The organism is Pseudoalteromonas aurantia (assembly GCF_005886875.1).
GTDB lineage: Bacteria > Pseudomonadota > Gammaproteobacteria > Enterobacterales > Alteromonadaceae > Pseudoalteromonas > Pseudoalteromonas aurantia_A.
Genome location: NZ_PNBY01000029.1, coordinates 1 through 57,671 on the forward strand (window position 1 = coordinate 1; position 57,671 = coordinate 57,671).

Genomic DNA, 57,671 nt, shown 5'->3' on the forward strand with positions numbered 1-57,671 from the left:
AAATGAAAGCAACGCCGAGAGTGAGCAAAATAGCTTTATTAGGCAAATTCGCTTATCCAGAGCTGAGGTTATTCACTAAGTTCATTGGATCCTTAGCTTTGTCCCTTTAAAAAATATGATGCATAAGTATCATTTGAAATGAAACAGTCATTTAGACGGTTAATACTTAAAATAAGTTTGAAAATAACGCATTTGAACTGATCTTTTTATCTGAACATTTGCGTACTTTAGTCGTTAGCTAAACTGAATGAGTCGGAGAGTATGGGGATTGCGAATTTACAGTATCAGGAAGACAGCGCATATGAACAACCGATAAGTAATGCGCCTAAAGTTTTACTGACAGAGGATATAGAGGTTACACCACAGCATTTTTTTAAATATCATCACACCCTTGATAGCGTACGTGAGTTGCTAGCCGACATAGAGTTTGAAACCAGTTACCGTCTGGTGGCGAGTGAGCATAACGGATTACTGCGCATGCAGGTTGCTATGCTTAGTAGTGACAACTATCAATCAGGAAACAAAAAGCTGCTGTTTGGTCGGAGTTGGCCAATTGAGGTAAATTTACCTACGTCAGAATTATTACAAACAGCATTACTTGCATTATACGTTGCTCGTGAACATGAGATCCGTGAGCGTTATACGCTTAGCGTAGATGGGGCGGTTACCACGCCATTGAATAATCATCAAGATTTTCCGCTGATTGTCAAAGTCCCGCATCTGCTCTCTCGAGACTTAAACCCTTTAACGAAAACTGGCGTTGAACGGATATTGGAAAAAGTACGCTTTTTAGATAAACCATTCACGCTCGAAAATTACATCGAAATTGATGATGATAAGGTTTTGATAAGTTTAGCTTTATCAAGCCGTGATGATGAGCTGCCTGAGTTCAAGAGTACATCTGTGCATCTTGTTTGCTCGGTGCAAGATGAAAATGCTTTTTACTATGAACTTATGGAAGGGCTATTAAAAATTTCGAAGCAATATATTGCAGAGAACTTTAAATTCAGAGGTATTGCACGCTTTAGTAAGAGTCATTGTGTGGTAAGTCTTGCACAGATCAATCGCAATGTGCGAGATCCTAGTAAGCTAGCAATGTGTGAGCTATCGAGTAAGCAGGCGGCACAATTGAACTATGAAGTAGATGCTACTCGAATGCCTAATGGGTGCGAACAGTTAATGGTGAACTTTATTAAAGAGAACGGCGAGATAGATATTGCCAATAGGCATTTATACCCCTTCTAAAAATGGCCCTCGCAGTAAATGCGAGGGAAACCACAACGTTATAAAAGTAACTTAAGATTGAGTCATCTTTCGTAACGCTTCTTTCTGAGCTGTTGGTAGGTTATCTACCACAATATCATACGAGGTGTTTATCATGCGAATTATTTCGATTTCAGGAACGGACCCATCAAGTATAATGGTATTCCAAAGTCGTTTATTCATATGATAACCCGGTACAATCGATGGGTATTGCTCCCGAAGCACTAATGCTTCATCCGGATCGCACTTTAGGTTTAACCACCAAATTGGTTCTCCGCTCTCATTGACTTGCCCTTCTTTCCCTTCCGAAAGTGTTGCAAACATCTTGTGCTGTACTTTATAGACATCGACATCTTGCGCAAACGGCTGGGTAATAAAAGTTGCAGGCCTATCCTGCAAATATTTATGTACGCTCTTTTGATCCATAGCTCGTGTCCTTGAAGTAACTAATAAATTAAAAACTACATGGCTTAATTTTAGCAGCTATTGTGATAATACTGTAATTCAGTATCGGTAAAAACTATCAGATAGTTTAGACCAATATGTACTAAAGCAAATAAATGTCTTCTATCTAGAGTATTGAATTTAAAATATTTCAATGAGCTTAACCGCTCGCACTCACAAGTACCGATATAGGGTTCTATTTATTTGTGTTTTTTATTACAATATTTAATCATATTGCTGTAAAGCAGGTGATACCTACTCTACAGGCAAACTTCACTACTAAAACTTAAAAAGAATGACCTTTCAAACCATAACGATTGCTTCAATTAAACCTGTAAAATTTTACATGTTGACAATTACTTTAATATTTTCATAGTGTTAACATAAAAATTAAGCAGTTGGAATAAAGCACCCTGTTTAATTGAGCTGCTATTAAATTAAATAATGCCATATTTTGCAACAATTAAAGTTTTTTTGTACAAAAAAAGACCTGGGGTACACTCGGCGCTCGAAGTAAATAGGGGGGAATATATGGTTTATAGCGTTGTTATTGATAAGAGCTTGCACCATGTTTTTTGAAATGACACGCTCAGGTATGCCTGTCAGACGCTGGGTGTTACTTGGTGGCGTTTTTGGCTCTATGAGGGGTCATTACAGAAGTGCTATGTGGCGTTTAACGGCCGGTTCTCTATGTTCTTGGTTGGCGTGATTTTAGCTCAAATTAATTAACGACTTTCAAACTAGGCTGTTCGTTTCGCTCACGTTGCTTCTGACTTTTAAGGAATTCACTAAACTCATCGGGAGATAAAGGCTTTGAGTAATAATATCCTTGAACGGTTTCACAGTTTAAATCTTCGAGAATGACCAGTTGCTCAGCTTGTTCAACGCCTTCAGCAACGACATGTAAATCAAGGTTGTGCGCAATGGTGACTATCGAGTCGACCATATTGCGGCCTCTTTCAGTATTCATGTCGTCAACAAAGGCTTTATCTACTTTTAACGTGTTAAGTGGAAACTGCTTTAAATATGCTAAAGACGAATACCCAGTACCGAAGTCATCAATGGCGAGGTGGATCCCTCTGGCACTTAGGGAACGCATGATAGAAATCGCTTCTTTTGGATCATCCATCACAGTGCCTTCGGTTATCTCCAGTTCAAGGAAATAAGACGGAAGTTGATTTTTCTGCAAGATCACATCAATTCGAGTGGTAAGGTCTGGGAGGCTAAATTGCTTTGCTGATAAGTTTACTGCCACACGGCCGTTAAATAAGTCTTGGTCTATCCAACTCTTGACGTCTTTACAGGCCTTATCCAAGACCACCTCACCAATTTCGATGATTTGCCCTGTTTCTTCTGCAATGGGAATGAATACTCTTGGACTGATGATCCCTTTTTTGGGGGTGATAAAGCGCACAAGGGCTTCCATACCGACGAGCTTACCGGTTTTTATATCCATTTTTGGTTGATAGTAAACAACAAAGTGGTCTTCTTTAAGTCCGTAGCGCATCAGGTTTTCAATTTGAAGGCGCTTCACAGCTTGCTCGTTCATTGAGTCATTAAAGAACAAGTAATGATTGCCTTTTTGCTTTGCATGATACATCGCAGTATCTGCATTTTTTAATAATATCTCTGGCGTAGCGCCATCCTCAGGGAAAAGCACAATACCCACGGATGAAGTGATGACTAACTCATGGTTTGCCATTTTGAATGGGGTGGCTATCGCAGCAAGAAATTGCTTCGCGGTACGTGTGATGGTGTGAATATCATTAGTACCAGACATAACTAACGCAAACTCATCACCGCCTAATCGATAAAACGTGTCTTGCTGGCGCGCAAGCTTATTGAGGCGCATTGCTAGCTTAGCAAGTAAGCTATCACCGAGCTGGTGGCCCAGTGAGTCATTAATTTTCTTAAAATTATCTAAGTCAAATACGAGTAGTGCATGATGGGTTTTTTGTTGTGCCAGCTTTTTTAGATTAGTAAAAAATAGATTTCGATTTGGCAAGCCAGTTGTACGATCTCGATTTGAGAGGTTATGTAACTGAGACTCCGCTTTCTTACGTTCTGTTAAATCCGAAAAGACCACGACATAGTTAGTTATTTGACCTTGGTTATTCTTAATTTCATCGATGGTAATTTCTATAGGAAGCAGAATATCTTTGTGATTTCGTAATTTAAGCTCCTCTTGCCAATGCTCAGTGTCTTTTAGGCACGCCTTTATCTCACTCATGTAGCGATTGTCATAACCTGAAAGTGTAAATGGTCGACCAATATATTGAACTCGTATACCCCCAAATAGTTTTAAATAGCTTGGGTTTAAATCGACCAAGTTAAAATGTCGGTCATAAATGGCAATCGCGTCTGTCAAAGATTCTACACATTTTGCAAATAAGTTGAGTCGTTCTTCTGTACTTTTTAAATGACTAATATCTCTGACTGTACCAGTCATCCTCAAAGGGTTAAGGTTGTTGTCTTTCTCTATTATTTTCCCCCTGTCTAGCACCCAGTGGTATTGATCTAAGCTATCTTTTATTCTGTAACTGGCTTCAAAGAAAGCCGTTTTTTCAGCAATGTGTTGCTTGAGGAGTCGATCAACTAAGGTGATATCTTGTGGGTGAATACGATTGGCATTAGGGATAAATTCTCCTGCGGCACTTTTATGCATCATATATTTGTCATTGATGCGGATTATCTCACCCGTTGCGATGTTCCAATCCCATAAGGTATCACCACTGCCTTCTACAGTGCTTTTTAATCGGTGTTCTGACAATGACAGTGTTTGATGTGCGCGTTTAAGCTTTTTATTGTAAAGGTATTGACCAAGCGTAATAAAAAAAAATACAACAAAAGCCCCAGCCATTAAGGGACTGAAGGTGTTGTTAAGTTCATCGAAGTTTAATGCAAAAGCCGGCTGACTATACACGGCATTTAATAGCATCATGACTACGGATAATTTTTTTATTTGTTTTATCATAGATGCATTAACTATTATCACACTGCTAATTTAATAGAAGCGAGCGGTAGAGTCAAAAATATCGTATCGATCGCAGGGCATAGCTACGATTATTGTTAATTACAGCGCAATGTAACATGTGGATATTCGTTTGCAAAAATACGCTGAATATATGCTATAAAGTCTGGTTTTTCTAAATTATCTAGCTCGGTGATGAGCCTTTTTTGCATACTAAACTCAAAATCATCATTGGTAATGGCAATCCAAAATCGTTGGGCTCTTAAGCGCAGGTTTTTGTCTTTTTCGGCGACTTGTAGCCGCAATGCCTGTTTCGCTTCTAACCACTGGCTATCGGTTAGCTGTGTAATGTTTTTGCTAAAGGAGAGAATAAACGCATGGTGATGTTTACATAAAGTCTCAGGTTTATTGTCTGGAGACTGGATATAAAACGCAACACCAGCACGGGTATTAAAAGGCGCATAGCCACAGCCAACAAGGTAACCTAACTGCAATTCAGTACGGAGCTTGTCGAAGTAATCTTGACTGATCATTTGGTTAAGCATCATTAACGAGACTTTTTCAACCACGCTGTCATTGAGTGCTTGGAAGTACTCAACAATGGCGTGATCTGCATCAGGCTGTGTTATTTCTATGTGTTGTGATGTATTTAATACATTTAAAGGCCGTTTTAAATCCTCTAAAATTTCGCTGGTGCTAAATAGCATTCTGATTTCTTTTTGCATCGTTAAGGCATGGTGTTTTTGCCAATTACCGTGTAAAAACGCTTTGATGTAAATCGAGTTGAAAAACGCTTCTCTAAAGCGTCTAAACTCATTAAAACAAGTTGTTTTTAACGCTGATGCGAGTGCGACTGGGTCTGGATTCCAAGGCATAAGGTGCGCACCAAGCAAGCCAAACAGTTCGCTGACTGGTTTATTATGGCTGTGATTTTGCCAATGCCGGATCAGTTGCTTTTTATATTCGGCGAAACGGGTCGCGCTAATCGATTGTTTTAAAATCGCAGTCAGTAACTCCATAGCAAGTATCGACTGATTACCTGATAGTCCAGCCGTGTGCAGTGTTAGTCCGCCTTGATGAGAGCTTATATGATAATTTAACCCCGCGAGCTCCGCAGGATAAAATTGCTCTGCCATGCCGTCCATCAATAGGTCGGCAAAAAGGCGAGTTAATGCCATACTTTTGGTACTTTCAACTGCAACCGGGGAGTCAATCTCTATATAAAAATGGCCTTTAGTGACACGAAAGGTCGCATCTTGTTTAAACCAAAAAGAAAAACCGGGCTTATCTTTTAATAGCTCTGGCTTATTTGTGGTTGGCTCAATATCAAATAGTGTATTTTCTACCTGTAGGTAAGGGTTGATGGTTGGCAATCTCATTTCAGGCAGTGCAGAGTCAATCTGTGCTAACGCATTTAGCCAATCATGGGGTAACTTTTCCACGTTGTATGGGGTGTTATACCATTTTGCCGTATGCTCAGGGGTGACTTCTGGGTGGATCAACACCAGACGCATATTATGAGGGGTTAAGAAGTTACACAGCTGCTCAAATATCGTCGGGTTATACTCTGTCATTATGTAATCGCCGTATAAGTAATCTTGAGACTCATAATGGTGCATGTTTACGCTTACGCTACTTGCCCAATCAAGTAAACGGCTGGGCTCTTGATTATCAAATGCGATATCAAGCAAAGTTTTTTTGTCTTTGTACAATATTGCCAGGTTGTGCAATTGAGACTTTACAAGTGCGATATACTCAAAGGCCATTTCTACTACATCTTCATAGTAATTGATACCTTCGTCGGTGAGTGCAAAGCTAATATTGAAGTCTTTGAAGTTACTGCCACTCACGCCCCCACCTGCTGAAAGTGCGTTTATCCAACCCTGAGCTTTCATTATAGAGTAAAGTGAGCCTTCACCTTCGTACCCGAGTAAATGCGCCAGAAAACTTAGACTTTTATGTTTATACAACCCCTTAATACAGGGCATTGCGAAACTGATTATCAGTTTTTGCATATGCTTTCTTGGTGTTATTTGTAATAACAGCCCAAGATCTTGCTTTCGATATAAGGGAGCAGTCAGTGGAGGCTTGGGGGCAGAACTGCCTTTAATGTGAGAAAAAAGACGTTCAGCCCATATTTCGAGTTCATCGAGTGATTGGGGGCCGACTATAACGAGGGTCATCCATTGTGCGAGGTAATTATGGTTAAAAAAGGCTCGAACTTCTTCAGCAATACAGTCTTCTTTGTTAGCTAACGTATCTTGATTGCCAACTGAGAATTTGGTGAATGGGTGTTGTGGGTTTGTGGTTTCTTTATGAACTTGATAAATACGCCGGCCATCGTCTTTAATTTTCATTTTAAACTCGGCATCAATGGCATTGCGCTCATTTTCTGTTTGTGAAGCATCTAATAGAGGGGAAATAAAAAAGTCACTAAATAATTGCAATGCTTTAAACAAATGTTGCTGGTGGCAATCAAAGAAATAGCAGCTATGCTCCGTGCCAGTCCATGCGTTGCTCTGACCACCAGCTTGATTAATAAATTGTGAGAAATACCCAGGCTCAGGCATACTCTCAGTACCTAAAAAGAGCATATGTTCTAGAAAATGGGCCATACCTTGACGATCTTTTGGGTCGTCAAAGTGACCAGTATTAACAGTTAATGATGTGGCCGCTTTATCACTGCTTATATCATGGGCTAACAGTACTTTTAGACCATTGTTTAATGTTAGGCTTTTGTAGGTGCGATTATCATTGCTGCTTATTTTCAAGAGTGTGCCGCCAGAGTAATAGTAAGTAAAGTCCAAATTTAGGAACTTTGAACTCGAATTCATTTCAAGTTTATCTAAGGTTTGTTTTAATATAGCGAACAAACGAGGTATTAAGCTACTACGTCGTTAGACAAATTTTAATGTGTATACCCAGGAGTGTCATGAAAACAATATTGATAATGCGACATGGGGAAGCTGTACCAATGCAGGCACAGGATGAAATGCGTGTCTTAACCCAAAAAGGACAAGCGCAAGCTAATGAAATGGGATGGTGGCTAAAAAGCCACTATGCCCCAGATGCGGTGTTAGTAAGCCCGTATTTGCGTGCTCAGCAAACCGCAGAGCAAGTGTTAGCGTTAAACCCAGTTGAGTTTAACGAAACCTGTCAGGATATCATCCCAAGTGGTGATGCCGCATTTGCCGTAGATTACTTAGAAACCTTGATCAGTTTACACCCTCAATATAATACGTGGCTGGTGGTTGCACATATGCCAATTGTCAGTTATTTGGTTGATCAATTGAGCCCAGGAAAAATGCCAATTTTTAATACGGCTGCTGTTGCGGTGATAGAGTATGATGAAGTGGTTCACCGAGGCTGTTTTTTAAAAATGCAAGCACCTTCAAAGTAAAAACCAAAAAATGCGGACAGGTGTCCGCTCTTATTTAAAGTCTCTAATGGTAGACTGAAGGTTAGGGCATATTTATTGTTTTCAAAAAAGAAAATTTTATATACTCGCATAGCCTCCTTAACACTGCGCAACATGTTAACTGTTCCTATTTAGCTCGAAAGACGGGGTTGTTAATCACACCGATTTAAATATTGTAAGGACATATGTCCGCAGTGATGGCTTTTTTGTTGCTAAATGTTGCTAACGTCTGCATATGTGTTGCGATAATTGCAAAAAAACTTCTATTATATTGATGTAAATTACAGCTAGTTTGTAAATAGCTGTTATAATAATGTTCGTCGCATTCAGCCTCTTAGACCCGCTTTGCACTCTCGGATTTGAGGTCCGCGTTTAATATTATCTCGCGAAAAATTGAATGCACCACGCCACCGTGATACGGCGCCCATACAAACCGTTGAACAATAAGAGTGCATCTTTAAAGGTTAAAACCCAACATGAAAGCAATGAAAAGATCTACGTTAGCTACCCTGATTAATGCAACGTTGTTCTCTGCTGTAGCAGGTACTTCATTTTCTTCTATCGCAGCTGAAAACGACACAAGTGCGAAAAGTAATCAATTAGAAGTTATTCAAATCACTGCGCGTAAGCGTGTTGAAAATGCACAAGAAGTGCCTGTATCTGTTTCTGCCTTGCAAGGCGATAACTTAGATGCTTACAGCTCTGCGGGTATGGATATTCGTTTTATGAATGCAAAGATCCCGAGTTTATCGGTTGAGTCTTCATTCGGTCGTACATTCCCACGTTTTTATGTTCGTGGTTTAGGTAATACAGATTTCGATCTAAATGCCTCACAACCTGTATCTTTGGTTGTTGATGAAGTGGTGCAAGAAAACCCAATTTTAAAAGGCTTTCCTGTTTTTGATATCGAACGAGTTGAAGTATTAAGAGGGCCTCAAGGCACGCTTTTTGGTCGTAATACACCAGCAGGCCTTGTTAAATTTGATTCTGTAAAGCCGAGTCAAGAATTTGATGCATATGGTGCATTATCATACGGCAGTAAAGGTTCTACAGATTTTGAAGGTGCATTTGGCACTGGATTGACAGATCGTATTTCAACACGCGTTTCTGTGTTGTGGCAAGATAAAGAAGATTACATTGATGTTAAAGCGCCAGGGTTTGAAAAAGAAAACTCATTAGGTGGTTACAGCGAAAAAGCAGCGCGTGTACAGTTTTTATATGAAGGCGACGACTTCACTGGTTTATTAAACTATCACGTACGTGATTTAGACGGTCGTCCAATCGCATTTCGCGCTAACTTAATTGAAGCGGGTACAAACAACATTAACCCACTGTATGATAATGATGTGGTTTATCATGATGCGGCTTCTCGTGCAACACAGCAGGTTGACACACAAGGTCTTAGTTTAAAGCTTGAGTGGGACTTAAAAGAACATACAGTAACGTCTATTACAGCATGGGAAAGTGCTGAAATTTATTCTAGAGCAGATGTTGATGGGGGTTACGGTAATGCATTTGCACCATCAATGGGACCTGGTGTTATTCCATTTTCATCAGAAACTGCAGATGTTATCCCTGATCATGACCAGCTAACGCAAGAGCTTCGTTTATCAAGTAATTTCTCTGGTGATGTGAATTACCAGATTGGTGTTTTCTTATTTGATGAAGAGCTAACGATTGAAAGCTATAGCTTTGATACGGGTGCTTACGATGCTGTTAATAGTAACTTTGGTTTACAAAACGGTTATGCAGTGCAAGATCAAAGCACTTCAGCTTGGGCCGTATTTGGTTCTTTAGATTACACATTAACAGATGATTTAAAAATCACAGCTGGTCTTCGTTATTCAGATGATGACAAAGAGTTTTACGCTAAGCGTACTAAAACGCCAGTGCCATTTACTGGTGCATCAGATTTTAAAGAAGGCAGTGCTAACCCAAGTGATAGCCATGTGAGCTGGGACTTAAGTGCGGCATATAAGTACAGTGATGACATTAACTTGTTTGCACGTATTGCTAATGGTTTTAGAGCGCCAAGTGTTCAGGGCCGTATTTTATTTGGTGACGAAGTGACAGTGGCTGAGTCTGAAACGATTAACTCGATCGAGGCTGGTATAAAGTCAGATGTATTAGATGGCCAAGGCCGTGTTAATGCCACTGTATTTTACTTCCAAATGAATGATCAGCAGTTAACGGCTGTGGGTGGTGGGGCTAATTTTAACCGCTTAATCAATGCGGATAAAACCACAGGTTATGGCTTCGAGCTTGATACTGAGTGGGTGTTAACGGATGAGCTCAATGCGACATTTAACTTCAGCTACAATAATACTGAATTAAGCGATAATGATCTAGCTGTTCAAGTTTGTGCTCAGTGTACAGTAACTAACTCTGTTAATTCGGCTGGTCTTGCTGTTTTAGATGGGAATAGTTTACCGCATGCACCAGAGTGGATTACGAATGCAACACTACGTTATTCAAAAGAGTTAGAAGGTGGTGAGTTCTTTGTATATGGTGATGTTTCGTATCGTAGTGAAATTAACTTTTTCTTATATGAATCGGTAGAGTTTAAAGGCGATGCTTTGTTTGAAACTGGTGTTCGTGCAGGATATGCATGGGCCGAAGGTGATAATGAGTATGAAGCGTCGGTATTCGTTCGTAACTTATTCGATGAGCAAACAGTGATTGGTGGCGTTGATTTCAACAACAACACCGGTATGTTAAATGAAGAACGCTTTGTGGGTGCTGAGTTTAAGGTACGTTTTTTCTAAACACGTCATTTAGCAAAGTATTTAATGTAAAACCCGTACACAGTGCGGGTTTTTTTGTATCTGTAATGAAAAAAAGCTTAAGAGCTGATAAAGTCACACACATTGCAATAGAGAGAGAATATGTATGGCTGGTTTTTGGAATTATAGGGTGATTTTTTGTGATACAACAAAAGGTGAACCTGCATTATATCAAATCCATGAGGTTGAATATAACTTAAATGGTAAAGTAAGTAATTGGTCAGAAACTGGCGCGGCGCCTTTTGGTCGTTCTATGGATGAACTTCAAGCGGATGCTGAACGATTGAAGTCAGCGTTTGATAAGCCGGTGCTAAAAGTTGCACGCAAAGAACGCGGATATGAACTTGTAGAAGTTGAAACCGGCTTGCCCGCCAGTGCAGAGCCACCAGCAGCTTTGAGCCAATAAAATATTAACCCAAATGATGCAAGGAACATGAATGGATATTAAAGCATTACTATTTGATTTTGATGGAACCTTGGTTAATTCTGAAGCGTTGCATTACAGAAGTTGGCTGAAAGTTCTTGCACCATTTGGAGTCAGTTATAGCGAGAGCGCATTTTGTGATGAATTTTCTGGTGTACCGACCTTGCATTCTGCTGCGGTATTAAAAGCACGTCATAATATTAAGCAAAGTGCGGCTTCTCTTGCAGATAGTAAAAATCGTTATTTTGTTGATACAGCGGCGACGTCTATTCCTTCTTTAATGCCCTCTGCCCAAGAGGTATTACTTTTGGCCAGCAAAGAGTTTCAGTTGGCATTGGTTACTGGCAGTACACGTGCAGAGGCTTTACCTGTATTGCGTCATTACGACTTGTTAAAGTATTTTGCTGTGGTGGTGTGTAAAGATGATATTACCCGGCCTAAACCTCACCCTGAGCCATATACGCATGCGTTGTCGTTGATTGAAAAATCACCACACCAGGCGGTGGCTATTGAAGATACGTATACCGGATTATGCTCGGCTTGTGCTGCAGGCGTACAAACAATTTTGGTACCAAATGCACATTCAAAAGACCAAGACGCCACAGGTGCAAGTGCTATAGCTCAAGACTTAAAGGTTGCGTGGCAGCATATTACACAATTAATTTCAAATTAAGCTACACTTTAGTCTCACTTTACTCTCATTAAGTGCAAGGAGCCTAACATGAGTATTAGATGGATTTTATGGGCAATATTATTATTTTCATTCGCTAATTTTGCGATAGCAGAGCCATTGTCTTATTCGGTTCAGTTGGCGAAACGTTATCAGGCAGAACTCCCCGTTAGTTTTTATCATGTGAGCGAAAAATATGACGGCGTCCGAGCCATTTGGGATGGTAAACAGCTTAAAACCCGCACAGGGAATGTGATCCATGCACCGACATGGTTTACTGATAAATTACCAAAGCAGTGGTTAGATGGTGAGTTATGGGCAGGCTACAATAACTTTGCTTATGTTAGCTCGTTAGCGAGGCGCACGGTGCCTAATAACAAGAACTGGCAACAAGTAAGTTATATGGTCTTTGATGCCCCAGACAGTACTCAGCCTTTTAGCCAAAGGTATCAGCTATATCATCAGACTTTATCAAAAGTGGCGTTACCCCATGTGAAACCCGTTGTTCAGCATCGTTTTGAAAACCACCGACAACTAGAGCGCTTTTTTAATACGGTTGTTAAAAAAGGGGGGGAAGGTGTGATGCTGCATTTAAGCAGTGCAAAGCATACAGGGGGGAGAACAAAAAATTTACTTAAATATAAGCCCTATCAGGATGCTGAAGCGAAAGTGATTGCACATTTACCAGGTAAAGGGCGTTATATTGGTAAAACGGGTGCTTTGCTCGTGAAAAGCGAGTCTGGTATTGAATTTAAAATTGGCTCAGGGTTGAGTGATAATGAGCGTGATACACCGCCCGAAATCGGCTCTATTGTGTCGTTTCGTCATCAAGGTTTTACTAAGTATGGCAAACCTCGTTTTGCGGTTTTTTTAGGGCCGAAAACGACATTTTAATCACTTGCTAAGTGTGTTACTCTGCGCGACCTTTTTTTGTGTTGTGAGGTCGTATGATCGTTGGTTTTGATTATGGAAGTTCTAATTGTGCAATGGGCGTCATGGGCGAACAGGGGGTAAAATTAATTAGCTTAGAGGCAGAACGCACTTACTTACCTTCTACACTATACGCACAACACAATGCGCTGGTTGTTGATTACGTTGCTAAGCAACTTCAAAACCGCAATGCCACAGAGGCTACTCTATACTGTGAGTCTCGGGCTAACACATTGAACTCACTACCAGCGATCCGTCGTGACTTAGGTTTAAGTCAGTCCGAATCTGGGTTAGCCATTGGTTCAGCAGCCATCTCTGAATATATTGATTTTCCTGAAGAAGGTTATTTTGTTAAGTCTCCTAAATCTTTCTTTGGGGCTGTTGGTTTAAAAGCCCAACAGATCGCTTTTTTTGAAGACATTGCTACAGCAATGATAATGCAAATTAAGCAGCGTGCTGAACACCAACTAAGACAAGCGTTAACGCATACTGTCATTGGTCGCCCGGTTAACTTCCAAGCCATAGGTGGCGAACAAAGTAACCAACAAGCGACAGATATTTTGACTGTTGCAGCAAAGCGCGCTGGTTTTTTGGAAGTTGACTTTTTATTTGAGCCCCTTGCCGCTGGTATTGATTATGAAACATCCCTGAGTGAAGACAAAAAAGTGTTGGTTGTGGACATTGGTGGAGGAACCAGTGATTGTTCATTTGTGCAAATGGGGCCAAGCTACCGAGGCAAAAGTGTTAGAGAGCAAGACTTTTTATCGCATAGCGGCAAGCGTATTGGCGGTAACGATTTAGATATCGCATTGTCGTTTCATAAATTAATGCCATTATGTGGGTTGGGTAGCCAGTTAAAATCAGGGTTGCCCATGCCAAACCAGCCTTTTTGGCAAGCTTGTAAAATTAACGACCTACAGTTACAAACCGATTTTTATAGCAGCTCAAACAGCAGAGCACTAGAGTCTATGCTTAGAGATGTTGGTGAACCGCAGAAGCTAGCTCGTTTGATCACGGTGCAGCAGCAAAAGCTAGGTCACCAAATTGTTCGACAGGGTGAATTGGGTAAAATTACGCTTTCGCAAGAAGCGCAATTTGCAGCAAATTTAAGCTTTATTGAACAGGGCTTGAATCAAACTGTGTCTGTAAATGAATTAGCTGAGTCTATTGATGACAGCCTAATACAAATTTGTGCTTTAGCAAAACAAGCTATTAGTGATGCCAATACCCAACCAGATGTAATTTATTTAACTGGGGGCAGCGCGCAGTCACCATTATTAAAGGCGAAGTTGCAGCAAGCTTTGGGTGATATACCCATGCTAAATGGCGATAACTTTGGCAGTGTCACAGCAGGTTTAACTAAGTGGGCTGAACAGATCTTTCGCTGATCATGTCGGGTGTTTTTGTTGCCATCTAAATTGGGCTTTAACTTCAGTTAAAGCCCAGCTCTGTATGAGTGCTTTATTACAGCAGAAGATTAATTGCTAAGGCAATGAAAATAAGCCCAGAGACCCTGTCTATCCATAGTGGGGCTTGAGGGTGTTTACGGAAGTAATTGGCAATTTTGTCTCCGGCATAAATGTAAGCACAATCAATGGGAAAGGCCATAATAGGATACAGTAGGCCTAATATAGTCAGTTGTAAAGTGGTTGATGAAAGGCTCGGGTCAACGAACTGAGGGATAAATGCGATAAAAAACAACGCAACCTTCGGGTTGAGTACCTCAGTCATCATGGCTTGAAAAAAAACATTGCCGGTTTTTTTTGTGCTGACGTGCGGTTTATTCTTCACAGGCTCATGGTGCTGTAGGCTTGATTTTATGGTCATGATCCCTAAATAGCATAGGTACGCAGCCCCTAAATATTGCACCGTTGAATAAGCAATGGGTGATGCTTTTAATAATGCAGATAGGCCTACAACAGCAAAAACGGTATGTATTACTCCCCCCATCGCAAATCCCAGCGCACTTTGCATGCCCGCTGTGCGCCCATTCGTAAATGTTTGCGCCATTAAAAATGCATTGGATGGCCCAGGTGCGACAGCAATAATTGTACTTGCAATGATAAATGACAGTAAAGAGTCTGGATTGAGCATGTATGTTCTAATTATTATTTTTAATTGAATAGTATAATAATTTACAGTAATAAATACAGTAACTATTACAATCAGAATACATTAATATGCAACAAAAGCGGGCTAGGTGCCCGCTCACAATTAGGTTGGGTTGGGACATGATCTGAGCGAATGCAAATCAAATTGCGATTGTAAATTTGCGTATAATCATATTTGTCACAGGCTATTAAACAGCACGACTATGACAGCTGTATGACTAATAGGCACAATAATTAAACTCTGCTCTGGATAAGTGAACTTGCCTAGTGAAGCTATTTCTCTCACGCTCGGCGTTGCTTTTATTTGTAATAGCCCGTTATTACAAATAAAAGCGCCTTGATATTGAGCAAAATATCATCATTGGATTGTAGTTAAGTTTGTTTTCAATAACATTTTCTATTCCAAAACCTTTATCCAAACCTGAGGTTAATTAACAGTCACTACTGTGCACAAGGTGTTTTGATTTACTCAGTAATACGATTAAAAAAGGAACCGAAAATAACAGATGCATAGCGAGCTGAATAGGCGCGCTCAGTGCCAACTGTTGAGTACAGAGCGCTAAAAAACCAGCGCCACTCATTTGCATAACGCCTATCAGTGCAGAGGCAGTGCCAGCCTGTTTAGGAAAGCCAGATAGCGCTTTTCCGGCAGCAGATCCCAAGGTAAATGCAAACCCGATTGAAGCAATATACATCGGGAGCATAATTGCGCCAGGGTGTCGAATATCAGCGCATACAAGCATGAGAAGTGCACCTAAGGCAAACAGTGATAGCCCTAGTGTGAGTGCTTTTTGAGAATTCTTTTTGATAAATAGGGGCGCCACAAAGCAAGCGGCAATACTAAGGACTGCATTTATAGTAAACCACAACGTAAATGTACTGACAGAGCCATGTAATTCGTTCATGATCCAACCTGGAGTCGTGGTAACAAAGACTAACATCGCAGCCATTGCGATCATAGTAAGTGCCGCGTTAAACATAAATTCAGTGTTTCTGAGCATAGGTAAAAAACGTCTTAAATCTAAAATGTGCCCTTGATATACCGTGTCTTTTGGCCTTGTTTCACGAAATAGCAGCTGTGTGAGCAGCAGTCCAAAGATTGCAAAACCGGTTAAAAAAGTAAAATTACTACGCCAGCCAAACTCAACGGTTAGCCAAGCGCCTAAAATAGGGGCAAGTGCGGGTATAAAACAAACGATACCATTTAAATAAGTGATCATTTGCCCACTCCCTTTGTGACCAAAGCTGTCTCTGACAATCGCAAATGCAGCGACGAATGTGGCACAAGCACCAAACCCTTGTAATGCCCGTGCGAGCATGACTACTTCCCAATTCGGTGATAAAACGGCAATGGCTGCGCCTATCGTGAACAGTAATATTCCTGACATCGCGATTGGCTTGCGGCCAAATCGATCCGCGAGTGGCCCTGCAATGAGCTGCCCTAAACCAACCGTAAGCATATATACACTGATAGTTTGTTGAATATGCCCTTCAGAAACATTCAAACCTTGCTGCATAGCAACAAATGCGGGCAAATAGATATCAATCCCTAATGGACAAAAAATAACGAGTAAGGCGAGGATAAATATAAGAGATTTACTACGTGGCTGAGTCATGATCACTTCTTTTGGGAGTCCGTTACCGCGCTATTTTAATCATCATAGTAAAAAAGAACAGGACATAACGCCGATCTCATGAAATATTTTATTCTATTACACGTGGCGGTTGTTTTATCATCTGGTCTGATGTGTTAGTTTGGAAGTATGAATTTGCGAAGGAATATAGAATGACTGCTCCACTTCTTAAAATATATAAAAAAATGAAATGGTTACCATTTGGCCAATGGCTGTTTAGCAAAGCGGTATGTAGAAAAGCGCCGTACTTTGCTTCAATTAAACCCGCCATAACACATCTAGAGCCAGGTCTATGTCGAGCCTCGGTGCCCAAGCGTAAGGCGGTGTTTAACCACATAGGAACTGTCCATGCCATTGCGCAATGTAATTTAGCTGAGCTTTGTGCGGGTGTGATGGTCGATGCGACAGTGCCCCATAAGACGCATCGCTGGATCCCCAAAGGGATGACGGTACAGTACTTAAAAAAAGCGGAAACAGACATTCGTGCTGAGGCAAAAATTATTCTACCGAGGGAGTGGCAAGATAAAGAAGATTTAATTGTGCCTGTAGAAGTGTTCGATCTACATGGTACAAAAGTGTTCCATGCAGACATTAATATGTATATTACACAGCGCTAATTATTATGCGCTGGAATGTTCAGAAATTGGGGTAATATTGGTTACCTCAGTCTTATGGGTCAGTTTACCCTCAATGAGTGCACCTGCCTCAATACTTAATGTGTCGTGCAGTACGTCTCCATGTACTTTGGCTGTTTCTTCTAACATGACTTGGTCTGCATCAATACAGCCATCGACAGTGCCTTTTATAAGTACTTGATGTGCTTTTATGTTCCCTACAATCACTCCATGCTGGCCAACAATAAGTACGTTGACCATCAGATCTCCTGTCACTTTACCATCAATCTGTAACTCTCCTTCACAGGTAATATTACCTTCTACATGCGTATTTGGAGAAATCAAGGCTGGGATCCCTGATGTGGTTTCAAGCGGTTTTTTTTTACTTCTACTGAACACGATTAATCACCTTGGCGAGCTTTACTGGATTGATCTGCTTATTATTTTGTAGTACTTCGTAGTGTAGATGAGTACTGGTACTGCGTCCAGTACTGCCCATAAGTGCGATAGTGTCTGATTTTTTTACTGCTTGGCCTTTAGTTACTTTAATTGTGTGGAGGTGGCCAAAGCGGGTGGTGATGCCGTTTTTGTGCTGTATTTCTATGAATTTACCATAGCCGCCATTCGTGCCAGCGCGTAATACGGTGCCAGCTGCTGGCGCGACAATGGCCGTTTTATGCCAGCCTGCAAGGTCAACCCCTTTATGAAAAGCGCGTCTTCCTGTCATCGGATCTTTACGAAACCCAAATGGACTGGAAATATAATAATCGTCTTTTGCTACCGGCATTTCAGAGGGTAAATGGGTTATGAGCTGCTCTAACTCGCTGAGTTCGACTAATTTATCAATGGTGTTGATATAATGTGTGGGTAATTGCTCAAGCACTAAGGAGTGATAAGGTCCACCTTGTGCTAAAGTGTCAGTGCTACGAAATACCACGCCTGCTTCATCTAATAGCTGGTTGATAGACAGTGTCCGAGTCTCAATAGTATGGTCAAGCGCAGTAATAAGTTGTTCTTGGAGTTGGTGCACTTGTTGGCTTTTTACTTGAAATGATGCTTGAGGTGCGTTGTGTTCTTGCTCAGCTTTTACGGTGTTATCGTCTCGTGAGGGCGGTAATGCCTCGATTAAGCTTTGTAATGCAAGCTGTTTTTCAGTCAACTCACTGAGCTTATGTTGTTGTTGTTGCAGCTGTTGTTGGAGTTGTGTCTTTTCTTGAAGCCATTGGTGTTGTTGTGCTTCGTTGGCAACATTGAGAGTCGTGATGACGTTCTTTTGAGCGAAAAATGCGTTACTTACAATAATCAACCATATCATTAATGCCACTAAGCTTATAACAACCATTAACTGTAACCAGCTAGAAAGCGTGATCATACCCACTTCACCATTTTGGCGAAGTAGCAACTGACGCTTTTGAAATAACCGATTAAATAGGGTGTTTGTAGAGTTCAGCATACACATATAAAATTAAAATTAACGCCTCACTTTAACAATTTTTATACAAAAAGCCAGTATAAAAGTCTAAAAAAAGGCGTACTTATGCACGCCTTTGATTTTTATAAACTTTTAATTTTGATTATTTTGCAGGCAAAATAGTCCCTTCTACAGAACCAAACCCGATACGGTTGAAGCCTTCAGCTTCACACCAACCACGCATGATCACGGTGTCACCGTCTTCTAGGAACTTACGCTCTTCACCATTAGTTAGGGTAATACTTTCTTTACCACCACGAGACAGCTCAAGCAATGAACCCGCCTCTTCGTGGTCTGGGCCAGACTGTGTGCCTGAACCTAGCATATCACCCGGTAGGAAGTTACAACCATTTACAGTATGGTGAGTGACCATTTGTGCAACGGTCCAGTAGCTATGCTTGAAGCTAGACTCTGACACTTTACTAGGCGCATGGTTATCGGCACGCATCTTTTGTGTTTCAATAGCAACATCCATTTGAATATCGAATGAACCTGATTCACGGTTTTGCGCTGACTCTAAATACTCAAGCGGTTGAGGATCGTTTTCATCACGTGTCCATTGCGTACGATACGGCGCTAGAGCTTCGGTTGTTACAATCCAAGGGGAAACGGTTGAGGCAAAGTTTTTAGCTAAGAATGGACCTAGAGGTTGATATTCCCAAGCCTGTAAGTCACGCGCTGACCAGTCATTAAATAAACAGAAACCAAATACATGGTTTTCTGCGTTTTCAATAGCAATGTGCTCACCTAGCTCGTTACCCTTACCTAGGTAAATACCTAATTCTAATTCGTAATCTAAACGCTTACATGGACCAAAAGATGGCGTATCAGCGTCAGGCGCTTTAGTTTGTCCTTTTGGACGAGGGAACGCTTGACCAGACACATCAATCGACGATGAACGGCCATGATAACCAATTGGTACCCACTTGTAGTTAGGTAAAAGTGGGTTATCAGGGCGGAACAAGCTACCTACAGCAGTCGCATGATAAATTGAAGTATAAAAGTCAGTATAATCGCCAATATGACATGGCATTGAGTATTCAACGTCAGATTGTGGAACCAACGCACCTTCAAGTGTATTTTGGTGATCAGAACCTTCACGCAGTGCACGTGAAAGCGCAAGGCGAAGTGCAGACCAGTATGATTGGCCCATACCCATAAATTCATTTAATGCAGCGGCGTTAGCTGCTGTAACAGCACTGTGTGCTTCACCAGAGAAAATCCCCGCTTCAGCAACAATGGCTAAATCTAAAACTTGGTCGCCAATGGCAACGCCACCGCGAAACTCTTCGCTGCTATTGGCACGGCGAAAAATGGCAAAAGGTAAGTTTTGAATAGGGAAATCGGTACCTGATTGGTTTGCGCTTGCAACCCAGCTAGTTAAGCTATTATCGTGTGTTTCGTTAATAAAAGACATCATCTTTCCTGTTTAACTAAAGTTAGGGCTATTTTGCCTTAACTTAAATAGAAAAGCAGCTTACTTAGAAATAAGTAAGCTGCTTGTACATAGTTGCTTTAAGCGAGCGTTAAAGTACGCCGCGACGCTCTTGGTCACGTTCAATTGATTCGAATAACGCCTGGAAGTTACCTTCACCAAATCCACCGTCATCAACACGTTGGATCATTTCGATGAAGATTGGGCCAAATAGGTTTTTAGAGAAAATCTGTAGTAAGTAGCAGTTTTCACTTTGGCTATCGACCAAGATCTGGTGCTCACGAATTTTGTCTTTGTCTTCTTTTACCCAAGGTACACGTTCAAAAATAGTGTCATAGTATTCAGGGATGATATCTAGTGTTGCAATGGTTGATTGATCAAGTTGATCAAGCGAACCAACTAAGTCATCAGTTAAGAATGCAAGGTGCTGTACACCAGGGCCATTGTATTCATTTAGATATTCATCGATTTGGTTATTGTCGTTGCCTTTACCTTCATTGATTGGGATCGAGAAAGTACCACAAGGTGACTTAAGCGCGTATGAGATGAGCGCTGTTTTTTGACCTTTGATATCAAAGTAACGTACCTCCGTGAAACCAAATACGTCTTTATAAAAGTTAGCCCATGTTTCCATCGTGCCTTTGTAAACATTGTTAGTCAGGTGATCGATACGAATGAACCCTTTATCTTTAACAATGCGTTGCTCTTCTAAATCAACAAAATCATTGTTGTAGATAGAGCCTTTGTCACCAAATACGTCGATGAAATAAATCAGGCTGTCACCAATACCGTAAATTGCAGGGTAAGGTAGGTTTTTGTGTGTTGAATCTGTGGCTGGTTTTGCACCACGCTCAACAGCAACTTCAAAGGCTTTTTGTGCGTCTTTTACTCTCCACCCCATAGAGCATATTGCTGGGCCGTGGCTTTTAGCAAATTCAGCAGAGAACCCTTCACGCTCATTATTCAGCAAGAAGTGAATGTCGTTTTGATTATAGTAAGTGATATCTTGGTCTTTGAATGTCTTTAGTTTTGAGAAACCAAAGTCAGTAAAGACTTTATCCATATAATCAGCGTCAGGTGTTGCGTATTCAGTAAACTCAATACCAACCAAATTTAGTGGGTTATTTTCTTCACTCATTGTCTTGCTCCAGCAATTAAGCACGTTAGATTGCTTGTTAGATTTATTCTCGTTGAGTGGATAATTAATCAAAATGAGGCAAAGGGGAAGGTTTAGAGATGATTTCGCTATGATGCTCTTTGTAAATTTACTTGCACAAAGCCAGCTTAAAGCAGTAGTGATTCTGACACATCGAATGAATGAAATTAAAAGTCGTGTAACTTTTTACGTTTTGGATTAATGAATAGTGTGTATTCTTGTTTGTTTCCATTTTTAGTTATTGTTAATTATAGATTTTTTAATTTTCAGATATTATGTGATCCGAAAAGTAGATTATCGATAAAGTGTGAGAGATAGGGCGATTATTATATTTAAGTGTAAACAATTAAATACACTTTAATAGTAAGGAGGTTCGTATTGACAAAAAACCACGCCAATAGGACGTGGTTTTTTGACATATAAAGTGCCGAATTATTGCTTCGTAGCAGAGATTTCTAGTTCTTCAGCTAATATATGTTCTTGTGTATGTGGTTCGTGGCTGCCTTCAGCACCGTGCATCCACTCGACTAGGCGATCACTGAGCATGTACATTGTAGCAGCTGAAATTAGCGCGGTCGCACCTAAACCAATAAAGATGCTCATGGCATTATTCATTGCTTCTTGGCCTTCGCCTAGGAAAGAACCAACAAACCCTGCAATTTTATTTGCAATCGCTGTACATAAGAACCAAATACCCATGAGTAGAGATGCTAAACGTAGCGGCGCCAACTTACTTACCATAGACAGCCCAATAGGTGATAGACATAGCTCACCCAAGGTATGGAATAAATAAAACAGGACTAGCCACATCATGCTGATCTGCAGTGACCCTTCTCCAGACCCTTCAGTGATCAATGCTAGCATCATGGTTAAGAAGCCTAGTGCTAGAAAAACCAAAGCCATGGCAAATTTAACCGGAGAGTTTGGCTCACGCTTATCTAGTTTGAGCCAAACCATTGCAACGAGTGGCGCAAAGATAATAATAAATAAAGAGTTCAAAGACTGGAACCAAGAGGCTGGAATTTCAAAGCCCATCAGCATACGGTCAGTATAGTCATTGGCGAATAAGTTCATCAAACCACCCGCTTGTTCAAAGCCCATCCAGAAAATGATACTAAATACACTCATAGTAAAAATAACTTTAATTCTGTCTTTTTCAATGCGTGTAAGCGGCTCTTTGGTGCCGGTTGCTGATTGTGCCTGAGAAAGCTTAGCGGCAGGTACAACCCCAATATCGCCTAAGTATTTTTTACTTAAAAGCATTTGCATGATCACGGAGATAACCATACCAACCCCCGCTGCAATAAAACCAGCTTGCCAATTAACGACGGCAGCAACGTAACCTGCCACTAATGGACCTAGTGCACCACCAATGTTGATACCCATATAAAAGATAGTAAATGCACCGTCACGGCGTTTATCACCTTCATTATATAAATCACCGACCATGGTTGAGATGTTTGGCTTGAACAAACCGTTACCTAAACACAGTAGTGCAAGGCCAAGATAAAATACATTCTCTTGCATACCCGCTACTACGCTGTGTGGTATTCCCATAATGAAGTGACCAAGCGCCATTAAAATACCACCAATAATAATAGCTTTACGCTGACCTAATACATTATCTGCTAACCAGCCACCAAACAGTGGGGTTAAGTATACGGCCATGGTAAAAGTACCATAGAGGCTAAGGGCATCGGCGTTTGACCAACCAAATCCGCCATCTTTGGTCATTGCTACGAGGTATAAAACCAATATGGCACGCATACCATAGTAGCCAAAACGTTCCCACATCTCTGTGCCGAATAGCAAGAATAAGCCTTTAGGGTGCCCTAAAAACTCACCTGCTTTAGGTAATGAACTCATAAATACTTCCTAATTAAATCAAATGTGTTGTGTGGCCTTATAATTATCATGACGCAAATATACGTACTTGAATGGGTGGCCTCGTTTTTATGTATTTCCGCTAGTTATGACGAATATAACGACTAACTATGCAAAAAAGGTGCGTTAGTATACCGAGCAGCTTGCATTTGGGGAAGGCTTTAGAGGCTTTGTACCTTTAAATAGGCAATAAAAAGCCAGTCAATTGACTGGCTTTAAGATAAGTAAAGACTAACAAAGCTTAATTACAGTAATCATCCACAAACGTTAAGTCATTAACGTGTGATGCAGCATCCATTAAGTAGGTTGATACCGCCGTAGCTGGATTTACTGAGTAAATTTTTGCATTTTCGCCGGCATTACGACCAGAAACATATAAGGTTCCATCGTCGCTTATGGCTAAACCTGCTGCCCAGTTAATGCCGTGGTCGCCAATTTTATCAAGGCTCATGTCACCATCATCAATCGTATAAAGAGACTGACCTGTTAAAACATATAATGTGTTGTTGTCTGCAGAGTAGGCAATATCACCATGTTTAAAGTCGTCACCAGAAAAAGTCATTTTACCTAAAACTGTTTTCGCACCTGTTTGTAAATTAAAGTCGTACATGTACGTTTTACTGGTTGAACGCAGTGATTGGCCATCTGGTGTCACAGCTGAACGATAAATTGGGTACGAGGTTGCATCGGCAGCTTCACTTTCGGTGTTACTCGCCAAGTCTAGCGTCCAAAGCTTAGAAGCTTTCGTGCTTTTATCTTGCTGTTCCATGAAATACAACACGCCATCTTTACTGGCAATGTTTGATGCGGTGTGAGAAACGCCAGTTAATTTACTATACGTGCCATTATTTATGTCAAAGAAATATACATAGCCTCGTTGGTCTGAGCCAAAGTCATTAATACCGAAAAGCCCAGTTAAACAGGCGCGGTTAGCAATACCAGTAACAGATACATTATCGATGAAGCCACCATAAGAGTCTGATGTACCAGTGCCTGTGAATTTTAGCTCCGTTTCTGCTGAACTGGCCGTAACATTAACCGATACATGCTGCCAACCCCTAGTGGTGCCGTTTAAACTCGCAACTTCTACACCATCCCAATACACTTTTGCTTGGTTTGTGTCACTGTTATTGACAACACGGGGTGAATAGTAAAAGCTTAAAGTATAGGTTTGGTTGGCCTGTGTAGACAGGGTTTGTATTACGCTATAGTTGGCCGTTGAGTCGAGCTCTATGTATTGGTTGCCTTCTTGCGGTGTAATGATCCCCAGGGTATTGGTTTGAATCTCAAACCGAGCACCAGCTCGTTGCCAGCCCGTCATGTTATCAAGTAGAGTCCACTTTTGAGAAACAACATCCTGTTCAAATGAACCATTCACTACCAAATTATTCGCAAAAGCAGTATTAAGCGAAACAAGCGATGCCAAGCTCAAAGAAAGAAAAGATAGTTTCATATAAGACTCCAAAAGCAAGAAACGGTAAGATATAAATCGTCAAAGTATAAATTTCTAATCATATTGTCGTATTTTTTTATGTCATGGTCAATTAAACGACAAAAAAACGCACGATGATATTATTCCTATTTGCTGGAATAAACTATTTTTAATCCTTTTGGGTTATTTTTCTTTTGGTAATGATAACCAACCCGGTTTCTGTCCCCTGTTTAGCTTGGCTAAAACTGAAATCGCTTTTTCAATGGTGATACGTTGCTGCGCAATATCGATGTAAACTTGTTGTGCTGTTTTCTTTCTTTTTACCGCGGCCCCCGCATCTAAAAATGATTCGATAACTTGAAGAATAAACGTGACTAGCTTTGAGTGGCGCGCTGCGTGAGTGTCATTGTTGATCACCGTATGCGCATGGGTCAGCTTTTCCTTTATATGATTAATTTCAGCTTGACTAAATTCATTTTGTGCGTGTGAGAGCGCCGAGATGCTAATTAACGCGTTATCGAGGTAGTCAGTTTCTAATACACTGAATCGGTCTTGTTGGGCAAATTGCATCAAGAGCGCGCGAAATTCAGCTTGGTTTATTTGTTTGTTTAAAAGCTTTTTACACTGTTGGTGAGTTTTTTGATATTTTTGCCATGCGTAAACATAATTTAATCCGGCCCCTTTTATATTTTGCATACCCACAATAAGCTGATGTTGATTGTGACAAGCGAGGTGGCTGATTTCAATTGTGAGAGAATCTGGTGTGATGTGCGGGTTATCAATCATAACACAACGTTGACTAAATAATGTGATTAGTGGTTTCAGCTTTAGGGTGGTGATTGCCTGTGTTTCTAGCTTTAATAAAGGCTGTAATAGTGTAAAGTGAGCAAAGCTGAGCATTAATAGATCAATTTGCCTTTGATCATTATCGAGCTTATTAGCCAACGCATTTTTCAGAGCTTCACTGTTTGTTAAGTCATCATGGGTCAGCGGGGCATCAGGAAAGGTGACATTGGCTTTGTCTAGCCACTCGGGTATATCCGTTGCGATATTAAATTGTTTTATAAGGCGTTTTAAATCTACACAGTCTTGGTTGCTGATTATACGCGCTATTCGTGATTGTAATGCTTGTTCTAAATAGGCATAAAAACCATCGACGTTACTTCCGACGACCACGACATAATCAAAGCTCAAGTCTTCAATGACGATTTGCGCAAACACTTTAGAACGAGCGACCCTGTCATTGCGGTTGTTAATAAGAGCAATGGTTTGAATATGGGGGAGGTCATTCATATCAAACAAACTTAAACGCCGCCAATTTTCTAATGTCGCTAAGCGCTCATTGGCAGACATACTGTTAACAAAAGATTGTTTTATCGTGCCGATAGGTGCGGCATCAAAATGTTGCAAAACGCCAATATCTGGAACAATACGCTCAGCTGTTTCTTTATAGACAAAGTCTTTTTCAATGCCAATATATTGTGCCATTTTTACCACCAGCGCAATATTGTCGGGGTGCTCATCATATGGATACAGCGCCCGTATATCAGGGGTAATTTGAAAGCCATCTCCCCAATGTACTTGAATTAATGTGGTGTCATTTTTTGTCGCCGCTTCATTGAGTATGGGCATCATTGTTTGTTCAGACGTAAACACCTGCGTATCTTCGCCAATAAATGCTGACATTTCACGCGCCACATCAATGCCTGTTGGGCCGAGTATGTCTTCGTGATCTGGGTAAGCGTTGGTGATGGTCGCAAAGTTGTCTTGCATCCAGCGGCGCAAAATTTTCACATATCTGGGTGTTAACCCCATACATTCCCATAAAAATACATCTGCTTTTACTGAGGTTGCAAATGCGAGGACATCACTTTGCTCCCATATACTGGCTTTATCAAAAGGCCTAAATAGTGGGATCTCACATTGCTCACCAGAGCTTTTTGAGTAAATCATCATGGCCTCGCAGCCGGTTGTTTTTGTAATAACTCGCAGAGCAAGACTGCTAAATAGTGCTGCTTTCAAACGTTCTGTACCTGACTTTCCACGGGTGCCCCAGCCACCAATGCTGACAGGGATATGTTTGCGATTGTGCATAATTTTACGGCTAATAAAAATGTGCCGCCCCCAGAAGTAGCCTATAAAGCCAACCACAAAGAATACCAGTTGAGAGAGTGTATTTTGATAAATTGAGTACAGATATTCTTTGAAGCTAAGCCAAATATTGAGTAAGGGGGCTGATAAGGTGAGTCGTTCGAATAGTTTTTTAATTCCGGGTTCAACAGGAAAGCTCGCACCAGCTAAACTGCCATATGCTTTAAATGTTAAGGTGAAACCGAGGGTATTTAGGTGCTCAATAAAGCGTTGTTGTTCTAATTCATTCCCTTTTCTGAGTTTGTCTAAGGTTTTAAAGTGATAAGAGAGATACCAGTAAGCTTTGGCACGTTGCCACAATGAGGTGGGTTTTGATATTGCTAAAAAACCATCTGGCGTGTAACTCTTTGCTGGGGCTGTCAGGTTGTCTTGGCTTAAAATAGACAGTAAATAGTCGATTAATGGCAAATGGGGTCGCGCGCTAAGCTCAGATAAATGATAAAGAGGCTCTCCCGGTACATTGGTCTCACTGATTTCTGCTACGGTACAGCTTGGCACATGCAATTCAGCATTTGGTTTTTTGGCTAGGACATGGCTGAAGCTTTGCCTTTTGTCTGTGCTAGGGTGAAAAAACTCATGCCAAACACGCCAAATCCGTCGGCCCATTTTATATCCGATACGAATCGACCATGAATTACCACGGGTTTTGCCATTAAAGGCGTGTTGTTGCTGTGCTCGGTAGCTCAGAGCTCTGCCTAATGCTTCATGCGGTGTATCTGTGGGGAATTTAATCGCCACCCCAGCCGCAATTTGCGTATCCAGTTCTGCGATGAGTGTTTGTTGGTAAAAGCTCGAGAGTTGCTCTCTTGTGCGTGTAATACATCGCTTAATAGCTATATCTTGTGATACTAAGAGCGCGATATTGAGCTGTTCTATGAATTGCGTAAAAATGGTATCCGGTTCATCACTTTCTAATTGCATATTCAGCATGATGCGGGCACTTTGTTCCAATGCAATACGTTTAATTGCCATGCTATCTGGGCCATCAACTACTTTACACCAAAGTTCAAAAGACAGAAAACCTTCACAAAAACGTGCCGCTGAGAGCTGTTTAATGATGGTAAACCTCACAGCATCGCAACTCTCTTCAATAAAGCGCGTTTGCAGAATATTTTTAGCTAACTGGTCTGAGAAATGATTGATTTGTTCGATGAGCGCTTGGCGCACTCGCGGGTAAGGATGCTGAGCGCATTGAATGATTAAACGCTCATCTTGCACACTCAGCACGCTTTGGCGACATAGTACTTTGGGTATCGCACTGAGAATGAAAAGTTGGTCATTATCCTTTGCTTGGTGGGGGTAACTATTAACCGACTCATCGAGCAACGCCCACATATGGCTGCGAATAAAAGTCGGTCTTTGGTGAATTAAGATCTCTAAAATATCAATGATGGCTAGGTAGGGGGTATTTGGATTCTCAAGTTGCTCAACAAGCTTTGCTATAAGTTCAGAGTCTAAATCAGGGCCACCGTTACATTCGTGAATTAAAGCGACCTGATTTACTAATGCTCTGATCATGCCATGACGAACATGCGCATTCGGGCTGCCTTCTAGCAGCCGTAAAAAGAAGGGTTGTAAATCAAGCTTTTCCCAAGTTTGGGTTAATAATGCCTCGTTGCTTTTTAGATATCGCTTTGTAATAGCCCCCAGCTTGGAGATCAAAAACTTTAGGCTTTGCTCAATGTCAGCTACCTGGCTTTGATAACGACTAATCACGGCGCCTTCATCAAACCAGCGAGAAAAGGCGGCTTCATCTGCTTTTAGCTGTTCTGCTGTGGCACCGAGCTCTTCTGCGTAGTTGAGGACATGAAGTTCTTTTTCGGCATCAAAATCCGTTTTTGCTAGCCGTTCTATGAAGTTTTTATATCCTGCTTCAAGTTTTTGTAAACTGACATGGAGTTGTTCAATTTTATAACGTAAAAAAGCAATAGTTTGCAGCTGTAACCAGTCAATTTGGTGTTCAGCTTCTGGTTTGTGTTTGATCAGCTCCCAATTGGCCAGCTCATCTACCAAAGTTTGATATTTGTGATGGTACAAGTTTAACCAAAACTTCTCAGTGTCGGCAAAAAGGATACTTTCAAGGTGTTGTTGTAATTTTTCAGTGGCCATAAATATCTTGTTCAGCAAAGTGTGAAAGCTGGAGTGACTTAAATAAAATCTCGTCGTGTGCAAATGGTGCAAAGCCGGTATTTTGTAAATTGCCTAAGTTGACTTCAAAACCAATGGCATGTTGATTATTAAACCAGTCTTGAGTCCAACTAAGCTTAACCCAGCCCGCAGTAGTGTCACTAAAATCATAGAGTGTTTGCCAGCTCAACTGTGTCAGGTATCGCCATGTATCATTAGGCCTATTGTCATCTGCGAACTTGTATATACTCTGTAGCTGAGCGCTGAATATTTGGCCTTGATAGTACTGCTCAACCGTTGCGTTAAAATAGACATTATCAAATGATTGCCAATCTTGGTTAGCAATTCCTCCCATACCTAAGCTCACTTGGTTATCGACCCAAGGTTGATATCTATATTCATATTCAGCTTGCCAGCCATGCATATGATCTTGGCGGTAGAACCCAAAAATACTGGGGTTAATTTTTAAGTCATCAAGGTACTCTTGCGTACTGACACTGGTGTAATAATAAAATGGTTGCCACCACCATTGATGCCGATGACTTTTATCATTACGCCAACTCTCTCCGATACGAAAACGTGCTAAGCCTGCATATTGGCTTTGTGATAGGACACTACTATCTTGCCAACGATTAAATAAAGCAGCTTCAGTAAACCAATGGCTATTGTTGTCTTGCCAATTGTGAATGGCGTTGACTGCATAGATGTCGTAATTGTGGTTATTTAATGAATAAGCCGCCTCAATTCGATACCAATGCTGCTTATTGTTATTACGCAAGCGAATACCAAAGTCTAAGCTATGATTCGCTGGTAAAGGTTCGCTGGTTTCGAATATACCTGAGCGGCCATAGCGCATAAACCCTTCTATGTGGGTTAAGTTGCCATCCATAGCCAACGTATTGTCTATAAACGTTTGTGCCATCGGTTGTTGTATTAACTTTGGCTGCTGCGCAATAAGAGGCGTGACGGGAGATGACGCTGAGAGTGTGTGGGTATTTGGTTTAAGTTGCCAACTAAATACACGTGACAATTTTGAGTGCGAACTTGGTAAAAATAATTTTCCAGCCGGGTGAAAAATGACTCGCTCAGCACGCTGCATCTCATTAATGGTTTCAATTTTTAATACTTGGTCTTTTTGTAATTGCATTACCGTGGGCTGCTGTTGTGTCGCAAAATAAAACAACTGTTTCGTATCAAGGTCAATGTTTTGCCATTGGCCTTGCTGAAACACCATGATGCTGACATTGAGCAACTGAGATACATAAGGGTTTATCCAATTTAAACTAATGTGAGAGTGCGCTCTTTGATCTTCTGTTAATGCATATTCCATAGGGCTATGAGGGGTCACGGGCCACACGACGTGTTGGTTTGCCGCTTCGATCAGTACATTGGCATACTGATTGGGTTGCAGCTCTGTGGGTGCAAACGTAAATTTGAGTTTAATTGGCAAAGCGTGAAGTTCGCTTATATCAAGGTGTAGAGTATGGTTCGCGCGTAATAATACGCCATCAAGTTGGATATTTTTACTTGAGTGGCGGCTAATTTGTTCGGCTAAACTGCGTTTCAAAATAGCATCAGAATCTACTAATTGGGTTCCAGCATAATCACTGTACTCTTTACTCGCTTGCCAATGACCAAAATGCTTCACGCGGCTCATCAGCGTGGCGAGATCTACGGGTAACTTTTCACTTGTCATTCTAGCAAAGAGTGCGATGAATTCATGCTCAAGTAATTGTTCATTCTCTAAGCGCCATAATGCATTGGTGAGTAGTGTTTGTAACGAAATAGAGGGGTTATTAATGATTTCATCAAATGGTGTAGAAAATAAAAAGTCGACGGCGTCCGTGTGTGGTTGTGGTGTGTCTATATGACTTTTGTGTAATGCTCTAATACTCACAAAGCTATCAGAATCGCTGTGTATGTAGATGGTTTGCCCTTTCTTTAGGTTAATTATACTTTCACTGGCAACTGAGAGACGTGCGCTGAGTGTCGGTATTTGGGCTGTTGAGGCGATATCTGAATACAGCGGCATGATAGCCTGTTTTGTACGAGTATCGATATGCAACCACTGTGTGCCACTTGTCGCAGATTCTTGCCAAAGGGCTCTGGCTCTAAATTGCAATTTGATATCGCTGGTGGCTTTTAATGTGATGCCTTTTCCTTTCGAAACGGAAAAGACTTTATATTGGCTGGTTTCACCCAGAACGTTATCGGTCCCAAAGTGTGTGATTTGATAATGGTCTTTTTGTTGGGGCTGTGGATCCGTTAAGCTGCGGTAATTGCTGACTTGCAGCGGGGTAGGGTCTAACGACAAAACACCTTGTGAGTCGTGTACTGACCATAATGCAGCTAAGTACTTTTGCTGTAACAAAAATTGTTGCTCAGAAATTTTGGTGCACTGCGTTAGCTCAGCGATAAAAACCGCGCAGAGTCCTTGAAGTTGGTAGTTATTATGATTGTTTTGATAAAACGTTATTAATTGTGTAGCTGCAAATATTCTCAAATGAGAGTCAAAAGATTGTAACAAACCTTCTAAATAGCTTTGCGCTAAGCGCTGCTGATTTAAGCGTTCTAATGCTTTAACTCTTAGCTGCCAAGCGTTTTTCTTAACGGCAAAATTGGGGCTCGACACCAGTTGTTTAAGAATAGGCAGGGCTTCAACAGGGTTGCTGTTCAAATACTGTAATGCATTGCCGAGCAGGCGATGCTCATTTACGTGGTTGAGTTGTGAGTCACTCGTCGGTGATCTCGGACTACCTTCTATGTAAGGCGTGATGCTATTGAGGTATGCATTGGCAGTGCGTTGGTTTAAGGTATTTAAGTGTGCGTATAATGCGGGGGCTTTTTCTTGTAAGGTGCCTTTTTGTATATAAAGTAATTCGTTGTTGGGCAAAGGTAATAGGTCATCAACCTGTACGGCCAGTTCAATGGTTTTATTATCCGTTAAAAAGCGCATAGTATTTATATTAAACGCAAGCGGCAGTGTAATTTTAGTAAAGTGTTGGTTCGCTGTTAGCTGCACGGTAAATTGCTGCTCCGGGGTGATGGCTGTTAATAGCGTGTCTTCAGAAGTTCGAGCTAACAGGGTGATATAATTTCTCACTCGGTTCAAATTTGCCCAATCAAAAGTCAGTGTTTCATTGAGCGTGTGTACCAAAGCGTCTTGTTTCAATGTGCTCGAATATAAACGGTTAAGTACTTTTCTTGGTGCTTGTTTTACAGTGACTTGCTTTACAACAGAGTGAGCCTCTTTTGTCATTTTGTTTGCTTTAGGCCATATAAACCTTTTTGTGCTGATGGTACTGAGTAAATCTTGGTGACGCCTTTTTTCAATAGGGTTTGCTTTGGCAAAATTAAAATTTAACAAATCATTAAATTGAGCATCGATATAAACATGCGATAGCGTCTCGTTGAGGTTATTGATCCAGTAGGGGTTAAACATACGCTCATGGTATTTTTGTGCGGCAGATGTATCGTTAATTCCTCGGTGCATTTGTTCCAATTTGATCAGTGTAGGAGCATGACTTTTTACCGTTAAATAGCTGTCTTTTGGCACAGCAATGTAGTCGGTATTGGCAGTGCTGACCTTGTGCTGTATATATTCATTGGCTTGTTGATCACCAATATTAATAATACTGACAGGGTGCTGATTGATGTAAAGGCTCACACTGCCATTGTCTATTAAAGATGTAAGGTCTTTTCTTACTGTGACTTTTAATTTTTTTGCCTCAGAAAAATACGTGGTAACTTGCTCGTTATGAGGTAGCTGATAGTAGGTTTCATGATCTTGCGCAAGCGTTAATCTGGTGGAATTTAGTGGCAATTTAAGGCTACGTCTAAACGCAGAAGCATGTGAATGGTATTGGCCTAACCAAACTTGATATTTATGCTGTGCTTCGCTGGGATTACGAAACGTGATGAGTTGATCTGTGTGCATAACAGGTAATTGGCAGCGCGCTTTATGGCAAGTAAATTCTTGTAAGGTCATTTTTCGCATCATCAAGTGCGTCGGACCTTGCCATACTTCAACGGTTTTTAATAGCTTAGCGGGTATATCAAGCCATTGACCTTGGCTAACCAATGTAACCTGCTGAGCGTACGCATTGAGCCTGAGGTATTGTGAGGGTGTTGAAAGTTGCTGCGCGTTTGGTAGCTGTAACCAAATAGGTGCAGTTTTTAATGGTGTCGTAGAGCTGTGCGCTTGCAGAGCCCAAAATAAAACAAGAAGGCTTAAATAATACGGCTTAAACATGTCGTAAACTTTTTCAATAGTGATGATTCTTGACGTAACCGTGTTCGGGTCTGTTTGCTTAATTCTATATGAATAAATGAATGGGACTGTAGACCAAGTTTATGGACAATATTTTGGGTACCTCCGAGCTCCTTTATTGATATGCCATATAAAAATGTTGTTAAGCCTAACTGACTCAAACAGCGTGTAAGCTGTTGCCCAGTTAAATTAGAGGTTTTTCCTTGGCTGACAATAATATCTGCGGTTTTCCCCTGTTTAGTACGGCGCTTTTTATTACTGAAACCATGGATTTGAAATACTTTTGCATTGATATTATGGGTTTGATATGCAATTAATGCGGCATTGTGGATATTATAAGGTCGCTTTGAGAAGTCCATAGGGTAAGTATCTGGGCTTTTTACATAGCGTTGATGAGAATTACTCACCATGACTTGGCAAAGCGTGTCATAAATGAATTGGCCAATGGGTAAAGTGCCCATGTCGTAAAATTTATGAGGCACAGAGACAATACAGCGCTGGTTTAATGGGTTAAAAAAAACATGTCCACCGCCATCTTGCATTGTGGTAGCGCGCAATATCCATTGTTGACCTGACTGCTGAAGTTGCCACGGAGCGATGTCTGTGGGCGTTTTGAACCACGAAAGCATGTCTTTATACAGTGGTTGCGTATAGTGACTAAATGCACAGCTTGAGAATAAAATACTCACTAGGTAAAAACTAATTGGTTTCATATAACCACCAGTTTGCTTGTTTTTGTTGTTCTGTTGTTTCTTTTAATACGCTTATCCAAATGTCTTGTTCTGCTTGTATCGTTAATTTCTCTAATACTTTTAAATCGTTATTAATCGGTACTGTCATTGTAGGGTAGCTGAAAAGTGTAGTTTGGGCAGGGTGAAGTAAAAAAACTGAGTCTTTATTAGCATCGATTAACGCGTAGCGCTTTTGTAAAATTGTATATTCATCAGTGACTTGATCCGATAATATGCCCTGCAAACGGGTATTAATCGTTACTGGGTCTGATTGTGCTTTATCTAAATAGGTTTTGATCACTACAGATTCGGGCCGTTCATTAAAACGCAGCGTGAGAGGAGTTCCCTTTTTTAGTCGAAATAGGCGTTGCTTTACCCATTCTCTATGCCTTCCAAGGTTTGTATAGAGCTTCGCATTCATGGCCTGACTTGTGATTTTTACGTTTTGAGCGAGTTGCTCAAGAGGGTATTCACTATAGAAAGGCGGCGTGTCAGAGATAATAAGCAGACGAGATTTAGCTAACAGAGAAGCCTCAGGTAATATTATGTCTTTTAGACTTGTGATGGCTGAAAAATGAAAGTCTTTTGGTGGCTCAGCTGGTTGAAAGTATTTAGGTTCACTTTTTACTAACGCCGTATTAGAACGGGGGAGTATGGCTGTGAGATCAGTACCATAGTAATACGTTTGTTCAATGTCAGTCTCAGGGGGAGACTCGAATAAGCGCACATTTAACAGTCTTTGCTGTTCTGTGAAACTAAAATCATTTTCGGCTTGTTGTGAGAACCAAGCACCTACCTCGGTAAAAATGCTCGAATCTGTTTGGCAAAGTGTGCCACACAGTGCAACTTGATAATGGAATTGTTGTTCTCGAGATTGTAGTTTTACACCTATATCATGCTTACTGTGAATGGATAAAAATGCACTGCCTTTTGGAATACGTAAATAAAACCGCTCTGCATCGGTTGTAATATTTCGCAGTGTGTCGGGGGTTATTACGCGGTCAAATAACGCGTGTCCGCCTTTAAGTTGTAATGCGTGAGTGGTGATCAGTTGTTTATTTTTGTCATATAAAGAAACAGAAACATGGCTGTTTGGCGCACCTCTAAATTGTAGGTTAACATCGCTATTTGGGGTCACCAGATAATGCGCAGATAAGCTTTCATCAACTTGGTAATAATAGCTGTGTGATGGTGATACGGGGGTTGAATCGGACAAAAACCAACTTGATTGCACGGGTGTTGCTGATGTGATCACGATGAGCCCGGGTGCGACATCTGAAAACCGGTATGTATCCGCGGGTGCTAGTTTATTAAACGATAACGACTTTGGTGCTTGTTGTTGTTTTAAGTCGTACCAGGTAATGCTCACATCGTCACTATTGCCGATTATTCGTGTCGTAATATCACCAGGTTCATAGACTCTAAAAGACGCTGATAATCTGTTATCAGTGTAAAAGCTATCAAGGTCGAGTTGTTGTGCACCAAAGTCATAATTGAGTACATGATAGGGTAATGTTTCATATAACGTATCGGCTTTAAAATCTATATCTGGTACTCCCTGAGGAGCCAGTTTAAGCCAATCAAAGGTAACAGCATTGTGTATTTCTTGGGTGGTGATCGCATTGACACCTATGGTGTGATACGCAATGGTGCGTTCACGCCATTCAACCGGGAGCTTGAGCCAAGCACTGTTCATATCTTCGGTATCAGTAGGTGTTTTGGCATGGAGCCTTACAACGACGCCTTTTAAAGCAGCGTCTTCTGGGATAACACGTAATGCAATGCGGCTAGCATGTGTCAGTTGCTCGCTACTAATATAAAAAGACTGCCCAGAAGAAACTGATAATGCCGCTTTATTTTCAATGATTTGCTTAACTTGCTGTTGATCTGCATCTAGCGCTAGCTTAGATGCATGATGGTACACTTTACTGATGAGTTCGACATTATTTTGGTCGAACAAGGTATATTCTATGGCGTAATTGATTGGCTCATCGAACGCAACTTGTTGGGCAAAAATCGCATTTGATAACACACGCAAATTATAGGTTCTCGACGGAGAAAAATTATAAATTAGCGGCTTATCTTGCTGTAACCAGTGCACGTTAGAGCGTGTTTCTTTATCTGAGCGCTGCGCCATAGGTTCTGCTGATTGCAGCCATAAAGAAAAACGAACGCCAAACCATGCTATGGCAATAAGCACTAGCAGCCATGCACTGATCCTCAGCAGCCACTTAATGTAAAACATGCTTACCTCCTATTACGGCGGCTTGATACATGGCTTGGTCAATAAGTTTATTTCTGGTCGGTAAGTATAGTGCTATCAGCGCGTTATTTTTTTTGAATGCGATGGCAAGTTCATTTTCAGGCTTAAATCGTATGGCTTGTATGGTGCAGCGATTGTCAACTTGGCAGTAATGTGTGAGGAGCGGCAAATGCTGCGATATAGCATATTCGCTCGTTGTTTGGCGTAGCTGAGTCAGGTCATCTTGGTCTAAGCTTATCCAATCATCAGGCCCCAGTGTGGCCAGTGCTAAAGCGGTTAATTGGGCGACCTCAGAAATCGCTAATAACCTTTGTAAGAGCGCTTGTTCTGAAATGGAAAAATGTTGTTTAAAGTCTGATGCAAGCCATAACGTCGCCAACTCGCTATTGGGCGCAAACAGCTGGTAACCTGTTTGCGGAGAGGTACCAAGTTCAAGACCTCGAGTAGCGACTTGTCCAGCGACCACTTGATGCTCTACACCTAGTTGCGTTAGAGATTTACGTAAATCTCGAAGTGTATGATTTTGTCTTGCATGAGGATGAGTAAATTGGAATGCAATGGCGCTGGGTCTAATGTGAGAAGGCGCACTGTGGCTACGTATTTGCAAGTTCAAAATACCTTTGTCAAAATCATGTCTTAACGCACTTTGGTGCACAATATTAAATAAAGATTTTACATTAGCAGGGGTCATGACATTAGAAGTTGGGTTCGCATAAGGGTGAGCGCCCGCCACAGACAGAACTTTGCCTTGCATATGGGCAAATAATTTAGCAGAAAACTTTAATGTATTACTTTCAAATAAAGGACGAGGTACTTGCACATTTAACGACTCAGCTGGATTTAAATTGATAAAGTAAATGCCCTGACCCCGTTCAAAAAATTGCTGCTCTGGGATAGGAGAAAGCATGAGGTAGCGACCTTGTTGAGAGTTAATTAAGGTCAGTCTATAGCCTACCATCTTTGCGATATTATTGATTTGGTTTAGTCGGTTCATTATATTGTCGTTAAGCATCCGCGTGTTTAACCCGTCAGTCAAAATGTAGAGCGGGCGCAATATTTCAAACTCCCACAATGCGGCTTCATTATTTGACAGTAATTGAAAATGGCCACTGCCTTTTGCGCTGATATGGGGAATATAGCGCTCAATGGCACTTTCTAATGACTCATTAAAGGTGGTGATGGGCGTTTGGTTTATTTGGCCATTAGCTAGCGCAACTTTTGACATTAAAGACGTATAATTGGTGGTGGTTAAAAATACTTCTAAGAACTGCCCTGCAAACTGTCCGCTCGGCAAACTAAACGCGCTAGCCAAACCAAAAGCACTATTATTACAACTGAGTAATTCCCGCAACTCTTTTTGGCTAATGGCATTAGGTAGTTGGTTATATGCCCAAAGTTGACATTGATGCACGAAAGGGCTGTTATTTAATACGCTTTGACTGCGGTTATTAATTTCTCTGACCTGAAGAATTTGTTCGGTATCGAGCGCATTAATAAAGGCTTGGTAATATTTACTTTGTTGGCTGGAAGAACTAGCACTCAATGATTGAGTTTGTTGTGTGCCAAAAAGCAACGAGTCACTTTCAAAATACGAAAAAAGTAGGCCCGCAGCATCACTAGCAAGGCGTTCTGAAGAGGGGTGTGGTATGGTTATCAAAAGCTCTGATGCAGGTTTTTTAGCCATAATAAATAAGCCTCTTAGCGAGAGCTTTCGAGCATCTTGAATATAAATATATTGCTCATCTTGGCGAAGTAAAAAGTCAAGTTTCATAAGCATCGCTCGTACTTCTTTAAATACCTGAGGGCTTTGCCTATCTCTATTTAATAACCGTATTGCAGATTGAAACTGCTGTAACTGTTGACCTTGTTGATATTGACTAATTTCGATTTGATTTTTTTGGTCGGTATATAAATAGCTTTTGTATTCACTGATCATATGAGTAAGGCCACTCACCTCATTTTGTGCTTGCAGCTCCTTTAGGTGAGCAGAACCAAATAAAGAGGGAACAAACATAATGACGAAGCCCATGGCTATCGCGATAAACCCGCCAACAACGGAAGTTTGAAATGTGGCGCGAATAACTAATCCTAACGCACTTTTTTGATATATTTTTAAAGCCAATAAAGTGGACAGCATGTAGCCAAATGCAAATGTATCAGTCACTTTTAAACTGGGGTAATATTGGATCACGACATAATTGAGAATAAGCTTATATACAAAGCCAATGTTAAAGAAAAAAAGTAATAAACGAGCGCCCTCAAAATTGGCATGACGCAAACGGGTAAAGTGTAATAGCGCACTGCCCATAATTAAAATAACGGCGGTTTCAGCAAATGAGGTAATGAGTTTGCTCGGTTGCATTAATTGCAGGGCCAATAAAGCGGGCAGCATGATGCCATTAAATTCCCAGCCATATTTTATATTGGCGCGTGATGCGATAAACGCGGTAATGACTAAAATGATGTAGGCTTTGGGGGCGGCGATGATAGATGCTGCAACAGCTTCGTACATGATGGCTAAATTGGCGATACTGAAGTTGCTATACGGCATAAGTACAAAACGGACGATTAGGTAGGTGAGTAACAGCTGAATAAGCGTTACTTTTGTACCATAACGAAAGCCCCCATTCCACATGACATTGGCGGTAAGCGCAATGATCACAAGCCCTAAACTATAAAGCTGTGACGCATAATCAAAAGTAATATCCCATTGCGAAAACACACCGGCAATGGTCGGCCAAAATAAGGTATCCATTGTGACTCGCACTAAGATACTTATCAAAATGATGGCAAAAAAGCGATCGCGGCCAAACATTTCAGCAAAACCAAAGTGTTCCATGAGTGTTTTAGCAGAGAGTTTCATCACTACATAGACAATGACGGCTTCGATAAGAATAACAATGGCTGATGTAGGGCTAACGATAAAAAGAGGAACCAAGTACCCAGGGACGACTAAGCCTGTCAGCGGAAAACCAAAGCGCAGGTTTAAAAAGCAAACCACCCCAATACCAACCCACACTGTGGTAATTACTGATTGTCCTAGGCCGCCTCCACTTGGGAATATATTTAATATCCACTCCATTAATCAGATATCCACTCAGACTGTTTTTGTATTTTTTGTTGTTGGGTCAAGGTAGATAGTTGTGAAAGTAATAGGCTTGGGTCGTCTAAATGTGCCACCAAGTCAGAAATATTAATAAATTCGAATAAAATACCGCCTACTTCAAAGGGGTCGCCAGCACTGTTTTTTATTTCTGATACACTTAGAGTGCGCACTGCGAGAATATAGACTTGCTCACCAAATACGACGGGCTGGTAGAGTTCTCCTTTGTGCAGCGTGAGGTAGCGCAGTTTACCTTTGGCTATATCATGCTCCAGTTGACCGACTTTCGATAGTAAGTCTAATGCTGTCATATCAAAAATGGCCAAACCTTGTTGGCGAGCCAAGTTCTCTAGCGCTTGATTGGTTTGGATCACTTGGCCAAATAAATTAAACAAGATGGTGGCTGAACCAACTTGGTTGAATACGTGTTCAAGTGTTGATAGCTTTTGTTCCATTTCATTAATAGAGAGCTTTATTTTTTGACTCAAAGGTTTTTCTAAGTTTAATGTAAGCGTGCGTGTCAGCACGTTTTTGCTGGCACTATCTTCTGCACTAAAAATACGATAATGAAATAACAGCTCACCAATTTGGTTGGCGAAGCGGTTAACGTTTTTTAAAAAAGCAGCTTCATTAAAATGCGCACTTGCGCAGACAGTCATCGCCCAAAAGCCTCGAATATCACCCGCATACATTAACGGAACAATATACTGGGTTTCTTCTTCGGTTATATTGTCGAAGAAGGGGCGTGTAATGCTTACCGCACCAAATTGTTTTATGGCATCTGAATAAGGTGCACGTTCATAGTCTCGACGCATTTCATGGATATTAGACAGTTGGCAATTGATTGCACGAATTTCATATAACCTATGGTCGCCCTCTTTACGGGCTAGGAAAATACTGCGGTCTAAATCGAGTTGCTGTTTAACTAGTTCAATGATGGCATCCCATGGGTTGCTTTGTTCAACGAATGATTTAGGTAAATAGCGGCCAAGCATACGTTGATGTATGTTGTTAATAATTCTTTGTAGCTCGTCTTCTTCAACCCACTTTTTAGCAAAAAACATCCATGCCAACGTGACTATGGTATAGGTTATTAGCTGCCCTACAGGGATCAATATATATAAATAGCATAACGCGAAGTAGGCACTCACTAGCCAAATAATGTTGAGGCCACTGGCAATGGCTAAATCAGTGTTGATACTAAATTTTTGATACAGCACCACAAGTATTAAAATGACAGCCAATTGCACGGACAGTGATGGCCAACCATCAAAGATGGTCACTAAGATATTTTGCTCCAGGCTATGAGCCACATAGGCATGTAAATAAGCAGGATTTTGAAAACGACTGAGTTTTGGGGCTTTTAACGCCATCCCATAGCCATGCGAATGCTGGGTTAAGAAGACAATTTTATCTTCTATTTGAGCGTGTAATATGTCGCCAGAAAGTAACCGGCTGCTTTCAAACTTTGGTAACGCATGGGGCTGCAATGAAAAATTGACTAAGGCTTTATTTGGTAACTGCTTAGACGGAAATATTATACGCCAAATATTATCACAGTCATTTACACTGAGGTTATCAAAGACAATATTATAACCGACCCAACTGCTAACGGGGGATAAGCATTGCTTCGTTTGCTTGTGCGGATATAAGACAGTATCGGTCTCATCACCGTTATTGTTTAAAATAGTATTAGAGAATACAATAATCGCCTTTGGAGAGTGGCTGTGAATAGTTTCTATTAACGCGTTGTGCTCGCCTTGTAAATTGGCACTTTCAATGACGACAATATTGGTGTTTTGCTCTGATTGTACGGCATTCAACAAGTGGTAGATTGGCGCATTCAATTTTTCTAAAACACCACTTAACTCCAGCGCGAGTAAACAAGCAACTAAACTGAGCATTAGCCAAAATGTTTTTTGGCGCCGGATGATAAAATATTGTTGTTTTATCGACATACTAGTTCTTGCTCTTAATGCTTAAAATCTGCGAAAAGATAGTGTGAGGGTTATTGGTTCATCCGTGTTTACACGCAAGAAGTCTAAACCATGCATTTTACTACTAGACCACTGCAATTGTGATAGAGTTATGGGCCTTTGCCATGAAATAAGTGCGAGTTCATCTAAATTAAGCGTGGCTTCACCTTCATTTGGTGGCGCATGGGTAAATGTTAAGTTCACGCCTCTTGCGGGTAAGTTTTCAGGGCCTAATACTTGACTATCGTCAGGCAATTCAAAATGATGTGTAAAAGGTGTCCAGTCGAAGCTAGCGGCGTCAAATAGAGGAATACGACTTGATGAAAATTCAAAGCCATCTTCTGCGGTCGTGATGGCAATTTCGGCATTCACAATGCCCGCATTATCGCCTTTGGCATAGCCAAAGAGTGTTAACTCATGATAAGCGTCAGTGACACTTTCAGCAGGCGTGACTGGCATGGTTCGTATCGTTTGCCTAAACGGTAACTTCAATGGCGTATTGTCAAATTGCGTTCTAGTAAGGCACATACCTTGTTGGTGGCGGTACGCACCAGTAATACAGGGTATAGCATCATCATCGTCATGGTTCCAACGAAGTACTTCTCCGAAGTCGCCATCGTTATCCCAATCTTCAAAGTCACCAAAAACCATGATATCCCTGCCAAGTGTTAATTGTGCTGTGGTTGTTGTACTACTCGTTACCTGTGTCAGAAAGGCGTCGCTAGGGGCGTAATTACGTAAGTCAATAACCTGACTACCAGCTTGGATAGTGACGGTTTTTGTTAGGACTACAGGGGCAACTTGAGCGCCTTGAAAGGTAACGTGGGCATATCCTGACTTGGGTATGACCGTGACGTTATCATCAGAAAATTCCGCCAATCGCCTTGATAAGTAGTGACTTAAAAAACCGCTTACTAAACGAGGTTGATAATCTTCAATATAAATAGGGTAAGCTTTCGCGTATTGGATTTTATTTGTGGCATTACCATCGATATTGACAGAGACAGCGACGCCTAACAAAGTTTCTAATCGATTTTGATCAAATATTAAATTACCTAACCCTAAAACAGCGGGTGTTGAGCCATATACTCCAAAGCCCTGTGCAACATGCGGGTGATGTGCAATTGCTAGATCTGCTGCACGACGAGAGGCAAATTCAAACCGGTTTGTGATATATCGGGTGGGCGAAAATGAGTATTCATCACCGCCATGCATTTGTACTATTGAAAAATCATGGTTTGCAGCGGCTTCGGTCAGAGCATCGTTTAATTGTTCATCATTGGTTAAATCAGCTGCTCCGCCTTTATCTATTTCTGCAATATAGTTAATTGGATTGGCATTACCTGTAATAGAGGTTGCTGAAACCAAGCCCAAACTGATGCCATTTACTTGGGTACTTAATGGTTGGTACGCTTGTGTTGCATTGTTACCCGCGCCACTATGAAGAAACCCGGCTTCGTTCACGTATTTTAATGTATCGGTTAATCCGGGCGCCAAATAGTCATAAACATGATTATTACCAAGCGCGACATAGTCTACACCAATATTTTTTAAGCTTTCTAGTGTGGCGGGAAGTGAAAAAAATGAAAACTCTTTAGTCGGGTGAACGCTGGTTGGGTTAGACAGTACTGGCGACTCCAAATTAACTGAACTAAAGTCAGCGATACGAAACAGTGGCTTTATATATTGCGCAATGGCGGTCGAACTGCTTGCTGCCGATGCTTCATTAATAAGCGCGTCACTGACATTGGGCACATTGTTAGTCATGGTGGTTAAGTTTGGGTCCATAAACCGACGGCCAAACATAGTATCGCCACCAAACATGAGGGTTGCTTGTTGAGAAGATTGGCGAGTAAGCGCTACAGTATGCTCTTGTACGCTTTCAATAATCCGGGTAATCTCAATAGAGGAGGTATAACCAATGCTTTCAACTACAACCGTGTAATTGCTTAACTTGAGCTTAGAGAAGAACGCTTGGCCATTCTCATTGGTTGTTGCTTTGTTTCCCGACACATCAACTGTTGTATTAGCAATGGGGTTATTGGCTGAGTCGACAATACGAATTGTAAGGTTAGCTGTTTTTTGTATCTGTTGATCTTGTTGTTGCTGTTCTTGCTGCTGCTGCTCTGTTGGTGGTGTTTCGTAGGCGTCTTCGACTGAACAAGCCGCAAGACCAGTTAAGCAAAGCACCAAAATAACATTTAATAACCATACTTTTATTTTATGCATGCAACCTCGGACCTAAAAATAAAACATTATTAATACATAAACCCATCCTTTTGTATTGTAATTTAATTATTGCTATAACAACAGGGGCATCGAACAAATATTCTTTATGCACCTGTTAGGCAATAGGGTTACGAGTAAAATTCGGTATAACAATAACCAACGACGTCAACAACCGTTATCAGTATAGACTGGGTTGTGCAAAATAGTTTACATTTTTCTAGTCCAGTGGCTATTCTTAGAGTATGATCGCGCTAAATTGATAACCCCCTTTTGAGGAACGAATGCGTCTTGAAATTCATTGTGCAGACCGGATAGGTATCGCTCAGGAAATACTCAATATATTAGTCAATTATCATGTTGACTTGAAAGGTATTGAAGTGGACTCTGTTAATTGCAGAATGTACGTTAGCTTTCCACCGATTGAGTTTGAACAGTTTCAAAAAATCATGCCTGAAATTCGCTTGATTGATGGAGTCGAAGATGTCCGAACCACGGCTTTTCTACCTTCAGAGCGTGAACATAATGAGCTGAATACATTATTGAGTGCACTGCCTGATGGCGTAATTTCAATTGATGCCAAAGGGTGGGTAAGGCATTGCAATGATGCAGCAAGTAAAGATCTTAATTTACCAGATATGGAGATTATTGGTGAAAACATCAATAACTTACTCAAAGGGTTTAACTTTACGCGCTGGTTGGAAGGCAAGGAAGTGCTCGGTCAAACCACGCGTGTAGAAGTCGGTGGTGAAGACTTTATTGCCGACATATTGCCTATCGCAGTGCCTCAAGGGCCTGAAGGTGATGTGCTTGCGGGGGCAGTGATCAATATAAAGTCACAAAGCCGTTTAGGACAGCAAGTGAGTGCATTTAGGCGTTATGGGCAAGAAAGCTTTGCGACAATTCATAATCACAGCACAGCCATGCGCCGTGTGGTACGCGAAGCGAGAAAAATGGCACAGCTTGAAGCCCCAATTTTGATTACGGGTGAAACTGGTACAGGTAAGGAACTACTCGCCAGAGCATGTCACTATGCTTCAAATCGCTCACTTAAACCGTTTATAGCGCTATCTTGTGCGTCGTTACCTGATGACGTTGCTGAGTCGGAATTATTTGGTTACGCAGGGTACGAAGATAACGCGGCACCAAAACGTGGTGTGTTAGAACAAGCCGATGGCGGAACCGTATTCCTAGATGAAGTGGGTGAAATGTCGCGCCAGTTACAAACCAAGTTACTGCGCTTTTTACAAGATGGCACCTTTAGAAAGGTGGGCGACGAAAATGAAGTGAAAGTCAATGTGCGCATTGTCGCTGCCACGCAAAAAGACTTACCCGCGATGGTACAAGAAGGGAGCTTTCGAGAAGATTTATATTATCGGATCAATGTACTGACTTTAGAAATTGCGCCTTTACGTGATAGAAAAGCCGATGTTGGACCGTTAGCAGAACACTTTATCCAAAAATATGCGCAACAAAATGGGCAAGTCGCGCCTTCTTTAGATGGAGATTGCTTAGAGTTTTTAGAGCAATATCCGTGGCCAGGTAATATCCGACAGTTAGAAAACTCAATTTATCGTGCGGTATCACTGTTAGATGATAAACAGCTGCGTGTTGAGCATATGCAATTACCTACATTTACCCATGACTTAGGTTATTTAGAGTCTGATTTTGAAGGGTCTTTAGAGCAAGCTGTTAAACGTTTTGAAGCGACGCTGTTACGCAAATTGTATCCGGCCTACCCGAGTTCACGTCAACTGGCGAAGCGTTTGGGTTTAAGCCATACCGCTGTTGCGAACAAGCTGCGAGAATATGGCATTAACAGAAAGACCGTGAAAGTGTAATAAGCTGAATAAATTGAACAAAAGTGTTCAATTTATTAAAAAAGTAACCTTGCTAGCATGCTAAAAATATGAGTGTGCTAAAGGCTGGTAAGCAGGACTAAAAGTCATGTGTGCAGGATACCTACATAAGACATTTATACCTGTTTACTAAGCCAGTGCTCTGTTGCGCCAACAGTTCAGAATTTAATGCAATTGGCACTATTTAGTCCCCATATTTTTTATTACTCCCTCTAGTTTAATGTGTTTGATATCAGCGTTATCGAATACCACATCAATGCTGATATTATTGCGTTCAAAAAAGTACTCTGTGCCATTAAGGGTGAGGACGTAATTGCCTTTCACGCTTTTACCAAAATCTCCCTTTTTAAGCGTGAGTTTATTGTTACCTAACTGCCACTGAAACTCTTCAATGAAGCCTTGATAAAACTCTTGGATCCAAACATTACTGCCATCTTTACTTAGGGTTATGGCGATCGAATATGAGTCTGGTATATCTGACATGGTGTACTGTTTTGGCCCAATTCGAAATTTTTTTGCGGCTTCGTCCCAACCAAACCCAAAATAAAATCCATCAGACACACCCGTGGGAAAGCGCAACTCTCCTGGTCCTTTAAAGTCAAAGTCGGCATAACTCAAAGGCGAAATTGTTAGGAACACAGCAGCTAATAAGTGTGTCAACTTTTGCATGTTTTTCCTTATGATCAGATTGTTATATTGTTCAGTTAAGATTAGTAGAGTGTTTTATCGGGATCAAGTAATACTTGTTAGTGCAACAGTCTATGCTAATATTGCCTACTATTTTTTATTGGTAAGACCACTTTATGAACCTCTACTTTCGTTTGTTGTTGCTCCTTTGGCGGATCAGAAAAAACCACCACACTCAGTCTGTGCTTAACCCAGTAGATATAGATTTTAAGGTGATGCCGAGTGATTGTGATATTAATTTACACCTCACCAATTCTAGATACCTTGCGTTTATGGATTTGGCGCGCACGTGGATGACTGAGAGAATGGGCTTGTTTAGTGAAGTCATGAAGCGTCGCTGGTTTCCTATCGTTAACGCAACAGCAATCACCTACATACGCGACATTAAGCCTTTTCAAAAATTTACTGTAACGACTCAGTTGGTTGGTTGGGATCATAAGTACTTTTATATTGAACAGAAATTTCATTCAGATAGGGGGTTGCATGCCATTGCGTTTGTTCGAGGCGTATTTCGTCATAAGAAAGGCATTGTTGCGATCGAAGAAATGTTAGAGGTAGCAGGTTATGAAGGTGACGCTCCTACTATGCCTGCTGAGATTGTACATTGGAAAGCGATGCTAGAAGAAAAGAAAAGCAATAATTTAGCAAAATAAAAGGCCACGGATGTGGCCTTGCGATTGAGAAAAGTACTGTAAAAATCTAGATTAAAAAACGTATTTAACACCAAACATAGCAACGACCGGGTCAATTTCGACATCTGATGTTAGGGCTTTTTGACCATTAGCATAGACGCTGGCATCGGTGTCGATATCCATTTTAGATAGCATGGCGTGAAGGCCCCACTTATCGTTTAATTGGTAGTTAAACCCTGCTTGTACTGCTAAACCAAAAGAGTTGTCGAGGTCAACTTTCACATCGTCTGTTCCTAAAGTTGCTTTCAGTGCAGCGGTAGGCTCTTCATCGAAAAACACGGTATAGTTCAAACCTATGCCAACAAAAGGTCTAAATTTAGCACCAGTATCGAGGAAGTGGTACTGCGCCAATAGTGTCGGTGGTAAATGTTTAACTTTCGCTATTTCAGCGCCCTGAAGCCCACCAGCTCCATCTACGGTATGTGAAAATGGCGTTGCTGCGATTAATTCAAATACGATGTTGTCAGAGTATTGATAATCAAACGTGATACCGAGTTGAGTATCTGAGTCAGCAACCAAACCAAGGGCTGTATTTTGATCTATGGCAGAGGCCGTACTGGTTGGGTTTACGTTTATAGCACCTACGTTCACGCTTAATTTTGCTTGAGCAAATGGGGTTGCAACTAAAAGCGTTGATAGTAATACTGCGCTAAGTTTTTTCATCTTCATCTCCTGAACGTCTGCAAGGTAATTTGCTTTGTTGGGTTTATCATAGGGCTGAATTATTTTATAAAACTGTTCTAGATCAATTTTTACAACGCAAACTTTCAGAAATTTCTGAAAGTTTGATTTAGATTAAACTTTTGAGGCCATTTTAGCGTGATGTGCACTAGGCGGATGCCACTCCAAACGGATTCTGGCACTTATTCTTCATATGTATTTGTCATAGTTGTGCCGTAAAAAGGCCATGAAATTGTAATCAATCAGGGTTGTAATGGGTCCAGTATTTAGTCTTCGGCGATTAACAACCATGGCTCAGCAAAATGCGTTACAAAGTTCACAAGAACGCTGTGTTGTAGAAACATTACAGTCATTGATTCAAGCACCTTCCATCACCCCGTCAGATGCAGGCCTATTAGACGCGATTGCTAATGAATTAGCACTGCTCGGTTTTGATATTCACTTTTTACCCGAACAATGTGGGGTGAAAAATGTGATTGCAAAGTGCTGTTTTGGTCCTGGGCCAACGATGGCGTTTGCAGGTCATGTCGATGTGGTTCCTGCGGATCCTAAAGGGTGGATTGTTGAGCCGTTCAGTGCAGATATCATTGATGGTTGTGTTTATGGGCGTGGTGCTGCTGATATGAAAGGAGGCATTGCTGCGATGCTCAGTGCCACGAAAAGCTTATGCCAACAAGCAAAAAAAGCGATAGGCACATTTTATTGGCTGATCACATCTGATGAAGAGGGTGAAGCGGAGCATGGCTCTAAACGTATCGCGGCGTACTTAAGCGAGCAGAATATTCGATTAGATGGCTGTTTAGTTGGCGAGCCAACTTCAGATTTATCTGTCGGGGATACCATAAAGAACGGGCGACGTGGCGCATTATCTGCTCGTATTTCAGTGCGTGGTAAAGCAGGACATGTTGCTTACCCTGAAAACACCACAAATGCAGCACATTTAGCGGGTGAAATTGTCGCAGCATTGGCCAATATGACTTGGTGGAAAGACGAGGCTGGATCAAAAACACATTTACAAGTAACGGGGATCTCGGTGCCCAATATTGTTGATAATTTGGTGCCCAGTGACTGTGAGATTACTTTTAATGTGCGGTATAGCCATGCATATAACTCATGCCAAGTACAAGATTTAGTGCAGTCGTTTTTGGGTAAGTGGGGAAAGTATATTGATATCGCTTGGGAACGGCCTTGCGAGCCTTATTATACTGGAACGAAATCCACACAGTGTTTTTTATCATTGGTTGAAAAGGCTGTTGCCAGTGTGACATCACAATATCCGACTTTAAGCACGTCGGGTGGAACGTCAGATGGTCGATTTTTTTCTGGTGATAATACGCAAGTGGTTGAGTGTGGTGTACGAAATTATTCGATCCATCAGGTAAATGAGCATGTTTCCGTGGCTGATCTAGAAAAAATAGAAGACATATATAGCAATGTTTTAAAAGAGTTTTTTGTGGCTAATACTGAACTTTAAAAATGTTTTTACGCTTTTTGCTTGAAAAAATTATAAGCGACCATAGATAGAGTTATGAGGGCGGCTCAAGTAGGGCTCTTGTTTAACTTAATGATTTTTATGTTTTTATTTTGCTGTTTTTGGTTCTTTATGAAGAAAAACACCATTTATCGCTTAATTTAGAGGATAGCATTATGCGTACAGTAGATTTATCACCACTTTATCGTTCATTCATCGGTTTTGACCATTTAGCATCGTTAATGGATGCCGCGGCGCGCACTGATAAGCAGCCGAGTTTTCCGCCTTATAATATAGAGGCATTGGATCAAGACAAATACCAAATTACAATGGCCATTGCTGGTTTTGCAGAGCAAGAGCTAAGCATTGAGTCAGAAAACAATACACTGAAAGTGTCGGGCGTTAAAGTTGATAAGGCCGGACATTCAGAAAGAAGGTTTATTCATCAAGGCATTGCTGAGCGTAACTTTGAGCGCAAGTTTCAGTTAGGTGATCATGTTAAGGTGATCTCAGCACAATTAGATAATGGTTTATTGGTTATTGATTTAGAAAGAGAGATCCCAGAGGCGTTAAAGCCGCAAAAGATTACCATTGGTAAAGGGAAGTTACTCGAAGACAAGTAAACTTTTCAATAGCTTTTTATTAGTACATATTTCTCCCCAGTTTGTACCTTAAGTAATGTTAGCCAGTGTGATCTTTACACTGGCATTTTTCATTCTGACATAAAGCGTTTTTAGTGAATATTTTAATGCCGAGTGTTCAGTCAACACACTCATGATTAACGCAACTCTCTCACCTGTAATACATCATCCTACTTCATTTAATTTTCTGTATTTACTACAACTTCTTACACAATCTCGAATACTTCGCTACTAAAGTGTCGTAAGATGCACTGTGAGATCAGGCTGAGCATTGGAACCAGAGAGCTTTGGGTATGGTATTAAAACGTTGGCATATGTGGGTGACGGTGAGTTTACTTATGCTCTCATGTTTGTATGGGTACAAGCATGCTTTAGTGCGTGCAGCCGTTAATCAATTTGTACTTCCACCAGCCTTTTCTATAACGTGCTTATCGTGGTCGTTTAACGCGCTTAATAAAATTGAAATTACCGAGCTCTGTGTTGAACATGATGAATTCTTCGCGAGGGTAAGTGATGTAATTGCGTCGTTGAGCGAGGTAAATGTAACCAAAATGCATATTAAGCACAGGCTTAAGGCTAGCGCTTCAGGGAGGGGGCAAGCACGCCCGCTAAACATTCCATTGCTGGCAAACAGGCCACTGCTTAATATTGATAATATCATCGTAACAAGTGAAGCCTTAGCTGATCCACTATCATTTAGCTTACAGGAAACCGTGCTGAATGAATTTGTATTAGCTGGGGATATTCACGCGCAATTATCACTTGCTGGTAGCTCACTTACGACGTCAATTGAATTAATAAGCCCGTTGCTACAGCGTTACTCTGCGCCTTATTTAAATAGCCTGAAAGGTAAGTTACTGCTTACCTATGATGGTATGTCTGCCCAAATTTATGCTGATATACAGGCTGTTAGCGCATATTTAAAGCCGCAGTGTCGCGCAAACACCCAAGTGAGCGGTAGTTTATCTGCTGAGGTTGATTTGCAAGCACCTGTAGCTTTAATTGACCTGAGCCAAATGCAAACCAAAGTAACGTTTAATGAATGTCAAAGTGGGGTGCCTGAAGCGTATATTGGCTATGTGCAAAGCACTTTGGATCAACCCTATGTCATAACATTACCAAATCAGTTAGTAATGACACCCTCTACAATGATTGTGCCAAAATTCATAGCCACGAATGCAAGTTCTGATGAGATCACCATTCAAAATTTTCAAATGCAATTGGCAAGCATGGATCTCGATTTTGTGGGGCGCTGGCACCATTACTCCGATACACTCGGCCAGTTGACAAATGATGTCACGATAAAAGTGCAAGACAGGCAGTTTACATCTGAGCATCAAATTAGGTTTCAAGCACCGCAAGTAGCCGTCAATAATAGGGTGTTTCATGAAAATACATTCCAAGCTCAGTTGACGGTTGCCAGCGATTTAGCGTTTGATAGGGTTAGTATATCTGGATCAGGTGAAGCACATAGTAATAGAGCGACTGAGGTCGACTCACAATTTGATGCTGGTAATTTGGCGTTTGATTTTTCCGGGGTTTATGCTGAACAGTATCAGTTAGAAGCAAATTTCACCTTAATAAGTGATGCGATCACGGTTCAAGATAACCAGCTAGATGATCTAGTGATTGAAGCAGGCCTATCCATAGATGCGCAACAGCAACTTGATATATCAGTACGCTCATCTGCTGCTCAGTTGCACTTGCCCATGGGTCAAATAGATACCATTAAGCAGCAGTTTGAATTACGTTCACAGTTTGATATTGATGAGCTTAAAAGTGGCGATTTATCAATAGAGATTAACGGCAACACACGTATTGATGCTTTACTGTTGGCTGGCATTCGAGCTGACAATATAACAGTAGAGACTCAAGGTCACTTTAATCGTACTTTGTCACTAGAGCACATTGTTGAATATGCTGATTTATCGGTATTGTTAGAGCATCAATTACTATCACAGCGTCACCCATTTACCATAACCGTTGCAGAACAGCCCATTCAGAGCTTACAGCCTTTGTTAATAGGCATAGCGCCTAAGTTACAGCTTTCGTCAGGCACAATAAATGGGAAAATTCATGGTGATATACACACTCAAGACGCGAGCTTTAGTGCAGAATTGAGCGATGCGTCAGTCTTGTATGACAGTCACTATGTAGAAAATATTATTACCGCGTTTTCAGGTGAGTTGAGTTCAGGTGAGATTAATATAATCGATTCTAAACTAAAGATTGAGCAGGTACGCTCAGGTGCTGTTTTGTCGAACCTCAGTGCAGACTATATGCTCAATGCACAGGGGGCAATAGTCAGCAATATCACGGCGAATGTATTTAATGGTCAAGTGTTTTTGCCGCAGTTTGCTTTGTTTTTAGAGCAGCAAGATTTAGAGGTGCTATTGTCTAATTTAGATTTAGGCATGCTTGCTGAAGCCGGTCGTGATGCAGGTATCACTTTGTCTGGTAAGGTGTCGGGAAAACTTCCAATATCGCTTAACTATGGGGCTGTTAGTATTCAAAATGGCCAATTATATAATGTTGATGTTGGCCAGTTGTTGGTTCAGAATAATGCGTCTGTCGACGCATTAAAAGCACAGCAGCCTAGCTTGGAAACTGTCATTGGACTACTTGATAATCTAACGGTTAACACGCTAATAAGTGATGTAAATCTGACCCCAGATGGATGGCTTACTTTGGGGGTTAAAATAACCGGTGAAAATGAAGCGCAAGCGCAGCCTGTTAATTTTAATTATACCCATTCTGAAAATATATTTACTTTGTTTCGGGCATTGCGATTAAGTGATGAGATAACGCAACGAGTAGAACAAGCACTAACTAAATCGGAGTAACTTAAATGAAATGGATGATAGCGTTAATGAGTGTGCTGATGTTATCGGCGTGTACTCACAAAGTACAGGTTGAAACGAAAGAGCCAATTACAATCAACTTAAATGTGAAAGTCGATCATGAAATACGTGTGAAAGTTGATAAAGAGTTAGATGACTTATTTAGCGATGACAGCGAATTATTTTAAAGGAGAGCATAATGAAAATGAACAGTATGGTATTGGCATTGATTGCGTTAGGAATGACCTTTTCCGCGTTTGCGCTGACTTTAAATAGTGCAAAGTCACAAGGTCTTGTCGGCGAAACTTCAAGTGGGTATTTAGCGTTGGTTAGTCAAAATGCGCAAGCACAGACATTGATTAATTCTGTGAATGCAAAAAGAAAAAGTAAATATCAGCAGTTAGCACAAAAAAACAACTTGAGCTTAGCGCAAGTTGAAACACTTGCTGGAAAAAAGGCGGTAGAAAAAACGGCGTCAGGGCACTTTATAAAAGTAAAGGGTAAGTGGATCAAAAAATAACCTTACAATACGTCATATACCAAATAGAGTGTTTATTACATTCTATTTGGTTTGCAGTAAGTTTATCGCGAAAGTGTAATAGTGGTTCCTGTTTTCCCCCTTTTTTGTAATACTCATCTTATTATAATTCTTGAACATTTTTGGCATGCGACACAATATTAATGGCTTATCCGTTGATTTAAAAACCGGTGTGGTTTTAACCAGTTCAGAGCGTATTGTCATTCGCAGCAAAACGCTGCAAGTGTTGGTGAAACTGATTGACCTGCGAGACCGTATTGTGAGTAAGCAAGAGCTACTTGACGATATTTGGCATGATGTCGTCGTGCAAGAACAAGTACTCGCTCAGTCGGTGAAAGAACTCCGAGATATATTTGGTAGCGATATCATAAAAACCTTCCCACGCAATGGTTACCAATGGGTAGCAGAGCTGACGTCGTATAGGGATTCAACATCCCGTCCAGTTTATAAAAAGCCATTTTTTCAGATTGGTATTGTTGCTGGTATTATCCTTGTATTTGCGGCAGTTTTTACAAGTATGTTTACTTCCCCAAAGCTGACGATCGCATTATTACCAGTGGATAATGCAATGCAAGATAAAGAACATAATTGGGTATCAGTGCAAGGCCTTGAATATTTAAACCAAAGGTTGGCACAAACGAGTGAACTTGATGTGATTGGCAGTGGCCATGTGCTCTATGCGTTAGAGCGATTAGAGATTGATAAGCGACATGTATTTTCAGGCGGCAATATTTACCCATTAAGGGCGAAATTAGAGGCCGATTTATTGGTAAAAACACGCTTAACCGGGTTCCCACTCGATTATCAGCTTCATTATTTTATTCATACAGAGCATAGTGTCGAGCGAGGCGTTATTAATGCAGAAACGGTTAACGTTGCTTTTGATGAACTTATAGAAATAGTCGCTAAACGATTTGGTGCTTATCACCCAAACAATTTTCAATTTCATGAGAATGTGTTTAGTAATGAAGCCTTTGCACGTGGTGTTGAGTTGTATTTAAAAAATGAATTTGAGCAAGCGACACCGTTGTTCGCAAGTGCGTTGCAAGGCAATCATGAATTATTAGCGGCTCGACGATACCTAGCGGCAAGTTATGCTAATACATCTCGCCAAGATGAGGCCATAGCCTTACTCAAAGAAAATATAAAACTGGCAGGTAAACAGCAAAATCGCGAGTTGATCAGAGCGTATCTTATGATTGGGTATTTAAAAATTAACTGGCCACACGCCGATGATAGAGCGCGTGAATTACAACAGGCTTCTGAGCATATAGCCCTTGCTAAACAACTGGCAGAACAGCAACAGGATAAGTTATTTATTGCGTATTCTTACGAGGAACTAGGGAAAATAAAAAGGTTGCAAGGTCAGTATGTACAAGCCATACGGTTATTGACCTTGGCTTTGAGCTATCATCAAGAGTTTAATAGCACCTACGGGCAAACAGCAGCGCTGATTGAGCTGGCAAAAGTTGCGGCTGAGCAGTTAGAGCTTGATGAAAGTACACGTTACCTAAACCAAGCACTGACTATTGCAGAGCGAAGTAATGCGCAAGCTAACTTAGTGTGGGTGTATTTAGCCAAAGCCGATATTGCACGTAGCCAATTGAATGAAGACAAAGCGAAGCAGTATGCTTTGCAAGCTAAAAAGGTTGCGCAGCATAACGATAATCAATTATTGATAAGTCGAGTTGAAGCGTGGTTTAACCACACTTCCGTGTACAGTGTAAATTAACCAAATTGTTATAAACTACAGTAGTCATCTTGTTTAGGTGACCAGTCGGGCACGGTATCGTGATGAGTGACGTTATTTTTACGTAAGTGCATGACTTGCTCGATAACTTGTTGGCTAGTGAGTTGGGTATCTTTTGAAAAGTATACCCAATCAACATCTTGATAATACTGACGCATCGTTGGGTTCTTTATTAATTGCTCTTGTATAAACCATAAATTGAAATTGATAGACATAGGGGCTTCAGGAAAGACTTCTGGTCCGTGTTGCGCAAACAGTTTGCCATTAATGTAGTAACTGAGGGTATCGCCTTTGGCGTGTAGTACTAATAAATTCCAGCCCTGTAGGCTATTGCGTACGGCGTCATATTGGTTGACCTTAGTCCAAGGCTTAAGTTGGAATGTTTCCCATGAGGTGGCAAATAAAGCATGATTTCCTTCACCCCAGCCACCATTTGCGAGATATTCAAAGTCCATCTCACTGTAATCCTTATCCATTGGCGCTTTGAGTGGGCTAATGGCATAGAATGTTTCTACTATCCCGTCACCATCGGGGCCGTATTGAGGCTGGTCATTGAAATATACGCGTGCGGCATAGGTGCCTTCTCGGTATTTACGCTGGTGGCAAACTTGTGTTTGACGGGTATTGATCGCTGTGCCATCGGTTTTTGACGTTAAGCGCATTACAAAATTAGCATGGTTTAATTCGTCAGGGTGAAAAGTCACGCCTTCTTTCCACCAATGAGCCCCTTTGATACCTGGGTGTCCGGTTTCTGTGCGCACCATCCAGCCATTTTCTTTCGCCTGAATAAAGTTCTGATAGTTAAAGTCATCAAACATAAATTGACGTGAAGGTTGATCTGTAGGCGATAGCTGCGCCGCTGTCGCACATAGGTGCAGCGCTCCAAACAAGTACATACTGGTGATAGAAAATGTTTTATACATCATTAAAAGCCTTCAATTTATTTTATTTTTTCGGGCTTTTATTATTAATGTGGTAGTTGAAAAAGAGCTAATTAAAAACGATTAAAGAACAATATGGGAACGGTTAATTATTTTTAATCATATGATTATACGAGCTTTAATTTATAATAAAAATGAGTAAGGCTGATGGGGAGTGCTTACTCATCGGGCTCGTAACTTTACTTAATAAGAACTTAGCTGCTGTTTTTCGCTCGCTGTTGCACTTCTACTTCTTGACCTGCTTGCAATCGCTCAGCACCTAAAACAACAACAGTATCGTTAACTGATAATGAACCTGCGCTGAGAGGGGTAACAGCCACTAACTTACCTTTACCTTTACCTACTTGAACAGGGATCTTTTGAGCGGTGTTTTGGTCATCTATCTTCACAATATGTACGCCGTCTTTACGTAAAATCAATGCATCTCGATTGACTAGCCAAGAAGTGTTATCTGTTTTTAAAGGTACGGAGATATTAACTAATTGCCCTACCGCCCAGTGTGAGTCAGTGTCTTTTTCAAGGGTTGCGCGTACCTCAAATGACTGAGAGCGTGGATCTGTGGCTGGAATAATTGCAGTGATTTTTGCATCATTAGCAGGCTGATTTGGTGTGCTGTCAGTGTTTGTAATAGGTAGAGTTTGACCTTGCTGTATGTAGTTTAAATATTTTATGGGAATGAAGATCCGAGCTTCTAAATTGTTTATATCGATTAACTTAATGAGCTTATCCGCACGATTGACATCTGCACCAGACTGTATAAAACGCTCACTGACAACACCTGAAAACGGTGCTGTTAAGGTGGCTCTGTTAATTTGGTCGGCTATTTTTCGCAAGGCAATTTCTGCAAGTGCGATATCTGATTGTGCTAAGTCGTGCTTATTCTGAATTTGGTCAACCTGACTTGCCGCGGCACTACTAGACTGAGCGAGCTTTTTTAAGCGACTTAATTCTTGCTTATGAAAACGTAAGTTAATTTTTGCTCTTGTGAGCATTTCTTGTTGAGTGGCGCGTTGAAACTCTAGTGGTAGGGTGTCTATTTTCGCTAATACATCCCCTTTATGTACTAAGCTACCTGGTTCTGCCACATACGTTAGCAAGCCATTCACACCCGCTGTTAATCGTACATCTTGTTTGCCATAGAGTGTCCCGTGTACGGTAAATTTACTCTGTAAATTCGCTTGAGTGATACGTTCGACAGCAACAGGTGCTGCCGCATTGACCGCCGTACAAAATAAGCCCGTAGTTAACAAGGCTGCTTTAGCGAGGCGAGTTAATGGGTAGAAGTGAGATTGTTGAGTATGATGCATCATGCGCCTCTTTATTTATTCGCAACCAAGTTAACCACTTGGGCTTGTTCTGAAACTTGCTCTGATGTGTTAGGGGATTTGGAGCGGCCTAATAGTAATAAGCTAGGCATTAATATTAACGTAAATAGAGCGCTAATCGCCATGCCTCCGACGATAACAGTTGCTAAGCCACGATAAATTTCTGAGCCAACACCGGGCATAAGCATAAGGGGTAACATACCAAACAAACTGGTTAATGTACTCAAATATACAGGTCTGGCCCTTAAGTGAATTGCTTGCTCTACAGCAGCTGTGCGCTCAAGGCCTTGGCGCTCGCCACTGCGCGTTTGGTCTACTAAAAGAATGGCATTATTTACGACTAGCCCGAGTAAAATAATAAAACCAATCATGGTAAGTAAATCAAGTGATTGAAAAGTGAACAGATTTAGTGTGTACAAGGCGATAACACCACCTGCGACAGCCAGCGGCATGACCAAAAGTACCAATAGACTATCTTTAGCCGACCTAAATAGCGCAGTCATTAGCAAAAATAAAATGAATAATGCAAGTAGGAAGTTCAGCGTCATTTCTTCAATTGCTGAGCTCATTTTAGTTGCATTACCTGCCAGTAAGACACTCACACTGTCTGGTACTGAGGCTTTTATGTGGGGCATGACTTGAGTCATGAGTATCGATTGCACTTCTTGCAAACTCATTGTCTCTGGCGGCGTGATCACCACAGATACCGTTCGTTTGCCGTTGACTCTACGTAACTGACTCGGGCCAACAGTGCGTTCT

39 protein-coding genes (1 of these 39 running past the window's edge) are annotated in these 57,671 nt (G+C 41.1%); 16 read left to right on the plus strand and 23 right to left on the minus strand.

The window, feature by feature from the left end:
- Nucleotides 1–261 precede the first annotated feature (261 nt).
- Nucleotides 262–1,245, plus strand: coding sequence for a hypothetical protein (locus CWC18_RS06685; RefSeq protein ID WP_138590848.1), 984 nt, complete (start codon nt 262–264; stop codon nt 1,243–1,245).
- Nucleotides 1,246–1,296: 51 nt separating this feature from the next.
- Here the strand turns inward: CWC18_RS06685 and CWC18_RS06690 are convergent, their stop codons facing one another.
- From CWC18_RS06690 to CWC18_RS06700, 3 genes are all read right to left on the minus strand, one after another.
- On the minus strand, nt 1,297–1,689 hold the full coding sequence (locus CWC18_RS06690; RefSeq protein WP_138590850.1) for an MmcQ/YjbR family DNA-binding protein: 393 nt from the start codon (nt 1,687–1,689) through the stop codon (nt 1,297–1,299).
- Nucleotides 1,690–2,428: 739 nt separating this feature from the next.
- Nucleotides 2,429–4,681 carry a putative bifunctional diguanylate cyclase/phosphodiesterase gene (locus CWC18_RS06695; protein WP_138674966.1) on the minus strand — a complete coding sequence of 751 codons (2,253 nt, stop codon included), beginning with the start codon at nt 4,679–4,681 and terminating at the stop codon, nt 2,429–2,431.
- 95 nt (nt 4,682–4,776) lie between these two features.
- Nucleotides 4,777–7,449 carry an insulinase family protein gene (locus CWC18_RS06700; protein WP_249348137.1) on the minus strand — a complete coding sequence of 891 codons (2,673 nt, stop codon included), beginning with the start codon at nt 7,447–7,449 and terminating at the stop codon, nt 4,777–4,779.
- Nucleotides 7,450–7,610: 161 nt separating this feature from the next.
- Here CWC18_RS06700 and sixA point away from each other — a divergent pair, with 161 nt between their 5' ends.
- The 6 genes from sixA (at nt 7,611) to yegD (ending at nt 14,291) form a co-directional block, all read left to right on the plus strand.
- Nucleotides 7,611–8,078, plus strand: coding sequence for a phosphohistidine phosphatase SixA (sixA, locus tag CWC18_RS06705; RefSeq protein WP_138590856.1), 468 nt, complete (start codon nt 7,611–7,613; stop codon nt 8,076–8,078).
- A 494-nt stretch (nt 8,079–8,572) separates the two neighbouring features.
- Nucleotides 8,573–10,861: a TonB-dependent receptor gene (locus CWC18_RS06710; RefSeq protein WP_138674967.1), complete on the plus strand. Its 2,289-nt coding sequence runs from the start codon at nt 8,573–8,575 to the stop codon at nt 10,859–10,861.
- 124 nt (nt 10,862–10,985) lie between these two features.
- A complete protein-coding gene (locus CWC18_RS06715) occupies nt 10,986–11,285 on the plus strand; it encodes a hypothetical protein (protein WP_138674968.1) in 300 nt (99 codons plus the stop codon).
- Nucleotides 11,286–11,316: 31 nt separating this feature from the next.
- Complete coding sequence (locus CWC18_RS06720) at nt 11,317–11,976, plus strand: HAD family hydrolase (protein ID WP_138590862.1); 660 nt, start codon at nt 11,317–11,319, stop codon at nt 11,974–11,976.
- A gap of 48 nt (nt 11,977–12,024) precedes the next feature.
- The gene (locus tag CWC18_RS06725; RefSeq protein WP_138590864.1) at nt 12,025–12,867 is read left to right on the plus strand and encodes a DNA ligase; all 843 of its coding nucleotides are present in this window, start codon (nt 12,025–12,027) and stop codon (nt 12,865–12,867) included.
- A 53-nt stretch (nt 12,868–12,920) separates the two neighbouring features.
- Complete coding sequence (gene yegD, locus CWC18_RS06730) at nt 12,921–14,291, plus strand: molecular chaperone (protein WP_138590866.1); 1,371 nt, start codon at nt 12,921–12,923, stop codon at nt 14,289–14,291.
- A 76-nt stretch (nt 14,292–14,367) separates the two neighbouring features.
- Here the strand turns inward: yegD and CWC18_RS06735 are convergent, their stop codons facing one another.
- Together CWC18_RS06735 and CWC18_RS06740 are read right to left on the minus strand one after the other, a co-directional pair.
- Nucleotides 14,368–14,997, minus strand: a complete 630-nt coding sequence (locus CWC18_RS06735; protein WP_138590868.1) for a LysE family translocator — start codon at nt 14,995–14,997, stop codon at nt 14,368–14,370.
- Between the two features lie 448 nt (nt 14,998–15,445).
- Complete coding sequence (locus CWC18_RS06740) at nt 15,446–16,630, minus strand: multidrug effflux MFS transporter (RefSeq protein WP_138590870.1); 1,185 nt, start codon at nt 16,628–16,630, stop codon at nt 15,446–15,448.
- Nucleotides 16,631–16,800: 170 nt separating this feature from the next.
- Between CWC18_RS06740 and CWC18_RS06745 the strand changes: the two genes are divergently transcribed.
- The gene (locus CWC18_RS06745) at nt 16,801–17,265 is read left to right on the plus strand and encodes a hotdog fold domain-containing protein (protein WP_138590872.1); all 465 of its coding nucleotides are present in this window, start codon (nt 16,801–16,803) and stop codon (nt 17,263–17,265) included.
- 3 nt (nt 17,266–17,268) lie between these two features.
- Here CWC18_RS06745 and CWC18_RS06750 read toward each other — a convergent pair whose 3' ends face one another.
- The 13 genes from CWC18_RS06750 to CWC18_RS06810 all read right to left on the minus strand — a co-directional run bounded on the left by CWC18_RS06750 (nt 17,269) and on the right by CWC18_RS06810 (nt 43,490).
- Nucleotides 17,269–17,661: a bactofilin family protein gene (locus CWC18_RS06750; RefSeq protein ID WP_138590874.1), complete on the minus strand. Its 393-nt coding sequence runs from the start codon at nt 17,659–17,661 to the stop codon at nt 17,269–17,271.
- Nucleotides 17,651–18,715 (minus strand): M23 family metallopeptidase, encoded by a 1,065-nt coding sequence (locus tag CWC18_RS06755; RefSeq protein WP_138674969.1) that lies wholly within the window; start codon nt 18,713–18,715, stop codon nt 17,651–17,653. The genes CWC18_RS06750 and CWC18_RS06755 overlap by 11 nt, the downstream gene beginning before the upstream one ends.
- 121 nt (nt 18,716–18,836) lie before the next feature.
- Complete coding sequence (fahA, locus tag CWC18_RS06760) at nt 18,837–20,150, minus strand: fumarylacetoacetase (RefSeq protein WP_138590878.1); 1,314 nt, start codon at nt 20,148–20,150, stop codon at nt 18,837–18,839.
- A gap of 109 nt (nt 20,151–20,259) precedes the next feature.
- Nucleotides 20,260–21,306 carry a 4-hydroxyphenylpyruvate dioxygenase gene (gene hppD, locus CWC18_RS06765; RefSeq protein WP_138590880.1) on the minus strand — a complete coding sequence of 349 codons (1,047 nt, stop codon included), beginning with the start codon at nt 21,304–21,306 and terminating at the stop codon, nt 20,260–20,262.
- Nucleotides 21,307–21,756: 450 nt separating this feature from the next.
- Nucleotides 21,757–23,190, minus strand: coding sequence for a peptide MFS transporter (locus tag CWC18_RS06770; protein WP_138590882.1), 1,434 nt, complete (start codon nt 23,188–23,190; stop codon nt 21,757–21,759).
- A 259-nt stretch (nt 23,191–23,449) separates the two neighbouring features.
- On the minus strand, nt 23,450–24,661 hold the full coding sequence (locus CWC18_RS06775; protein WP_138590884.1) for a DUF642 domain-containing protein: 1,212 nt from the start codon (nt 24,659–24,661) through the stop codon (nt 23,450–23,452).
- A gap of 162 nt (nt 24,662–24,823) precedes the next feature.
- Nucleotides 24,824–28,900, minus strand: a complete 4,077-nt coding sequence (locus CWC18_RS06780) for a poly-gamma-glutamate synthase PgsB (protein WP_138590886.1) — start codon at nt 28,898–28,900, stop codon at nt 24,824–24,826.
- Nucleotides 28,890–33,170: a hypothetical protein gene (locus CWC18_RS06785; protein WP_138590888.1), complete on the minus strand. Its 4,281-nt coding sequence runs from the start codon at nt 33,168–33,170 to the stop codon at nt 28,890–28,892. The genes CWC18_RS06780 and CWC18_RS06785 overlap by 11 nt, the downstream gene beginning before the upstream one ends.
- Entirely contained in the window at nt 33,149–33,901 is a 753-nt protein-coding gene (locus tag CWC18_RS06790) for a hypothetical protein (protein ID WP_138590890.1), read from the minus strand. Before CWC18_RS06790 ends, CWC18_RS06785 begins: the two co-directional genes overlap by 22 nt.
- Nucleotides 33,888–36,164, minus strand: coding sequence for a hypothetical protein (locus CWC18_RS06795; protein ID WP_138590892.1), 2,277 nt, complete (start codon nt 36,162–36,164; stop codon nt 33,888–33,890). Before CWC18_RS06795 ends, CWC18_RS06790 begins: the two co-directional genes overlap by 14 nt.
- Nucleotides 36,151–39,264 carry a poly-gamma-glutamate biosynthesis protein PgsC/CapC gene (locus CWC18_RS06800; protein WP_138590894.1) on the minus strand — a complete coding sequence of 1,038 codons (3,114 nt, stop codon included), beginning with the start codon at nt 39,262–39,264 and terminating at the stop codon, nt 36,151–36,153. Before CWC18_RS06800 ends, CWC18_RS06795 begins: the two co-directional genes overlap by 14 nt.
- On the minus strand, nt 39,264–41,243 hold the full coding sequence (locus tag CWC18_RS06805) for a hypothetical protein (protein WP_138674970.1): 1,980 nt from the start codon (nt 41,241–41,243) through the stop codon (nt 39,264–39,266). The genes CWC18_RS06800 and CWC18_RS06805 overlap by 1 nt, the downstream gene beginning before the upstream one ends.
- 21 nt (nt 41,244–41,264) lie before the next feature.
- On the minus strand, nt 41,265–43,490 hold the full coding sequence (locus CWC18_RS06810) for a CapA family protein (RefSeq protein WP_138674971.1): 2,226 nt from the start codon (nt 43,488–43,490) through the stop codon (nt 41,265–41,267).
- Nucleotides 43,491–43,771: 281 nt separating this feature from the next.
- Between CWC18_RS06810 and tyrR the strand changes: the two genes are divergently transcribed.
- Nucleotides 43,772–45,328, plus strand: coding sequence for a transcriptional regulator TyrR (tyrR, locus tag CWC18_RS06815; RefSeq protein ID WP_138590900.1), 1,557 nt, complete (start codon nt 43,772–43,774; stop codon nt 45,326–45,328).
- A 198-nt stretch (nt 45,329–45,526) separates the two neighbouring features.
- Here tyrR and CWC18_RS06820 read toward each other — a convergent pair whose 3' ends face one another.
- Complete coding sequence (locus CWC18_RS06820) at nt 45,527–46,015, minus strand: hypothetical protein (RefSeq protein WP_119862080.1); 489 nt, start codon at nt 46,013–46,015, stop codon at nt 45,527–45,529.
- A gap of 134 nt (nt 46,016–46,149) precedes the next feature.
- Here CWC18_RS06820 and CWC18_RS06825 point away from each other — a divergent pair, with 134 nt between their 5' ends.
- Complete coding sequence (locus CWC18_RS06825; RefSeq protein WP_138590904.1) at nt 46,150–46,686, plus strand: thioesterase family protein; 537 nt, start codon at nt 46,150–46,152, stop codon at nt 46,684–46,686.
- Nucleotides 46,687–46,737: 51 nt separating this feature from the next.
- Here the strand turns inward: CWC18_RS06825 and CWC18_RS06830 are convergent, their stop codons facing one another.
- The gene (locus CWC18_RS06830) at nt 46,738–47,388 is read right to left on the minus strand and encodes an OmpW/AlkL family protein (protein ID WP_138674972.1); all 651 of its coding nucleotides are present in this window, start codon (nt 47,386–47,388) and stop codon (nt 46,738–46,740) included.
- A 307-nt stretch (nt 47,389–47,695) separates the two neighbouring features.
- Between CWC18_RS06830 and dapE the strand changes: the two genes are divergently transcribed.
- From dapE to CWC18_RS06860, 6 genes are all read left to right on the plus strand, one after another.
- Nucleotides 47,696–48,880: a succinyl-diaminopimelate desuccinylase gene (gene dapE, locus CWC18_RS06835; protein ID WP_138590908.1), complete on the plus strand. Its 1,185-nt coding sequence runs from the start codon at nt 47,696–47,698 to the stop codon at nt 48,878–48,880.
- 173 nt (nt 48,881–49,053) lie between these two features.
- Nucleotides 49,054–49,500 carry an Hsp20 family protein gene (locus CWC18_RS06840; RefSeq protein WP_138590910.1) on the plus strand — a complete coding sequence of 149 codons (447 nt, stop codon included), beginning with the start codon at nt 49,054–49,056 and terminating at the stop codon, nt 49,498–49,500.
- A 311-nt stretch (nt 49,501–49,811) separates the two neighbouring features.
- On the plus strand, nt 49,812–52,361 hold the full coding sequence (locus CWC18_RS06845; RefSeq protein WP_138674973.1) for an intermembrane phospholipid transport protein YdbH family protein: 2,550 nt from the start codon (nt 49,812–49,814) through the stop codon (nt 52,359–52,361).
- 5 nt (nt 52,362–52,366) lie between these two features.
- Nucleotides 52,367–52,546, plus strand: coding sequence for a YnbE family lipoprotein (locus CWC18_RS06850; RefSeq protein WP_010361581.1), 180 nt, complete (start codon nt 52,367–52,369; stop codon nt 52,544–52,546).
- A gap of 11 nt (nt 52,547–52,557) precedes the next feature.
- The gene (locus CWC18_RS06855; protein WP_138590914.1) at nt 52,558–52,878 is read left to right on the plus strand and encodes a YdbL family protein; all 321 of its coding nucleotides are present in this window, start codon (nt 52,558–52,560) and stop codon (nt 52,876–52,878) included.
- 145 nt (nt 52,879–53,023) lie between these two features.
- Nucleotides 53,024–54,628: a winged helix-turn-helix domain-containing protein gene (locus tag CWC18_RS06860; RefSeq protein WP_138590916.1), complete on the plus strand. Its 1,605-nt coding sequence runs from the start codon at nt 53,024–53,026 to the stop codon at nt 54,626–54,628.
- 8 nt (nt 54,629–54,636) lie between these two features.
- Here CWC18_RS06860 and CWC18_RS06865 read toward each other — a convergent pair whose 3' ends face one another.
- From CWC18_RS06865 to CWC18_RS06875, 3 genes are all read right to left on the minus strand, one after another.
- Entirely contained in the window at nt 54,637–55,572 is a 936-nt protein-coding gene (locus CWC18_RS06865; RefSeq protein ID WP_249930087.1) for a glycoside hydrolase family 16 protein, read from the minus strand.
- Nucleotides 55,573–55,781: 209 nt separating this feature from the next.
- Nucleotides 55,782–56,897 (minus strand): efflux RND transporter periplasmic adaptor subunit, encoded by a 1,116-nt coding sequence (locus CWC18_RS06870; protein ID WP_249348135.1) that lies wholly within the window; start codon nt 56,895–56,897, stop codon nt 55,782–55,784.
- Nucleotides 56,898–56,905: 8 nt separating this feature from the next.
- Nucleotides 56,906–57,671, minus strand: the final stretch of a protein-coding gene (locus tag CWC18_RS06875) for an efflux RND transporter permease subunit (protein WP_138590918.1). 2,357 nt of this gene lie beyond the right edge of the window; the window shows 766 of its 3,123 coding nt (coding positions 2,358–3,123); the start codon falls outside the window, past its right edge; it ends in the stop codon at nt 56,906–56,908.

Coding starts and splice junctions, on each gene's coding strand:
- CWC18_RS06865 (WP_249930087.1), bottom strand. CDS start 55,572: ATGATGTATAAAACATTTTCTATCACCAGTATGTACTTGTTTGGAGCG.
- CWC18_RS06820 (WP_119862080.1), bottom strand. CDS start 46,015: ATGCAAAAGTTGACACACTTATTAGCTGCTGTGTTCCTAACAATTTCG.
- CWC18_RS06735 (WP_138590868.1), bottom strand. CDS start 14,997: ATGCTCAATCCAGACTCTTTACTGTCATTTATCATTGCAAGTACAATT.
- CWC18_RS06785 (WP_138590888.1), bottom strand. CDS start 33,170: ATGTTTAAGCCGTATTATTTAAGCCTTCTTGTTTTATTTTGGGCTCTG.
- CWC18_RS06770 (WP_138590882.1), bottom strand. CDS start 23,190: ATGAGTTCATTACCTAAAGCAGGTGAGTTTTTAGGGCACCCTAAAGGC.
- CWC18_RS06695 (WP_138674966.1), bottom strand. CDS start 4,681: ATGATAAAACAAATAAAAAAATTATCCGTAGTCATGATGCTATTAAAT.
- yegD (WP_138590866.1), top strand. CDS start 12,921: ATGATCGTTGGTTTTGATTATGGAAGTTCTAATTGTGCAATGGGCGTC.
- CWC18_RS06720 (WP_138590862.1), top strand. CDS start 11,317: ATGGATATTAAAGCATTACTATTTGATTTTGATGGAACCTTGGTTAAT.
- hppD (WP_138590880.1), bottom strand. CDS start 21,306: ATGAGTGAAGAAAATAACCCACTAAATTTGGTTGGTATTGAGTTTACT.
- CWC18_RS06805 (WP_138674970.1), bottom strand. CDS start 41,243: ATGTCGATAAAACAACAATATTTTATCATCCGGCGCCAAAAAACATTT.
- fahA (WP_138590878.1), bottom strand. CDS start 20,150: ATGTCTTTTATTAACGAAACACACGATAATAGCTTAACTAGCTGGGTT.
- CWC18_RS06690 (WP_138590850.1), bottom strand. CDS start 1,689: ATGGATCAAAAGAGCGTACATAAATATTTGCAGGATAGGCCTGCAACT.
- tyrR (WP_138590900.1), top strand. CDS start 43,772: ATGCGTCTTGAAATTCATTGTGCAGACCGGATAGGTATCGCTCAGGAA.
- CWC18_RS06790 (WP_138590890.1), bottom strand. CDS start 33,901: ATGAAACCAATTAGTTTTTACCTAGTGAGTATTTTATTCTCAAGCTGT.
- CWC18_RS06855 (WP_138590914.1), top strand. CDS start 52,558: ATGAAAATGAACAGTATGGTATTGGCATTGATTGCGTTAGGAATGACC.
- CWC18_RS06840 (WP_138590910.1), top strand. CDS start 49,054: ATGCGTACAGTAGATTTATCACCACTTTATCGTTCATTCATCGGTTTT.
- CWC18_RS06685 (WP_138590848.1), top strand. CDS start 262: ATGGGGATTGCGAATTTACAGTATCAGGAAGACAGCGCATATGAACAA.
- CWC18_RS06810 (WP_138674971.1), bottom strand. CDS start 43,490: ATGCATAAAATAAAAGTATGGTTATTAAATGTTATTTTGGTGCTTTGC.
- CWC18_RS06710 (WP_138674967.1), top strand. CDS start 8,573: ATGAAAGCAATGAAAAGATCTACGTTAGCTACCCTGATTAATGCAACG.
- CWC18_RS06795 (WP_138590892.1), bottom strand. CDS start 36,164: ATGTTTTACATTAAGTGGCTGCTGAGGATCAGTGCATGGCTGCTAGTG.
- CWC18_RS06870 (WP_249348135.1), bottom strand. CDS start 56,897: ATGATGCATCATACTCAACAATCTCACTTCTACCCATTAACTCGCCTC.
- dapE (WP_138590908.1), top strand. CDS start 47,696: ATGGCTCAGCAAAATGCGTTACAAAGTTCACAAGAACGCTGTGTTGTA.
- CWC18_RS06860 (WP_138590916.1), top strand. CDS start 53,024: ATGCGACACAATATTAATGGCTTATCCGTTGATTTAAAAACCGGTGTG.
- CWC18_RS06850 (WP_010361581.1), top strand. CDS start 52,367: ATGAAATGGATGATAGCGTTAATGAGTGTGCTGATGTTATCGGCGTGT.
- CWC18_RS06775 (WP_138590884.1), bottom strand. CDS start 24,661: ATGAAACTATCTTTTCTTTCTTTGAGCTTGGCATCGCTTGTTTCGCTT.
- CWC18_RS06780 (WP_138590886.1), bottom strand. CDS start 28,900: ATGGCCACTGAAAAATTACAACAACACCTTGAAAGTATCCTTTTTGCC.
- sixA (WP_138590856.1), top strand. CDS start 7,611: ATGAAAACAATATTGATAATGCGACATGGGGAAGCTGTACCAATGCAG.
- CWC18_RS06715 (WP_138674968.1), top strand. CDS start 10,986: ATGGCTGGTTTTTGGAATTATAGGGTGATTTTTTGTGATACAACAAAA.
- CWC18_RS06725 (WP_138590864.1), top strand. CDS start 12,025: ATGAGTATTAGATGGATTTTATGGGCAATATTATTATTTTCATTCGCT.
- CWC18_RS06845 (WP_138674973.1), top strand. CDS start 49,812: ATGGTATTAAAACGTTGGCATATGTGGGTGACGGTGAGTTTACTTATG.
- CWC18_RS06830 (WP_138674972.1), bottom strand. CDS start 47,388: ATGAAAAAACTTAGCGCAGTATTACTATCAACGCTTTTAGTTGCAACC.
- CWC18_RS06825 (WP_138590904.1), top strand. CDS start 46,150: ATGAACCTCTACTTTCGTTTGTTGTTGCTCCTTTGGCGGATCAGAAAA.
- CWC18_RS06800 (WP_138590894.1), bottom strand. CDS start 39,264: ATGGAGTGGATATTAAATATATTCCCAAGTGGAGGCGGCCTAGGACAA.
- CWC18_RS06755 (WP_138674969.1), bottom strand. CDS start 18,715: ATGCTGAACTCTACAAACACCCTATTTAATCGGTTATTTCAAAAGCGT.
- CWC18_RS06745 (WP_138590872.1), top strand. CDS start 16,801: ATGACTGCTCCACTTCTTAAAATATATAAAAAAATGAAATGGTTACCA.
- CWC18_RS06740 (WP_138590870.1), bottom strand. CDS start 16,630: ATGACTCAGCCACGTAGTAAATCTCTTATATTTATCCTCGCCTTACTC.